The 57671-nt window shown below is 56.6% G+C and carries 48 protein-coding genes and 1 tRNA gene (2 of these 49 only partly in view); 26 read left to right on the top strand and 23 right to left on the bottom strand.

Annotated elements, in window-relative coordinates; all coding sequences use genetic code 11:
- On the top strand, positions 1–77 hold the final stretch of the coding sequence (locus DRW39_RS02995) for a glycosyltransferase (protein ID WP_116105489.1). Its footprint begins 1003 nt before the window's first position; 77 of the gene's 1080 nt are visible here — the last part of the coding sequence; its start codon lies off the left edge, out of view; the stop codon is at positions 75–77.
- Between the two features lie 3 nt (positions 78–80).
- Here DRW39_RS02995 and DRW39_RS02990 read toward each other — a convergent pair whose 3' ends face one another.
- Positions 81–1259 (bottom strand): ribonuclease D, encoded by a 1179-nt coding sequence (locus DRW39_RS02990; protein ID WP_116105488.1) that lies wholly within the window; start codon positions 1257–1259, stop codon positions 81–83.
- Between the two features lie 104 nt (positions 1260–1363).
- Here DRW39_RS02990 and DRW39_RS02985 point away from each other — a divergent pair, with 104 nt between their 5' ends.
- A complete protein-coding gene (locus DRW39_RS02985) occupies positions 1364–4498 on the top strand; it encodes an AsmA family protein (protein WP_116105487.1) in 3135 nt (1044 codons plus the stop codon).
- A gap of 62 nt (positions 4499–4560) precedes the next feature.
- Here the strand turns inward: DRW39_RS02985 and DRW39_RS02980 are convergent.
- Together DRW39_RS02980 and DRW39_RS02975 are read right to left on the bottom strand one after the other, a co-directional pair.
- A tRNA-Met gene (locus tag DRW39_RS02980) sits at positions 4561–4633 on the bottom strand.
- An 88-nt stretch (positions 4634–4721) separates the two neighbouring features.
- The gene (locus DRW39_RS02975) at positions 4722–5057 is read right to left on the bottom strand and encodes a 2Fe-2S iron-sulfur cluster-binding protein (protein WP_116105486.1); all 336 of its coding nucleotides are present in this window, start codon (positions 5055–5057) and stop codon (positions 4722–4724) included.
- A 197-nt stretch (positions 5058–5254) separates the two neighbouring features.
- On the opposite strand from DRW39_RS02975, the gene DRW39_RS02970 reads away from it, so the two are divergent.
- The 5 genes from DRW39_RS02970 (at position 5255) to DRW39_RS22175 (ending at position 10089) form a co-directional block, all read left to right on the top strand.
- Positions 5255–6790: a SulP family inorganic anion transporter gene (locus DRW39_RS02970; RefSeq protein ID WP_116105485.1), complete on the top strand. Its 1536-nt coding sequence runs from the start codon at positions 5255–5257 to the stop codon at positions 6788–6790.
- A gap of 17 nt (positions 6791–6807) precedes the next feature.
- Complete coding sequence (coaE, locus tag DRW39_RS02965) at positions 6808–7422, top strand: dephospho-CoA kinase (protein WP_116105484.1); 615 nt, start codon at positions 6808–6810, stop codon at positions 7420–7422.
- 19 nt (positions 7423–7441) lie between these two features.
- On the top strand, positions 7442–7996 hold the full coding sequence (locus DRW39_RS02960) for a hypothetical protein (RefSeq protein WP_116105483.1): 555 nt from the start codon (positions 7442–7444) through the stop codon (positions 7994–7996).
- 53 nt (positions 7997–8049) lie between these two features.
- A complete protein-coding gene (locus DRW39_RS02955) occupies positions 8050–9651 on the top strand; it encodes a choice-of-anchor B family protein (protein WP_116105482.1) in 1602 nt (533 codons plus the stop codon).
- A 294-nt stretch (positions 9652–9945) separates the two neighbouring features.
- Positions 9946–10089 carry a hypothetical protein gene (locus DRW39_RS22175; RefSeq protein WP_157975899.1) on the top strand — a complete coding sequence of 48 codons (144 nt, stop codon included), beginning with the start codon at positions 9946–9948 and terminating at the stop codon, positions 10087–10089.
- Between the two features lie 52 nt (positions 10090–10141).
- On the opposite strand, the gene DRW39_RS02950 is transcribed toward DRW39_RS22175, so the two are convergent.
- On the bottom strand, positions 10142–11473 hold the full coding sequence (locus DRW39_RS02950; RefSeq protein WP_116105481.1) for a M24 family metallopeptidase: 1332 nt from the start codon (positions 11471–11473) through the stop codon (positions 10142–10144).
- A gap of 60 nt (positions 11474–11533) precedes the next feature.
- On the opposite strand from DRW39_RS02950, the gene DRW39_RS02945 reads away from it, so the two are divergent.
- On the top strand, positions 11534–13342 hold the full coding sequence (locus DRW39_RS02945) for a hypothetical protein (protein ID WP_116105480.1): 1809 nt from the start codon (positions 11534–11536) through the stop codon (positions 13340–13342).
- A 4-nt stretch (positions 13343–13346) separates the two neighbouring features.
- Here DRW39_RS02945 and DRW39_RS02940 read toward each other — a convergent pair whose 3' ends face one another.
- Both DRW39_RS02940 and DRW39_RS02935 read right to left on the bottom strand, forming a co-directional pair.
- Positions 13347–14354, bottom strand: a complete 1008-nt coding sequence (locus tag DRW39_RS02940; RefSeq protein ID WP_157975898.1) for a glycoside hydrolase family 113 — start codon at positions 14352–14354, stop codon at positions 13347–13349.
- A gap of 80 nt (positions 14355–14434) precedes the next feature.
- Positions 14435–15271, bottom strand: a complete 837-nt coding sequence (locus tag DRW39_RS02935) for a glycerophosphodiester phosphodiesterase family protein (protein WP_116105478.1) — start codon at positions 15269–15271, stop codon at positions 14435–14437.
- 57 nt (positions 15272–15328) lie between these two features.
- On the opposite strand from DRW39_RS02935, the gene DRW39_RS02930 reads away from it, so the two are divergent.
- Both DRW39_RS02930 and DRW39_RS02925 read left to right on the top strand, forming a co-directional pair.
- Positions 15329–15781 (top strand): DUF2059 domain-containing protein, encoded by a 453-nt coding sequence (locus DRW39_RS02930; RefSeq protein WP_116105477.1) that lies wholly within the window; start codon positions 15329–15331, stop codon positions 15779–15781.
- A 6-nt stretch (positions 15782–15787) separates the two neighbouring features.
- Positions 15788–16576 (top strand): sterol desaturase family protein, encoded by a 789-nt coding sequence (locus DRW39_RS02925; protein ID WP_116105476.1) that lies wholly within the window; start codon positions 15788–15790, stop codon positions 16574–16576.
- Here DRW39_RS02925 and DRW39_RS02920 read toward each other — a convergent pair.
- Complete coding sequence (locus DRW39_RS02920; protein WP_157975897.1) at positions 16533–17219, bottom strand: methyltransferase domain-containing protein; 687 nt, start codon at positions 17217–17219, stop codon at positions 16533–16535. The two genes, DRW39_RS02925 and DRW39_RS02920, sit on opposite strands and share 44 nt — an antisense overlap.
- Positions 17220–17310: 91 nt before the next feature.
- Here DRW39_RS02920 and DRW39_RS02915 point away from each other — a divergent pair, with 91 nt between their 5' ends.
- Entirely contained in the window at positions 17311–18324 is a 1014-nt protein-coding gene (locus tag DRW39_RS02915) for a Smr/MutS family protein (protein WP_116105474.1), read from the top strand.
- Positions 18325–18382: 58 nt separating this feature from the next.
- Positions 18383–19162, top strand: coding sequence for a flagellar motor protein MotB (locus DRW39_RS02910; protein ID WP_116105473.1), 780 nt, complete (start codon positions 18383–18385; stop codon positions 19160–19162).
- On the opposite strand, the gene DRW39_RS02905 is transcribed toward DRW39_RS02910, so the two are convergent.
- The 3 genes from DRW39_RS02905 to DRW39_RS02895 all read right to left on the bottom strand — a co-directional run bounded on the left by DRW39_RS02905 (position 19128) and on the right by DRW39_RS02895 (position 24094).
- Positions 19128–20852, bottom strand: coding sequence for a hypothetical protein (locus DRW39_RS02905; RefSeq protein ID WP_157975896.1), 1725 nt, complete (start codon positions 20850–20852; stop codon positions 19128–19130). The genes DRW39_RS02910 and DRW39_RS02905 overlap by 35 nt on opposite strands.
- A 69-nt stretch (positions 20853–20921) precedes the next feature.
- Positions 20922–21974: a PA0069 family radical SAM protein gene (locus DRW39_RS02900; RefSeq protein WP_116105471.1), complete on the bottom strand. Its 1053-nt coding sequence runs from the start codon at positions 21972–21974 to the stop codon at positions 20922–20924.
- The gene (locus tag DRW39_RS02895) at positions 21974–24094 is read right to left on the bottom strand and encodes a heavy metal translocating P-type ATPase (RefSeq protein WP_116105470.1); all 2121 of its coding nucleotides are present in this window, start codon (positions 24092–24094) and stop codon (positions 21974–21976) included. The genes DRW39_RS02900 and DRW39_RS02895 overlap by 1 nt, the downstream gene beginning before the upstream one ends.
- A gap of 73 nt (positions 24095–24167) precedes the next feature.
- Here DRW39_RS02895 and DRW39_RS02890 point away from each other — a divergent pair, with 73 nt between their 5' ends.
- Positions 24168–24989, top strand: coding sequence for a phosphopeptide-binding protein (locus DRW39_RS02890; protein ID WP_116105469.1), 822 nt, complete (start codon positions 24168–24170; stop codon positions 24987–24989).
- 75 nt (positions 24990–25064) lie between these two features.
- On the opposite strand, the gene DRW39_RS02885 is transcribed toward DRW39_RS02890, so the two are convergent.
- Complete coding sequence (locus tag DRW39_RS02885; protein ID WP_116105468.1) at positions 25065–26636, bottom strand: alanine/glycine:cation symporter family protein; 1572 nt, start codon at positions 26634–26636, stop codon at positions 25065–25067.
- Positions 26637–26796: 160 nt separating this feature from the next.
- Here DRW39_RS02885 and DRW39_RS02880 point away from each other — a divergent pair, with 160 nt between their 5' ends.
- From DRW39_RS02880 to DRW39_RS02865, 4 genes are all read left to right on the top strand, one after another.
- A complete protein-coding gene (locus DRW39_RS02880) occupies positions 26797–27378 on the top strand; it encodes an RNA polymerase sigma-70 factor (protein ID WP_116105467.1) in 582 nt (193 codons plus the stop codon).
- Positions 27379–27525: 147 nt separating this feature from the next.
- Positions 27526–28359 carry a FecR family protein gene (locus tag DRW39_RS02875; protein WP_157975895.1) on the top strand — a complete coding sequence of 278 codons (834 nt, stop codon included), beginning with the start codon at positions 27526–27528 and terminating at the stop codon, positions 28357–28359.
- Between the two features lie 120 nt (positions 28360–28479).
- Complete coding sequence (locus DRW39_RS02870; protein WP_198664770.1) at positions 28480–31038, top strand: carboxypeptidase-like regulatory domain-containing protein; 2559 nt, start codon at positions 28480–28482, stop codon at positions 31036–31038.
- A 43-nt stretch (positions 31039–31081) separates the two neighbouring features.
- A complete protein-coding gene (locus DRW39_RS02865) occupies positions 31082–32011 on the top strand; it encodes a DUF4249 domain-containing protein (protein WP_116105464.1) in 930 nt (309 codons plus the stop codon).
- Between the two features lie 5 nt (positions 32012–32016).
- Here DRW39_RS02865 and DRW39_RS02860 read toward each other — a convergent pair whose 3' ends face one another.
- The 4 genes from DRW39_RS02860 to DRW39_RS02845 form a co-directional block, all read right to left on the bottom strand.
- Positions 32017–32586, bottom strand: coding sequence for an RDD family protein (locus DRW39_RS02860; protein WP_116105463.1), 570 nt, complete (start codon positions 32584–32586; stop codon positions 32017–32019).
- Positions 32587–32599: 13 nt separating this feature from the next.
- The gene (dnaG, locus tag DRW39_RS02855; RefSeq protein WP_116105462.1) at positions 32600–34663 is read right to left on the bottom strand and encodes a DNA primase; all 2064 of its coding nucleotides are present in this window, start codon (positions 34661–34663) and stop codon (positions 32600–32602) included.
- Positions 34664–34916: 253 nt separating this feature from the next.
- Positions 34917–35738 (bottom strand): anti-sigma factor domain-containing protein, encoded by an 822-nt coding sequence (locus tag DRW39_RS02850; RefSeq protein ID WP_157975894.1) that lies wholly within the window; start codon positions 35736–35738, stop codon positions 34917–34919.
- A 16-nt stretch (positions 35739–35754) separates the two neighbouring features.
- A complete protein-coding gene (locus DRW39_RS02845) occupies positions 35755–36315 on the bottom strand; it encodes an RNA polymerase sigma factor (RefSeq protein WP_116105460.1) in 561 nt (186 codons plus the stop codon).
- 215 nt (positions 36316–36530) lie between these two features.
- Between DRW39_RS02845 and DRW39_RS02840 the strand changes: the two genes are divergently transcribed.
- Genes DRW39_RS02840 through DRW39_RS02825 form a run of 4 tightly spaced genes read left to right on the top strand, consistent with a single transcriptional unit; the run spans position 36531 to position 43699 of the window.
- A complete protein-coding gene (locus tag DRW39_RS02840; protein ID WP_116105459.1) occupies positions 36531–37451 on the top strand; it encodes a lytic transglycosylase domain-containing protein in 921 nt (306 codons plus the stop codon).
- 3 nt (positions 37452–37454) lie between these two features.
- On the top strand, positions 37455–38942 hold the full coding sequence (locus DRW39_RS02835; protein ID WP_116105458.1) for a GH3 auxin-responsive promoter family protein: 1488 nt from the start codon (positions 37455–37457) through the stop codon (positions 38940–38942).
- Between the two features lie 38 nt (positions 38943–38980).
- Positions 38981–41242 (top strand): glycoside hydrolase family 3 N-terminal domain-containing protein, encoded by a 2262-nt coding sequence (locus tag DRW39_RS02830; RefSeq protein ID WP_198664769.1) that lies wholly within the window; start codon positions 38981–38983, stop codon positions 41240–41242.
- A 9-nt stretch (positions 41243–41251) separates the two neighbouring features.
- Positions 41252–43699 carry a zinc-dependent metalloprotease gene (locus DRW39_RS02825; protein ID WP_116105456.1) on the top strand — a complete coding sequence of 816 codons (2448 nt, stop codon included), beginning with the start codon at positions 41252–41254 and terminating at the stop codon, positions 43697–43699.
- A 2-nt stretch (positions 43700–43701) separates the two neighbouring features.
- Here the strand turns inward: DRW39_RS02825 and DRW39_RS02820 are convergent, their stop codons facing one another.
- Positions 43702–45267 (bottom strand): amidohydrolase family protein, encoded by a 1566-nt coding sequence (locus DRW39_RS02820; RefSeq protein ID WP_198664768.1) that lies wholly within the window; start codon positions 45265–45267, stop codon positions 43702–43704.
- Between the two features lie 103 nt (positions 45268–45370).
- Between DRW39_RS02820 and DRW39_RS02815 the strand changes: the two genes are divergently transcribed.
- The 3 genes from DRW39_RS02815 to truB are packed head-to-tail and all read left to right on the top strand — an operon-like array spanning position 45371 to position 47247.
- Positions 45371–45718 carry a DUF3098 domain-containing protein gene (locus DRW39_RS02815; protein ID WP_116105454.1) on the top strand — a complete coding sequence of 116 codons (348 nt, stop codon included), beginning with the start codon at positions 45371–45373 and terminating at the stop codon, positions 45716–45718.
- A gap of 6 nt (positions 45719–45724) precedes the next feature.
- Positions 45725–46516 carry an undecaprenyl-diphosphate phosphatase gene (locus DRW39_RS02810; protein ID WP_116105820.1) on the top strand — a complete coding sequence of 264 codons (792 nt, stop codon included), beginning with the start codon at positions 45725–45727 and terminating at the stop codon, positions 46514–46516.
- A gap of 17 nt (positions 46517–46533) precedes the next feature.
- The gene (truB, locus tag DRW39_RS02805; protein ID WP_116105453.1) at positions 46534–47247 is read left to right on the top strand and encodes a tRNA pseudouridine(55) synthase TruB; all 714 of its coding nucleotides are present in this window, start codon (positions 46534–46536) and stop codon (positions 47245–47247) included.
- On the opposite strand, the gene glpK is transcribed toward truB, so the two are convergent.
- From glpK to DRW39_RS02785, 4 genes are all read right to left on the bottom strand, one after another.
- Positions 47244–48746 (bottom strand): glycerol kinase GlpK, encoded by a 1503-nt coding sequence (glpK, locus tag DRW39_RS02800; RefSeq protein ID WP_232830046.1) that lies wholly within the window; start codon positions 48744–48746, stop codon positions 47244–47246. The genes truB and glpK overlap by 4 nt on opposite strands.
- 47 nt (positions 48747–48793) lie before the next feature.
- Positions 48794–50017 carry a glycosyltransferase family 4 protein gene (locus tag DRW39_RS02795; protein WP_116105452.1) on the bottom strand — a complete coding sequence of 408 codons (1224 nt, stop codon included), beginning with the start codon at positions 50015–50017 and terminating at the stop codon, positions 48794–48796.
- Positions 50018–50113: 96 nt separating this feature from the next.
- On the bottom strand, positions 50114–51940 hold the full coding sequence (locus tag DRW39_RS02790) for a M1 family metallopeptidase (protein WP_116105818.1): 1827 nt from the start codon (positions 51938–51940) through the stop codon (positions 50114–50116).
- Positions 51941–52129: 189 nt separating this feature from the next.
- A complete protein-coding gene (locus DRW39_RS02785; protein WP_116105451.1) occupies positions 52130–53515 on the bottom strand; it encodes an RtcB family protein in 1386 nt (461 codons plus the stop codon).
- A gap of 90 nt (positions 53516–53605) precedes the next feature.
- On the opposite strand from DRW39_RS02785, the gene DRW39_RS02780 reads away from it, so the two are divergent.
- A complete protein-coding gene (locus tag DRW39_RS02780; RefSeq protein WP_116105450.1) occupies positions 53606–54529 on the top strand; it encodes an NmrA family NAD(P)-binding protein in 924 nt (307 codons plus the stop codon).
- A 6-nt stretch (positions 54530–54535) separates the two neighbouring features.
- On the opposite strand, the gene DRW39_RS02775 is transcribed toward DRW39_RS02780, so the two are convergent.
- From DRW39_RS02775 to DRW39_RS02765, 3 genes are all read right to left on the bottom strand, one after another.
- Positions 54536–55960, bottom strand: a complete 1425-nt coding sequence (locus DRW39_RS02775) for a DUF4173 domain-containing protein (RefSeq protein WP_116105449.1) — start codon at positions 55958–55960, stop codon at positions 54536–54538.
- Positions 55961–56037: 77 nt separating this feature from the next.
- A complete protein-coding gene (locus tag DRW39_RS02770; RefSeq protein ID WP_116105817.1) occupies positions 56038–56340 on the bottom strand; it encodes a winged helix-turn-helix domain-containing protein in 303 nt (100 codons plus the stop codon).
- Between the two features lie 4 nt (positions 56341–56344).
- Positions 56345–57004, bottom strand: coding sequence for a hypothetical protein (locus tag DRW39_RS02765; RefSeq protein ID WP_116105448.1), 660 nt, complete (start codon positions 57002–57004; stop codon positions 56345–56347).
- Between the two features lie 117 nt (positions 57005–57121).
- Between DRW39_RS02765 and DRW39_RS02760 the strand changes: the two genes are divergently transcribed.
- On the top strand, positions 57122–57671 hold the beginning of the coding sequence (locus DRW39_RS02760; protein WP_116105447.1) for an AAA family ATPase. It continues 647 nt past the right edge of the window; 550 of the gene's 1197 nt are visible here — the first part of the coding sequence; it begins with the start codon at positions 57122–57124; its stop codon lies off the right edge, out of view.

The raw sequence follows: 57671 nt of genomic DNA, 5'->3' as shown, positions 1-57671 counted from the left end.
ACTGCCTGCTAGCGGCCGAGGAACTCTGCTGGGAAAGGGAGGAGCAGAAACTGCTATCGATCTACGCGGATCTCTAGCGCTTAGCTGAACTTCAGCGCGATCTTGCCGCCCTCGATACTCAGTTTGAGATCGTCGAAGTGCTTCAGCCATTCCACGAAGTCGTCACCGAGCAACTCGCGCCGCCAACCGGAGCCCAGGATGGACTTTCGCACGGCGGCCTCCTGCTTCATGCGTCGGATGGCGTTGCGGGGCATAACCAGGGCGTGACTGATATCGGCCTCGCTGGCGCGGTACTTCATCAGCAGGTAGAGCAGCTCGACGATCATATCGTCTTCCTCGTCGTCGGTATGGTTGCGCTGGATTTGCTTGACCACGGCCAGTTCTTCATCCTTAGCCGGCTCGTTGTACATATCCACGAAGAGATCGCCGTAGCGCTGGACCGTCTTACCGGGCAGGCGACGGTTCTGCCGCATGCTTTCCGTACCGCCGCGGACGCCGCGTACCAGCTGACCGATGATCTTTTTGGGCAGGATCATCTCCTTGCTGTAGTTTCTCTTTTCGGCCGTCGCCCGCCGCCACTCGTAGAGCCGCATGAGGAAAACTTTCTCCTTGGTCCGGCTAGATTTGGCGATGTTACTATTGAGCAGTTCGTGGTTGGGATCCCGGTAGTAGTAATCTTCCTCCGTCATCAGCGCGCATTCTTCCAGGGCCCAGTCCAGCCGACCGTTTTCCCGCAGTTTTCGCGTGATGGTATCGTAGAGTTCCCGGAGGTAGACCACGTCGTAGAGCGCGTACTTGATCTGCTTTTCGCTCATCGGCCGCTGTGACCAATCGGTAACGGCGTATCCCTTACCCACGTCGTTGCCGGTCTCGGCTTCCACGAGTTTGGCGAAACTCAGGGGGTAGCGATGGCCGATAAAAGCGGCGGCTACCTGGGTATCGAAGACGTTCTTGGGTATGGTGCCGTGGCTGCGGTAGAGCAGTCGGTAGTCGTTGTCGCCGGCGTGGGTGACCTTGACGATATCCTCGGATTCGACCATCCGGAGAAACAGGGTCAGGTCCTTTACCGCGATCGGATCCAGCAGGTAATAACCGTATTCCGTACTGATCTGGATTAAACAAAGCAGGGTGTGGTACCGCTTCTCCCCGATAAATTCGGTATCGAAGCCCATCCAATTGACATCTTTGTTGGTCTGATAAAAATCGTCCAGTCCTTCCTGGGTATTAATTAAGGAATAGTCAATACCGCCGACGGTCATATACTAGGGTTTTTTTAATGCGTTCTGGTGACGCAAGGTAAGTCGAATCGTCAAGAGCGGGCCAACTACCGCGTGCGTTAGTTGTTTTCCAGCAAACCCACCCCATGAAATTAGCCAAGCGAATCCTTATTGGTGTACTTGTTTTTGTTGTGATCCTGGTCGGATTACTGGCCGTGGCCCCCATCATCTTCAAGGACGAGATCGTTGCCAACGTCAAGAGTGCGGTCAATAACGCCGTAGAGGCGGAGGTCGACTTCGCCGACGCCAACGTCAGTTTCCTGCGAAGCTTTCCGGATATCGCGCTGACCGTAGACGATTACAGCGTCATTGGGGTGGACACCTTCGCCGGCCTCCCCCTGGTGAGCGGCAGCCAGGCGCGGGTTGACCTCGGCTTCTGGTCGGTCATTGCCGGCGACGGGAACTACCATATCGATGCCGTGATCCTGCAGGATCCGGACGTCAACCTGCTCGTACTCAACGAGCAACTGGCTAATTACTTAATCGTTGCCGAATCGGCAGATCCCGCAGCGGCCACCACGGACACCACCGCCAGCAGTGCGGTCATCACCCTGGAACACTTCGAGATTAACAACGGCCGACTGGTCTATGACGATCGCGTCACGGAAACCTACGTGCGCCTCGATGGACTGAACGCGACCGGTGAGGGCGACTTTACCGCTTCGGTATTCGACGTTGTCACCCAGGCCCGGGCGGATGCCTTCACCCTGCGGCAGGCCGGCATGACCTATCTGAACGAGACCAGGATGACCGCCGACGGAACCGTAAACGTGGACGCCGATAATATGCGGTACACCTTCACCGAAGCCGACGTCACCCTGAACGAACTGGCCCTCGTGATGAACGGGAGCATCGACCTGGAAGACAACGACGACATTCTTTTCGACCTGAACTACGAAGCGCCCGCCAACGACTTCCGGCAATTGTGGAGTTTGGTACCGGCTGCCTACACCGAAGGATTCGAGCAGGTACAAACCGGCGGCACGTTCACGCTCAACGGTACCGTCGAGGGTGCTTTCAATAGCGAGACGGAAACCTATCCGGCTTTCACCGTCAACAGCCAGATCGATGGCGGCAGTGTCCAGTACCCCGGCAAACCGGTGGGTATCAATGGCATCGATGCCGAACTGGCGGTCAACAGCCCGAGCAGCGACCTGGACGAATTACAGGTCAGCATTCCCCGCTTCAATTTCACGCTGGGCAATGATCCCTTCGAGGGTAGCTTCCGGCTGGCCACGCCGCTCTCCGACCCCGACGTGGATGCCCGGCTGAACGGTACGCTTGACCTGGCCAAGTGGGCCTCGGCCATGCCGCTGGAGGGGGTAAACGAACTCGCCGGCCGCATCGTAGCCGATATCACCATGAATAACGTGCGGCAGAGTGCCCTGGAAGCCGGGCGCTACGCTGACGTCAACCTAAGCGGCGACCTCCTGGTCAGCAACCTGGTCTACGCCGCCGACGGACTCCCCCCGATGCGGATAGCACAGGCGCGCGCGGACTTCAGCCCCCAGGCCATCGACCTGCAGCAGTTTACCGCTACGCTGGGACAGAGTGATGTCTCGGCCTCCGGTCAAATCAACAACATCCTCGCCTACTTCAGCCCCGATCAGACGATGCGGGGAAGCTTCACCATGCGGTCGAATTACTTCAACGCCGACGAATGGATGACCGAAGAGACCACCGACCGCAGCAGCAGCCCGGCCGAAATGGAAGTGGCCGCCGCCGAGCCGGCTACGGAGGTATTCGATCGCTTCGACTTCGACCTTGACGCACAGATCCAGGAACTGGCCTACGGAACTTACCACCCCACCGATCTCCGGGTAGCCGGAAATATCAAGCCGAACCGGCTGGTGATCGACAATGCGAGTGCGACGTTGCAGGAGAGCTCCTTCGATGCATCGGGCACCATTAGTAACCTCTTCGATTACACCTTCGGCGAAGGCGTTCTGACGGGTAACATCGACGTCCGTTCGGGCTTTTTCAACGTTGCCGACTTTATGAGCGAGGAGGCCGCAGCGACTGCGACCACTACGGATGCGGGTACTACCGCCCCCGCGGAAGCCGCCGTCATCCCGATCCCGAAAAACATCAACCTTCGGGTAAACATGGCAGCGGACCGCGTGCAGTACACCGATATCATCATGAACGGCATGCGCGGTGACCTGGTCATTCAGGACGGCGCGGCCATGATCGAAAACGGCCGGGCTAACCTGCTCGGCGGATCAATGGGCTTCCGCGGCGCGTACGATACCAGCGATGAGACGGATGAACCGGTCTTCCGCTTTGCTTACGATATGGAGCAACTGGACTTCGGCCAGGCGTTTACGGCATTGAACAGCTTCGCCGCACTGGCGCCCATCGGCAAGTTCATCACCGGCAACTTCAGCAGCGAAATGTTGATGGAGGGCCGCCTGGGAAGTGACCTTTTACCGGTGCTCAACAGCATCGACGCGCAGGGACTGCTGCGTACGGCCGAGGCACGAATTGCCTCCTTCAAACCGCTACAGGTGATCGGTCGGGCGCTTAACGTCAAGGAATTACGCGAAAGCGCGACGCTTAAAAACATCATCGCAGCCTTTGAAATTAAGGACGGCATGGTCACCGTCGAGCCTTTTGATTTCGCGCTGGCCGGTATCGGCATGACCGTAGCCGGTTCGCACGGGCTCAATACGGATATGGACTACCGCATTCGCGCGGCCATTCCGCGCGATTTGGTGGAAGGTAATATCATCGGTGGCGCGGCGCTTTCGGCCCTGGAAAATCTGGGCAGCCAGGCTAAGAAGCTCGGGTTGAATATTTCTCCCGGGGATACACTGAATCTCGATATCGCCCTAACCGGCTCCATCTCCGATCCGAAAACGGGTATCAATCTCCTGGGTACCGGTTCCGGATCTTCGCAGAGTACGACCGGAGCGATAGCCGGCGCTTTGCAGGACCGGGCCGAGGAAGAGGTTCGCAGCCGGGTTGATTCCGCCCGCCAGGTTGCCGAGCAGCGCGCGGAAGTATTCCGGGATACGCTTGAACGTGCCGCCGCCGAACAGGCCAAACGATTGGAAGATGCGGCCGCCGAACGGGTGCGCGGCGCATTAGGACTCAACGACTCGACCACTACGATCGCGGACAGCCTGGACATACCCAACCTTGGGAAGGAAGCCGTCGAGGATGTAAAGGCGAAGCTGGAAAAATTCAATCCCTTCAAGCGGAACAAGAACGGCGGCTAAAAGGAATAGCCACCAAATAGAAAAGCCGCCACCGACTTTCGTCAGTGGCGGCTTTCTCATTGTAGCGGGGGCAAGACTCGAACTTGCGACCTTCGGGTTATGAGCCCGACGAGCTACCAACTGCTCCACCCCGCGGTGTTAATTTTTACCACGTTACCATCGTAACGGGCTGCAAATATACATACAATATCGTAACCGCAAAAGTTTGCGAAAGAATTCTCAATTATTCTTCCGCTTCGGGCGCCAGCTGGATGCGCAGACCGTCCAGTTCATCCGTGATGCGGAGCTGGCAACCCAAGCGGGAATTATCTTCTACGAAGAACGCCTGGTCGAGCATATCTTCCTCGTCGTCCTTCATATCCGGTAGGTCGGTTTCCGACAGGATATAGCAGTGGCAGGTACTGCACAGCGCCATGCCGCCGCAGGTACCCTTTACGGGTAGTTCGTACGCTTTGCAGACTTCCATGACGTTCATGTTCATATCCGTCGGCGCCTCCAGTTCGTGGGCTTCTCCGTGGCGGTCGACGACCGTAATGACGATGTTTCCGGGCTCTGGCATCAATTAGACTAGTTTTTTGGGACGGCGAAGATAAGCAGGCCCGTCAGGAATACGTTCCCTTTGTCGGCGGTATGGGGTTTTAAGGGTCAACGAATTTCCGTACCTTTGCGGCTTCAATCGGAGGGGAGCAGTCGATCGATAGCATACATACCTACTGGCGTCACTAGCGAATAGTGGCTAACACTACCGTTATTCAGATGGAAAGATATATTAACTTATTTGATTTCAACCAGAAGGTCGATTACAAGATCGAGATCCTTTCCGGGTTGACGGTAGCTTTAGCGCTCGTTCCCGAGGCGGTTGCCTTTGCCTTTTTGGCCGGTCTGCCGCCGCTCACCGGCCTCTATGCCGCCTTCGTGATGGGTATTGTAACGGCCATCTTCGGCGGTCGCCCCGGGATGATCAGCGGTGCCACGGGTGCCGTTGCCGTGGTAATCGTGTCGCTGGCGCAGTCGCACGGTATCGAATACATTTTCGCCACGGTCGTTCTGGCCGGCCTGTTCCAGGTAGCGGCGGGCGTGCTGCGACTGGGTAAACTGATGCGCCTGGTTCCCCACCCCGCCATCTTCGGCTTCGTGAACGGTTTGGCGATCATCATTTTTATGTCGCAGCTGGATCAGTTCCGCAATCCGGCCACCGGCGACTGGCTCTCCGGGCAGTCCCTATACCTGTTTGGGGGCCTCGTGCTGGTGACCATGCTAATCATCTGGGGGCTGCCTAAACTAACCAAGGCGGTGCCGGCGTCGCTGGTATCCATCCTCGCCGTATTCGGGATTGTATGGGCCTTCGGGATCGATACCAAGACGGTTGGCGACATGGCCAGCATCTCCGGCGGTTTCCCGCCCTTCCACATCCCCGCGGTTCCCTTTACCTTCGAAACGCTACAGATCATCACGCCCTATGCGCTGGTGGTAGCCGGCGTGGGCCTGATCGAGAGTCTGCTGACCCTGAATATCATCGACGAAATCACCGAGACGCGTGGACGCGGCAATAAGGAAGCGGTTGCCCAGGGCGCCGCCAACATCCTTTCGGGCTTTCTCTCCGGCATGGGCGGTTGCGCGATGCTCGGCCAGAGCCTCATCAACATCAGTGCCGGCGCCCGTGCCCGCCTGTCCGGCATCGTGGCCGCCGTTATGCTCTTGGTCTTTATCATGTTTGGCAGCAGCCTGATCGAGCTCGTCCCCATGGCCGCGCTGACCGGCCTGATGATCATGGTCGCGGTTGGTACCTTCGAATGGGCCAGTCTGCGCACCTTCGGCAAAATGCCCAAATCAGACCTGCTGGTGATGGTACTCGTAACCCTGGTCACCATCTTCCTGCACAATTTGGCCCTTGCCGTTATCGTCGGCGTCATCATCGCGGCGCTCCGCTTTGCCTGGGAAAGTGCCAAGCGCATCCGGGCCCGTAAACGGATCGATGAGCACGGGGTGAAACACTATGAGATCTACGGTCCCCTGTTCTTCGGTTCGGTGGCCGTCTTCAACGAGAAATTCGACGTGCTGAACGACCCGGACGAGATCGTCATCAACTTCGAAGAAAGCCGGGTGGTGGATATGTCCGCCATTGAGGCGCTGAACAAGCTAACCGAGCGCTACAATAAGGTGGGGAAGAAAGTCCACCTGAAGCACCTCAGCAAGGATTGTCGCCGCCTGCTCGACAAGGCCGGCGCCATCATCGAGGTGAATGTCGTGGATGACCCGACGTATAAAGTGGCCGTCGATCAGTCTTTCTAGCGGTACCTTCGCCCGCTATGGTGCTCAGTATCGGCATTACGGGAAACATCGGTGCGGGTAAGACGACCGTGTGTCGCGATTTCGAACGACTGGGCGTTCCGGTCTACTACGCGGACGCGCGCGCCAAGGAACTGATGGTCGAACATCCGGATCTGAAAGGGGCCATCGTGGCGGACTTCGGCCAGGAAAGCTACACGTCCGCGGGGCAACTCGACCGGGCCTACCTCGCCCAACGCGTTTTCAACGATCCGGCGGCCCTCCAACGCTTGAATAGCTACGTTCATCCCGTAGTGGCCGAGGACGCCCGCGCCTGGCATCACCGGCAGACGGCCCCATATAGCCTGCACGAGGCGGCCATCATCTATGAGATCGGTAGCGGAGAAGCCTACGACGCGGTGATTGTCGTGGCCTGCCCCTACCCCACCCGCCTCGAACGGGTCCGCCAACGCGACGGCATTGACGAAGCCGCCTTCGCCGCGCGGGCGGATAAGCAGTGGTCGGATGAGCGTAAGGAAGCGGCGGCTGATTTCCTGATCCACAACGATGGTAAGGCCTTACTGCTTCCGCAAATTCTGCGCATCGACCGGCAACTACGCCAGCGAGCGCACCAAAGTCCACCCGTCGGTGTTTGACGGGAACCAAACCATCGAGATGCGCTACCTGACCTTGCTTTGCTGTTGTTTTCTGCTGGCCGCTTGTGTCTCGGATATGCCCATAGAAGATATGTCCGGCGACGACATCTATCCGGTGGCGGCATCGCCGGCGGAGACGGCCGCGGCCGATAGCCTGGCCGCCGCGCAGCCGGCGGGTTCGCCAACGCCCTACGGGATGGTGATTGACCCGGAATCGGATGAGCAACAGGCAAAGGGAGCTTCCGCACAAACTGCTCTACCTGCGCTCGCCGCACAAAAAATGCTGACGGGGCGCTGGGCGAATACCAGCGACAGCGAGGAGGTCGTTGAATTCACGCCGACCCACTACAAAACGTACTACCAGGGTGAGCTGCTGGTGGAGGAGGATATGACCTTCCACGGCGCCTGCCCGGAGGCCTGCAGCGGCGGTACGAGTACCGGAGAGCCATGCTTCACCATCTCCGGACCGGCCCAGACCGACTGCTACGGGATCGTCCGTCTGACGGACGACGTACTCGAACTCCAGGTCCTGGGTGTTAGCTCGGAAACGGTGGTGTATCGGCGAGCGGACTAAGCAGGTAGTTCCTGCCGACCTGCTCAGCGGTTACCTTTGGGACAAATTTTGCCATGAAATTCTATCTGCCGATCCTCCTTCTCCTCTGCTCGCTCCAGGCGGCGGCTCAGCTCAACACGGAACTTCGGTCGAATCTTGATTTTGGCGTTGGGGTCAACGATGTCTGGGGATACGTAAGTCCCGACGGGACGGAGTACGCCCTAATGGGACTGGATACCGGTATCGCGATCATTTCCCTCGCCAACCCCGATGCACCCGAATTGATCGGCGTGACCAATGGCGTAAAGAGCGTGTGGCGGGACATCAAAACCTACGGAGAATACGCCTACGCGGTGGCGGACCAGCGCAACGACGGACTGGTGGTCATCGACCTGAGTGACTTACCGAATGGATTTTCGGTCAACCACGTCCGGGACACCGTTCCCGGCTTTAATCGCCCCTTTCTGCGGGCCCACAACATCTTCGTCGATACCGCGCGCGGGCTGGCCTTCACCGCCGGTGGTGACCGCAATATCAACGATGGAGGCATGCTCATCTTCGACCTTAATGCCGATCCCTGGCATCCGCCCGTTGTCGGAATGGGTCCGGAAATTTACAGTCATGACGTCTACGTGCAGGACGGCATCATGTACGGCTCGGAACTCTATCGGGGCGAATTGGCGATCTACGATACGCGCGACCTCGATAATATCACCGAGTTAGGCCGCATACTTACTCCGTATCAGTTCACCCACAATGCCTGGACGGACGCCACCGGCTTCACGCTTTTCACCACCGACGAAGTAAAGAACGCATCGGTTGCCGCCTATGACATCACCGATCCGGCGGACATCCAGCTGCTCGATGAGTTCCGGCCCCTTACCAGCCTGAATACGGAGACTATCCCCCACAACGTCCACGTCATCGACGATTATCTCTCCATCAGCTACTACACTGACGGATTACGGGTGGTCGACGCCAGTGATCCGACGAATTTGGTGGAAGTTGCGAATTACGATACCTGGCCCGGGCCGGACGGTGGCTTTAACGGAAACTGGGGGGCGTACCCCTTTCTGCCCAGCGGGCTGACACTTCTTTCGGATCGGTCCACCGGTTTGTACGTTATCGATGTAACCTACCGGCGCGCAGCCCGCCTACGGGGCATCATCACCGACAGCCTCACCGGCCAACCCATCAACGCCGCGGGGGTCGAAATCTTGGCCGACCAACTCAACGCGACGCAGACCGACCCCCTGGGGCAGTTTGCTACCGGTGTTGCGACAACCGGAATTTATCGGGTAGCGGTTAATGCTCCGGGCTATCGGTCCGATACGGTTATGGTCGGTCTGATGAGCGGCTCTACGATGGATCTAACCATCGACCTACCGAGTTCCTCGCTGTCGACGTCCGTACCACAGCCCGCAGAGGCAGCGATCAGCATGGTCCTCGCCCCTAACCCGGCCCCCGGCGCGGCCCGGCTGGATTACAACCTGGGGAACTTCCAATCCGGCAGCCTTCGCATATACACCGCCACCGGCACCCTGGTCAGCGAACAGCGGCTCTCCCGTCCGGTGGGTAACCTGGATGTAGCTGACGGCTACCCTTCCGGCGTATACATCCTGCACCTGATGGGCGGGGGAAAAGCCCTCCACACTACCCGGCTGGTCAAGCTCTGATCCTTTTACCTTTTTATTTTTCACGGTTCGGTTTAAAGGATTTAGGGTACCTACCTATTGGCACCCACTCCCCCCCGTGCGGGTTGTCGATGCTTAAATCCATTTTGGCGAGGGTGCTCATTCGAATTTTTGCGACGGAGCGCAGGGTATAAGCCGAATCCCTAACAGGAAAGTAAATCAGCGGAGACACTTTTACATGGGCACCAATTTTTATCGCAAACGCGAATAAAATGTTTTGTGTTATTTGATTTATAACACAAACAGTTTGTATATTTACGTCACAATGATGACGCCATGAAAACGCAAACACCTCGCTTTACCGCCGCCTATTTACTGCAACGTCTATCCGGTAATCAGCATACGGACCTGGGTCGATTCGCGGATGATCGTCAAGCGACGCTGGTACAGATGACGGGTCCGAAGGATAAACGCGCCTAAGCAGCCGTAGAGCCGCTCCGCTGTATTTAGACCAATGGAAAAGCGCACTGCATCAATGCTGTCGTGGGATCAGGTATAACTCTTCCTGCCTGCCATTGATGTAGTAAAATTGTTCTCCGTCCCAGAACCCGTCTTCTTCCACCATTACCCGCACGTCCTTATCCCACGCCTTTACGTGACTCGTGTTATTTAATTCTATGCTGTAGGCCGTGTTTGCGTACAGTGGGTAATCTCCTCTTACCGCTACCCCTTCTTGTTGGTCCCACAGACCGATGGTCGGTCCCGCCCCGTGGCCGTGAAAGCCGATGGGGTGACTGTAGATCGATGGCCGCAGGTCTTCCGCCTTGCCCGACTCGATGGTGGCACGTAGCATCTCGTTACCGGTGGTCCCGTTGACGAAGCTGCCCGTGAGTAAGTCCATCACCCGCAAACTTTTTTGGTGTGCCGCTACCAGGTCTTCCGGGGCGGTATGCTCTCCCGGCCGCAACACGTAGGCGTTTTCCTGCGTGTCCGTATTCAGGCCGCAATAGGTGATCCCGAAATCACAGTGGACCAGATCGCCGGGCTGGATGATATCCGCTCCGGGTCGGTTGCTGAAGCCGTATAGGTCCTGCGGCTCGGACCGCTGAACATCTACCGTCGGGTGGAACCAGGTACCTAAACCCAATTCACGCGTCCGCTCGCGGAGGAACCATACTACATCTTCCGTGGTGGTCACCCCCGGTTGAATCACCCGCTCGCTAAAGGCCTCGGCGATGATCGCGTGGGCGATCTGCATGATTTGGCGGTAGACGGTCATTTCGGCGGGTATCCGGGTCTCCAGCCAACCAATCGCGAGATTTTCTCCGCTCACGACCCGCTCATCCAATTCGTCGGGCAGGGCTTCCAACAGCCGATCGTAGTGGTAGCTGCTTATGCCGTCGGCCAATCCAAATTCCTCACTTCGGTTCACGGCAATCTTCTTTGGATTGCGCGCCTCGATCAACTCCACTAACTGCTTCCACTGGTCGGGTTGCTGCTCCTTATCCCACGCTTTTTTAAAAACCTCTCCGACGTCATAGCGAGCGCAGGCCAGGGTTTCCAGTTCCTTCCCTTCGCCCGGGTCGTAGATCAGCAGCATGGTTGTCCGCCGAGCGCCCATCCAGCTGCTTGGCAGCATGGTTTTCACTACGGCATCCTCGTTGTATTCGCGGGTGATCATGACCCACATATCGATGCCCTCTCTGCGCATCAGCTCCGGAACGACCGTAGCAAAACGTTCTTTCAACCATCGATCCTGTAACGCTCCCTGTTCCTTCAGCGATAAGATAACGGGCATGGTATGCTGAGCGTGCAAAGACGATACGGTAAAGACTGCAAAGAGCAAGGCGAACAGGACACGCATGGCGGAGGGATTTTCTGAGGCCTAAAGGTATAAGGCCGCGCACGCATTACCTTTACTTCCGTGAAGAATGCCCCCATCCTAGCGCTTCTGCTCTGCTACGTCATGCTGCTGGCTACGCACTTTTACTACCCGAAGTGGCAAAGTGGCGGCAGCGAGGCAACTATCAGTTACGATGTTTCGGGCTACTACCTCTACCTGCCGGCGCTCTTCATCTATGACGATCTGCGGGAGGTAGCTTTCCTGCCGGACATTATTGAGCAATACCACCCGACGTACAGCCCCTATCAGACCTTCGCGCATGAGTCCGGGGCAATGGTCATGAAATACAGCGCCGGACAGGCCGTACTCTACAGCCCGTTCTTTGCCCTGGCTCACCTATACGCCTTACAGACGGATGCGTATCCCGCCGACGGCTTTTCCCGCCCCTATCAGGTGGCTATATCCGTGGGCAGTTTACTGGTCGCCGGCCTGGGTTTATTCGTGCTCACTATCGTACTGGGCCGTTATTTTAAAGCGGGCACCGTGGCCATCACGCTGTTGTTGATCGTCTTCGGTACCAATTACCTCAATTACGCGGCCATCGACGGGGCCATGACGCACAGTCATGTTTTCACCCTCTACGCCTTGCTTATCTGGGTAACCGACAATCTGTACCGACGCGGCGAGCAGGCAAAGACCCCCCATTTTCTGGCGATCGGGCTACTCGTGGGATTGATGGCCCTGACCCGGCCCACCGAAATTTTGGCCGCGCTTATCCCGCTGCTCTGGAAGATGCCCCCCACCGTGGACGGTCTTATCGACCGCTACCGGTACCTGACTTCCCGCCCCCTCCAACTTTTGCTCGCGGTTATCGCGTGTCTGATGGTGGGGTCGATCCAGTTGATCTACTGGCGATACGTTTCCGGTGAATGGATCGTCTACAGCTATGAAGACCAGGGCTTTGACTGGCTTCACCCCCACCTGATCGACGGGCTGTTCAGCTACAGGGCGGGATGGCTCACCTACACCCCGATGATGTGGTTTGCCGTACTAGGTTTCGGGGCACTTTTCGTTTATCGTCGTCCGGTGTTCACGGCGGTAAGCGTTCACACGCTGTTCTTCGTTTACGTAGCTTTTGCCTGGAGCGTCTGGTGGTACGGCGGAAGTCTCGGACAGCGTACCATGGTGCAAACGTATGCCGTACTCTCCTTTCCCCTGGCGGCTACTGTGATGTGGATAGGGCGGCGTCAGTTGTGGCTGCGCGTCATCTTTGGGCTTGTCTGTTTGCTTTTCGTGGCGCACAATCTGTGGTTCACGCACCAGGCACACCGCGGCGGCTTGTTCGTCTCAGAATGGATGAACCGGGCCTACTACTGGCGGACGCTGTTCACCTTCGAACGGAATGTCGACGACCTTTTCCTGTTGGACAACCCGGAATTCTACCGGGGTACGCCCGACCGAATCGACACAATCTATACCAATACGTTCGACACCATTCCCACTACGCCGTGCGGCATAGACCCGATCACCGGAGCCGGTTCTTTTTGCCTTAAGGACTCGATCAGCAGCACCCCGGAGTTTCGCGTTAGCGGACCCTTTGAAAGCAATCAGTGGATACGCGCGACGGCCGACTTTGCCAATGCCGAGTACCGCGCCGGCATCCACAGCTCGACCCAGTTCGTCATGCGTTTCTACAGGAACGGTCAGGCGGACAAGTACCGGCTCATCCGGATTCACCGCGCGCTCAACGAGGAGGGCCGGCGCAACTTAGTGCTGGAAGCCCGCGCTCCCGCCGGAGGCGCCGACGAAGTAGCGGTATTGCTCTGGAACGGAGGAGAGGATAAATCCGCCGTGCTGGTCGATAACCTCACGATCGCTACCCTGGATTAGCAACCTACTGCGCCGGCTGCCGGTACAGTTCCCGCAGGATCAGGCCTGCGGGCTTTCCGCCCGGCACGAATCCTACCTCACGCCCGGCACGATCTTCCTGGTGACCGAGATAGGACGGCCACTTCCAGACAAACATGCCCGTCACCCGATCCGAAGCGCGCACGGCATTTGCAAGAGCGGCGTAGCACCGTGCCTGGTGATCCAGACTGGAAGCCCGGTCTCCCGCTTCCGCATGGGGATTCATCCACGCCGTAGCCACGGAGCGATAACCCACTTCCGTAAGCCAAACCGGGCGGTCGTTTTCCTGTCCTATGCGGTCGGCTACCGTTATCCAACGCCGGGCACCCGCCATCAATTCGGCATCGTCCGGTTCCGTATGATCGGCCAGCGGGTAATAACTATTCAAACCGATGATATCCAGGTCTTCCCAAAAGCTCAGGTTCTCAAATTCTTCCCCCCAGTTGGCAGCATAGGTCAGCTTACCATCGTAGCGGGACCGCAGTTCCCGGATGATCGCGCGCCACCTTTCCGGGTACTGGAGTGTCGCATGCACTAATTCCGTTCCGATACAGAGCGCCTCGACTTGCTCGGACTGAGCCATATCGGCGTAGTGTCCGATCCAGCGTTGGTAAGCCAGGAAAAAACGATCCCATGCATCCGGCCCGGAAAAATCGATCTCCCCCGGCCAGGATCCCCGGATCCATATCTGTGGCTTGAGCATCACTTGCATGCCCCGGGCTCTTGCCTGGCGAATGGAAACCAACACCGCCGAATCATTTTCCGCCCCGTAATGCTCCGGTATCGGTAGGGTATCTATCGGTTCCATCCCTCGCATGAAGGTGTAGGGGACGATAGCTACCGCATTAACATTTAGCCGTTTAAGGCTATCGAGTGAAAGGCCTGCTAACTCCCCGCCGTAGCCATTGTGCCCCCGGTATCCCTCGTGGGCAAAGGTCATCCCCCGTACAAAGGTCGCGGGGAGGATCCGTTCGGCGGACAGCTCCGAATCCACCGGCGAAGGCTTCGGCCGGCAGGCCGGCAGGAGCAAGCTGATAAGTAGTACGCACAAAACCAATACCGGTGACCACCGCATCATCGAGGTTTTACCAGGGTGATACGGTCCGGATAGTCGGTGATGATACCGTCCACCCCGAGCGCCAAGAGTTCACGCATCCGGTCGACTTCATTGACCGTCCACGGAATGACACGCATGCCTAAAGAGCGGGCCTCCCCGATGATATCGGCGGTCAGTCCACGTTCCCAAGGGCTGTAAATCTCCGGGGTAAAGCCCAGTCGTTTCATCTTCTCGGCGACCTCTCCGGGTGCCTCATCGAGATAGGCCAGCGGCATCTCCGGTGCCAGCTCGTGCAGAACGGCCAGGGTGGGTGGGTCGAAGCACTGTAGATTGACGAGTTCGGGGTGGCCCCAGTTGGCAATATCCTGCAGTACCAGCTCAGCGAATTTTTGCCGGCCGGGCACCAGTTCCGGTTCCCAATCCACCTGGTACTTCAGCTCAATGTTGTAGCGCGGCAGGTCACGCCCCTGCTGCAGACAATAGCGGTCCACGGCGGCGAATACCGCGGCCAGGGTCGGCTTGCTGGCGGGTCTGGACTGCTGCTCGGGAAAGCGGGGGTGCCGGCGTTGCCCGCAGTCGTAGGTCGCTATTTCAGCGGCGGTCAGGCTGCGGAGGCGGATCGTGTCGGTTATATCGCCTCCATCGGGAAGCGAACAGATCTCGGGTTCCATAAACGGGTCGTGGCTAACGATGACCCGGTCGTCTCCACTGATCACCACGTCCAGTTCAAGGGTGGTGATCTCCGGGTAGCTCAGGGCCCGCAAAAACGCCGGGATACTATTTTCGGGAAGTAAACCCCGGGCGCCCCGGTGGCCCTGCCAGTCGATGGTCCGTTCAGCGGTTGGTGGTGTCATAGGCCGGTTACCGCAACTGTAAAGGAGCGGGAGGGTTAATAGGATATACTTGAAGTTATGAAGCAACTGATTCTACTCTTGATGTGCGCTGTGCTTACCGGCCCGTTACTCGGACAGTCCGACAGTCTCGAAGCTAAGGTAATACGCCTTATCGAGGTATCTGGATCGGAGGAAATGTTCGTGAGCTCGGCCATGAATATGATCCAATTACAGCAGCAGTCCGCGGCCTATGCCGACATCCCCGATACGTGGTGGTCGACCTTTATGGATCGCCTCCGCACGGAGGGTTTCAAGTCCATTGAACCGGAGTTGGTCAAAATTTACATGGCCAATTACACCGAGGAGGAAGTGGATTTCCTGATCGACTACCACCGCAATCCCCTCGCCCAGTCCATCATGGCCAAAATGCCGGTCGTGCAGCAGCAGAGTATGCAGGTCGGCCAGGCCTGGGGACAGCAGATCGCGCAGGAAATCGTGGAACGGCTAAACTCCGACTCGGAAGGCAATTAAGGTATAATGTGGCACTGGATTTATTGGGTAGCGGTTCTTTTCGCAGTTATTTTCCTGCGCTACATCGCCTTCAGCGGTTTGTACCACCACCTGCTTCGCAAGCGGCTGCGCGAGCGGCTGCGCCACCGCATTTTCCACTATGATGTTGGCGTCGGAGCGCAGGTAGGAACCGAAATCAGGCGGTCGGCCATCGTGTCGCTCATATTTGCCGCCTTCGGTATTGCCGTTCTTTTCCTGTGGCAGGCTGGGTATACGCAGCTGTATATGTCACTTGATTCCACCTCCAATTACATTTGGCTGGCTGCCGGCCCGGTCCTTTTTCTATTCCTGCAGGAAACCTACTACTACTGGATCCACCGGTGGATGCACCGGCCGGGTGTTTACGACAAGGTCCACCGTTGGCACCACGAGAGTATTGAAACTACCGCCTGGACCGCTTTCAGTTTTCATCCCATCGAAGCGGTCTTGCAGGCAGTATTTCTTCCACTAAGCGTACTGCTTATTCCCATGCACGTTTTCGCCTTTCTCACGCTGCTGGCCGTGATGACCCTTTCGGCGACCATCAATCATGCCGGCATCGAGATCTTCCCGGCCTCCTGGGCCCGTATCCCCGTTCTGCGCGGACTTATCGGGGCCACGCACCACGATGTCCACCACAAGCAGGCCCGCTATAACTTCGGCCTCTATTTCACCTTTTGGGACAAATGGATGGGTACGGAAAGTCCAAAATTCTCCGAGCGCTTTCGCTCCTTCACGCAGCGCCAGGCCTCGGCGGAGGGGGTGGAGCGGCGGTAAACGTACATTTCCAAATCCGGTATTCGAAAATCCGTTCCGTACGCATCACGACTTCCCGGTCTATCCGCCACCCTCTGAGTTGCAGGGCTTCGCGATAGTCACCGGCCAAGTGTTGCTGGGGGTGAAGCGCATCACCCGGCAAGGCCCGGAACAAGGGTAATAGCCACCGGTGACGATGTACGTCACTACTTAGCAGTAAGGAGGTCCCGGATTCGGCCATGCTCGTGAGGGCATCCAGAGCCGCGTCCCAGTCCTTTACGTGATTGATCGCGTTGAAACAATAGAGCTGCTTAAATGGAGCGAGGTCAAGTGTTCCTTCGAGCATCCGTGGCAAAAAACGTACAGTGGGATAATTAGCTCGACTGAAGATTGGCAGGTCCTCGTAGCGCTCCAGTAGCGGATCGAGCGCGGTTACCTGCTGTCGATCATGCAGCGCGATGAAAACGCCGGCGGGTCCGCAACCGACGTCGGCCACCCGGGCATTCGGAAGCGGTTTCCAACCCATCGTCTCCATCACCTTAAGCCAGTAGCGCTTTTTGTTCTCCAGGTAGTCGGCCGGCGATTGGTGCCGGAGATAAGATTCCCACCAGCGCCACTCCAGTGATTGAGCCAGGCGCCATCTGATGTGTTGTACTACTCCCACGGCTGCAAGGTAGCCCTCCGCGGCAATCAACCGGGTGGATCGCAACAACAGCCGCCACCAAAGCCTTACCATTTAATCTAAGTTGACGAATATGAATTTTAAAGTAGGTGACCGGGTCAGTTTGCTCCGTACCGGCAAGGCCGGAACGATATCTTCCGTTTTGCCGAACGATTCGTACCAGGTTCGCCTGGATGGTGGTCTGGGTCACCTGCCCGCTCCCGGTCATGCGTTGGCGCTGCTCGATCCCGAAAGCCCGCCACCCGCGCCACCCGCCCCCGATCGACCAGCCTCCGGACTGCAGGATGACCGGCACGATACCGGCGTGCAGCTGGCCTTCGATCCAATCTTTAATGAGGAAGGCGAACCCGCTAACTACCAGCTCTACCTGATAAACGGTACGCGCAGCAAAATTCTTTTCGAAATCAAGGTGAAAACAGGCGACCGTCAACGGAGCAGCAAATTCGGCCCGCTGCCACCCTACGAGAAAAAGCGACTGGACCTGATTCCCTACGCCTGGCTCAACGAAAAACTCACGGTGGACCTGGACGTGCGGGCGGCGGTGGAGGGCGGTACCGGCCCGCGGCACTTTCACCAGGTTAAGGTCCGGCCCAAGCAGTTCTTCGGCAGCTTCCGTGATGTGCCCGAACTGAGCCACGGAGCCCACCTGTTCGTGGTTTTCCCTCACCTGAAGGCAACCTCGGTCGCCGAAAACGAGTCCTCCGGATCAACGCTGCGGGAGATTACGCGCGCCCAGTTGAAAAAGCAGCCCGGCTCCAAACCCGAAACCATGCGGCCGCCATCGCTCCAGGAGCGGGGTGACTTCAACCCGGTGCTGGACTTGCACCTGTCTGCGCTGGTTGACGATCCGTCCACCGTCTCCAAAGACAAGGTGCTGTCGCTGCAGATGGAGCACTTCGACCGCTTCGTGGACCAGGCCCTTCGCCTTGACGTGGAACGCATTTATATCGTGCACGGGCTAGGCAACGGTATTCTAAAAACTGAGATTCACCAGAAACTCGAACACGTCCCCTTCGTGCGCAAATTTTCAAACGATTATCATCCCAAATACGGCTACGGCGCCACGGAAGTGGTCTTTGATTCGTAACCGATCGGTGCACTCTCCGACGGTAAAAACCGTTATTGCACCACGAAATCTATACCAAATGAAAAATGTAACGCTGCTGCTATTAGCGCTGACCTTCCTGGGATGCAACAAGGCCAAGATCACGGAGCTGGAAACGAAGCTCGCCAGCACCGAGCGCGAAAACGATTTGATCCGCAATCAGCTGGAAACCGTCCAGCGGACGAACGGCGATCTGCTGAACCGCATGGAAGACTTGTCGGTCATATCCAAGGAAGGCGCCACGAGCATCCGCGAAAGTCTGCAGTCGATCAGCGGGCAAACCACCCGAATCAATGAGCTAAACCGAAGCATTCAGCGGAAGGACAGTATGGCCCTGGCGCTAGTGATGAACCTCAAACGCAGCCTTGATAACATCAACGATGAGGATGTCCAAGTCGAGGTACGGGGAGGAAAAGTACACGTGAGCATCAGCGACAACCTACTGTTCAGCAGTGGCTCGGCCCGGCTTAATTCGGCTTCCGAACGGGTGTTGGATAAGGTGAGCAAGGTCCTGAACGACCACAGTGATCTGAGTATCATCGTAGAGGGGCATACGGACAACGTTCCCGTCCGTAGCAGCACCATCCGTGACAACTGGGAATTAAGCACGATGCGCGCGGCCTCCGTGGTCCGGGAACTCGTACAGGATTTCGGTGTGGACCCCTACCGGTTGACTGCTGCCGGACGGGCCGACAATGACCCGCGCGGCGATAATTCCACCGCGGAGGGAAGAGCACGGAATCGACGTACGGAAATCGTAATCACCCCCGCCCTGGATGAATTCTTCAACCTTGCTCAAGACCCCGGGACAGCGGGATAGTCTGGATCGGCGAGATAGATTCCACCCGGATACGCGGGACGGCAAGCCGGGCATTCAGGGGGCGGCGGCAAACGCTGTAGCCATCCTTTACCGGTAGCGCCAGTTCCGCCTCCACGGGGAAGGTTCGCATATTCCGGTCGTCGATCAGCTTTAGCGGCCAGCTACGTTCGCTTTCGAGGGTGACGTTCAGCACGGCGCGGCGCTCGTCGTATTCCGCCTTTACGATGGTGGCGTCCAAGGTACCGTTCCGTCCACCCACCACCAACCGATGTGCCGCGAATTGTCCCTGGGCGTCCAGCGGATTTTCCGTGTCATCTATGTTCATGGTCAGGTGCCACTGAAAGGAATACTGGCCGCTGTTGCGACGGTGCAATTCGAAGCGGGTACCCACCAGGTTCACGAGCGGATGCGCGCTGGTGCCGATGCGTTGCAACACCGGGATTCGCAATTCGGGGACACCACCCGCAGCGGGCAGGACAAGGTCATACGACACGGGCACGGCCTCGATTTTTTGGTCCTGAAACAGGGCCGGCGCCGTATAACCGGTCACCGAAAAAGACAGGCCCTCATTATCCGCTTCTACGGCGAGGCTTGGCTGTTCCTGGTAAACGCCACTGCCAACGTTATGCAGCTGCCATCCGGCACCCGCCATGGAAGCAGGTAGTCCCGGTACTTCGACGGTATGGCGATGGGCGGCCGCCTCGCGCAGTGGCACGGTCCGCTCGGCAACGGCCGAAAGGTTAGCGAAATAATCGGCGATTTCGTTCGGGTCAGGAAGCCGGTAAAACATTTTTTCCCGGGTATACGGCCCTTCGAAATCGGTGTAGACGATCGTTTCCCAGTCGGTAGCCGAGAAACTGTTCTCATTTTCGCGGCGGTGCGACAGGCTCGCGTCCAGTTTGGCCGTAAAAGGGAGTGCCACGTTCAGTCCGACGGATTGCTCGGCGGCCATAATTTCCTGGCTGTCGGTAAGGTGTTTAATCACCAGGCCATCGAATTGGCGGAGATAATAGGCTTCCCCGCCATATTCAGGATGCTCCTGGTAGAATTGCCAGAGGCGGGCCATTAATTCGGTGGTGCGGTCGTCATTTGCTCCGAGCATTGCGCTAAGCGGGCTTTCAAAGCTGCCCGCCATGGCTAATACGCTGCTGTTTCGTTTTGCATCGGTATCCAGCGCGGAGGCAAAGGCGGCGTAAGGTGGTTTTAGGCCTACATCCAGAGCGGCCTTCAGGTAGCCACCGCAATTCTTGGTCAGGACGAAGGCATCGAAGCCCTCGCGGGGTTGGGGCATCAGGTCTACGCCTTCCACCTCGGTGAACAGCAGATTGACGGGATTGTAACGAATGTCGTCGAAGTTCGCCATGGTTTCCCGCTGGGAGAAAACGTAGCTAAGCAAACCGCCACCGTTAATGTTCGCTTTTTCCACCCGGGTGCGCAGCGTGCGCGAGCCTAAAAAATTCTCTATGGTGGGGGGGGTGTAGTCCCGGCGACCCTCCGGCTTGGTGAATCCGCAAAAGTCGTAGTGGCGCTCGAAGACATCCTGCAAGGCTCCACCTAAAAAGAGGCGGCTGTAGCCTCTTTCGGGCGGCCAGGCTTCCTCGTTCCGCTTTCTTCGCCGTTGCGCTTCACCGTGCTCCGGCAGCATTAGCAAAATAATGAGGAGGAAAAACAATAATCGGGCTCTGTACATAGTGGGAAAGCTGAACCTATACTAAAAGCGGGCGGTGTGTTGCTTATTGTACGTACCGTCAACTGGATTTCACCAAAGACTTAACTGCGGGCGTTGACGACGGTGAAAGGGCTCGAAATTGTAGGGTGGCCAATCGATTGGTTCGGGAAAAAATTTGCGCTTCGCCAACTCGTATTGCTGGCGGATCATGGTGGCGATCTCTCCCTCTCCGTGCTGCCGGATACCGAAACGCTTTTCTCCTAATTCCCCACCGCGACAATCCCGTATTCGATTCAGGATACGGTCGGCGCGATCCGGATAGGTACGCCGTACCCAATCAATGAAGATATCCGCAATCTCGTCGTTCAGGCGCACGATATTGTACCCGATCCTTCGCGCTCCCGCTTCGGCCGCGCGCTTGGCAATACCAAGTACTTCGTGATCCGTCAAACCAGGAATTACGGGGGCAATGTTGACCATCACCGGAATACCCGCCTCGCTGAGCACCCGAACCGCCTCAAAACGCTGGTGGATACTGGCGGTACGCGGCTCCAGCATCCGGCGCACCGGCTCCTGAAGCGTTGTGATACTGAAGCAGACATGCACCAATTGCTCGGCAGCCAGTTCGCGTAGTAAGTCCAGGTCACGAACGACGAGGCTGTTTTTCGTGATAATACCAACCGGGTGGCGGAATTCGTACAACACCTCCAGGCATCGGCGGGTAATTTCAAATCGCTTTTCCGCCGGCTGGTAACTATCCGTGTTGCCCGACATCATGATAGCCATGGGTTCGTAAGATGATTTCCTCAGGGCTTGCCGAAGTAATTCGGGCGCTGCCTCCTTGTAAAGCACCTTCGTTTCGAAGTCTAGTCCGGCGCTGTAGCCCCAGTAGGTATGCGTCGTTCGCGCAAAGCAGTACACACATCCGTGTTCGCAACCCTGATAGCTATTCAATCCGTAACCGTTACCGAGGTCCGGGCTGGTAATCTTATTCAGGATGGTTTTGGGATGGGTCGGGATATACTCGGTGCGTAACTCATCCTCCGGGTCTGGGAACTCGTCATAGCGCAGGTGATGATACGGATTGGGCGTATTGATCTGGGCTCCCCTACCCTTTCGGTGTGGCAGTCGGGCGTCAGCCATTAGCGGTGCTTTAGGCGTATGGCATTTCCGATCACCACGACATCCGAGAAGGCCATGAAGAGTGCGGCCCACATGGGATTGAGGTAACCAAGCGCCGCTAGCGGTATAGCAACGAGGTTATAGCTAAAAGCCCAGAACAGGCTTTCCCGAATGGTCTTGACGGTTAACTCCGCCACGCGGCGGCCCTCCACCAGAAGGGACAGATCGTCGCGCATCAAGACGATCTGCGCGGCATCAAGCGCGGCGGCGCTTGCCCCACCCAAACTGATGCCGAGGTTTGCCCGACTAAGTGCGGCCGCATCGTTGATGCCGTCCCCGACCATTGCCGTGGACTGCTGCTCGCTCAATTCCGAAATTTTGGACAGCTTCTGTTCGGGAAGAAAACCTGAATACACTTCATCTATGCCTACTTCCTTTGCAACCCGTATGGCTTTCTCTTCCCGGTCCCCGGTGAGTAAAGCAGTGCGCAGTCCCCGTTCATGGAGTTGCCGAATCGTGTCGGCGGCACCGGGTCGCACCTCGTCCACCAGGGTGAACCAGGCGAGGACCTGCTCCCCTTTTTTGAGTAGAACATCGGCACCATCTACCTCACCCCGCGCAGTACCTAGATAAAAATCTCCGGATTGGAGACCGAGTCCGGCCGTTTCGGTTACTTCCAACTTACCGGCAAAATCCTGGTAGGCTTCTTCGCTGTCATCGACCATCTTGGTCTTCCAGAGATAGTCGCGAATCGAGCCGGCGATGGGATGGGAGCTGTAAGCTTCCATTTCGAATATAAGGCGGCGGACAATCCGCGCGTCATATCCTTCAGCTACCCCGAAGGTCCCGATATCCAATTTACCGGTGGTCAGGGTGCCGGTTTTGTCGAAGACGATGCGCGATACGTCTGCGAAGCGCTCAACCGTACTTCCCCCCCGGATCATTACACCTAAGCGCGCCAGTCGTCCGACGCCTACCATTACCGCGGTGGGCGTGGCCAACCCCATAGCACAAGGACAGGAAATGAGCAGAACGGCAATGGCATTCATGAGCGCCTGCGTTGCGGTTGCATAGCCCGTTGCCCAGCCTACGAGAAATGTAAGCAGACTGATAACGATCACTACCGGAACGAAAATGGCACTGATGCGATCGGCCAGACGCTGAATATCCGGCTTGTCCGCCTGTGCCGTTTTGACCAGTTCAATGATGCGGGCCAGCGTTCCATCGCGGTAGGTTTCGGTGACGCGGTAGGTCGTCTGCCCGGCGACCACGATGCTTCCCCCGAGTACGCGATCTCCCTTGGCCTTCTCCACCGGGAGACTTTCTCCGGTCAACATGGCCTCGTTGACACTGACGGCGCCCTGCGAGACGGTGCCATCCAGCGCAATCTTATCGCCCGTATTTGCCCGTACCAAATAACCGGGCTTTACATCCTCGACCGGTAGGCTAACCAGCGCTCCACTCGGCATGACGACCGTGGCCTGATCTTCCTTCAATTCCGAGAGGGCGGAAATGGCCGTCGTAGTGCGCTCAACGGCACGTGCCTCCAACCAGTTGCCGACCAGGACAAGCGTGATAATAGTGGCGGCGGTTTCAAAGAAATAATAGGCCGGATCCTGCCAGTACAAACCGATCAGGCTATAAACGAAGGCTGCGGTCGCACCCAAAAATATGAGTACATCCATGTTGAGCATCCGTTCCCGCAGTCCGGATAAGGCGGAACGACCAAAATGGAGTCCGCCGACCAGGTAAACCGGCAACGCCAGGGCAAATTGCCACCAGCCATTGTCCAGGGGCGTGGCAATGCCGGCCACCATTAGTAGATGGCTTAGCAGCAGGGGTAAGGTGAAGAGCGCGCAGAAAATGAGGCGTTGCCTGGCGGTGAGGGTAAAGCCTTTTCGTGTGGAGTCCGGAGCTTCGACACCGTTTACTACCGTATAGCCGAGGCGTTCGATACCGGACTGAATTTCGGCCGCGTCGGCGGCACCGTCAACGGGTCGGTAACGTACTTCGCGGGTTTGGAAATTGACCATCACGTCTTCAAGTCCTTTACGCTCGAGGAAGCGCTGGATCGACATGGCACAGTTGTTACAATCCATGCCGGTTACTTCCAATTCTACTATATCTGCGCGTTTCGTCACGAACCTAAGGGCTTTAATACACTTCTTAAGGTAACGTCCTGAAGGACAAAACAGTTAACCTAAACAGAACCATATGAAGAGCTTACACCCATTACTAATCCTCTGCTTACTGCTGTTCTTTGCCTGCGGTGGAGATACGAAGGAGACCGAAATGGACCAGGGTGGCGTCGAGGAAGAAGACGGTACGCTGATCGGCGACGGTAACCCGAACAACGAAAATATCGAACTGACGGACATGCCGGCCACCGAAGGATTTCCCAACGCCAGCATCGACGACTGGTCTTACAATGGTGGCACCTTCAGCTACGACGTCAGCGGCTACACCTTCGGCAAGATTACGGACGATGCCGATGACCTGATGTGTGCCAACTCCGCACAGGGCCAACACGTGCACCTAATCATCGATAACGAGCCGTACATCGCTAAGTACGAGCCCAGCTTCGACCAACCCGTTCAGGATGGGGAGCACCATATCCTCACCTTTCTGAGTCGCAGCTACCACGAATCCATCAAGACCCCGGAAGCACACCGTGCGGTAAAGGTCAATGTATCCAACGGGAGCTTCAGCAGTACGGAGGAAATTACCGAGCCCATGCTGTTCTATAGCCGGCCGAAGGGTACCTACGTAGGACAGAAGGAAACGGAAAACGTCATGCTGGATTTCTACCCCGTCAATGCCACTATTGGCGACGACTATACCGTGATGGCGACCGTGAACGGCAAGGAATTCATGATCGATGAGTGGAAGCCTTACTATCTGGAGAACTTACCGATGGGCGAAAACACCGTCACGCTGACCCTCATGCAAGGGGATAGCATCGTCGATACGCCACTCAATCCGGTACGCCGGACGTTCACCCTGGAGGCCGACCCGATGGAGGAGTCGCGGAAGTAAAATTAACAGGCGTAGTATAGAAAAGGCCCCGATGCTCTTCAGCATCGGGGCCTTTTTCTTTGCTAATTATCCAACCTACTCGAAGCGGGTGATCTCACCGGTCCGTACCCGGTGGAGGTAGTCCTGCAGGGCACGGCGGACATTTGGCATCAGAATGAACAGACCGGCGACGTTCGGGAAACACATGGCGAAGATCATCGCATCCCCGAAACCAAATACCGCTGACGCGGAGATCGCCGAGCCGATAATGACAAATACGCAGAAAAGCAATTTGTAGATCGCCTCGTTCAACCTCGATTCGCCGAAGAGATAGGTCCACGCCTTCAGCCCGTAGTAAGACCAGCTGATCATGGTGGATAAAGCGAAGAGGATTACCGCAATGCTCAACACGGTCGGGAACCAGCTGATGACGGTTTCGAAGGCGGCGGAGGTAAGGGTGATGTCGCCTACCGTACCCGAGACTTTATTGGCGAAGGCGGTTTCGGCGCCGTAGCCTCCGTAATTCGTGATGATGATTACGAGGGCGGTCATGGTACAAATCACTACCGTATCGATGAAGGGCTCGAGCAAAGCCACGATACCTTCACTGATCGGTTCGTCCGTTTTCGCCGCGGAGTGCGCAATAGAAGCGGATCCGATACCGGCCTCATTACTAAAGGCGGCTCTCCGGAACCCCTGAATCAGTACACCGATGAACCCGCCGTAGAGCGCATCAGCGTTGAAGGCGCCACTCAGAATGGTTCCAAAGGCAGCCGGGATATCGGCAATGTGGTAGCCGAGAACTACCAGGGTGGCAACGACGTAAATGCCTACCATAAAGGGGACCACTTTGTCCGTCACCTTAGCGATGCTTTTGATACCGCCGAGGATGATCAAGCCGACCGTGATTGCCATCACGACACCAAAAATCCAGCCCCGCTCATAGAAGATGCTGTCTACCCCACCGGTAACCTCCGTCAGCTGCTGAGTTGCCTGGTTGATCTGAACCATGTTTCCGCCACCCAAGCTGCCACCTACACAGGCAATCGCGAATGCGCCCGCCAGGATTTTTCCAAGAATGGCCCAACCGGGTCCTTTTTCCTTGAGTCCACGGTCCAGGTAATACATCGGTCCGCCTGACACGGAGCCGTCGGCGTGTACGTCCCGGTACATAAGGCCTAACGAGCACTCTACGAATTTGGACGTCATTCCCAACAATCCGGCAATAATCATCCAGAAGGTAGCCCCGGGTCCGCCTAGTGCGACGGCAAATGCAACGCCGGCGATATTTCCTACTCCCACTGTTCCGGACAGAGCCGCCGTGAGGGCTTGAAAGTGGGATACTTCCCCCTGGTCGTCAGGATCATCAAATTTCCCGCGGACGACATCCAGTGCGTGCTTGAAGCCCCGGATATTGATGAACCCCATGTACACCGTAAATACGGTAGCCCCAATGATTAACCACGGAATGACGAAGGGAATGTCGAATTTTCCTATCGGCACCGTAAAGAAGACGACTGATTCGACAAAAGCGGTGACGGGCTCAAAAACTGACTGAATTCGCTCGTCGATCGTCGTGCCAGTCGTTCCCTGTCCATCGCTTTCCTGGGCAAACATCAAAAGGGGAAGCAGGAAGGCCGACAGTAGTAAGTGTACGCGTTTCGCCATTGGGGAGTGGGGTTGTTAAAAATTGCAAGGTAAGTACTTTTTGAAAGCCATTTCGGAAGGCTTATTTGAAGCCCGGGCAAACCTTCGGTCGCCACTTTTGACCCTCCTGTACCCACACGGGTGGTTTTTCCGTAGATGTACTACCTTACACCTTCCGCCTATGTCCGTCTCCCCTTCCTTCACCGACACCGAGCTATTTGATGCCCTGCGGGGCGGAGAATCAACGGCACTGGACGAGCTGTTTCGACGGTACTACGCGTCGCTCTGCCGGACGTCCATTCGACTCGTTCAGGACTCCGCAGCGGCAGAGGATATCGTACAGGACTTTTTTGCACTCATGTGGACGAAGCGGAAAAGTCTGCCCGCCGATACTACCTCCGTAGGTCCCTATCTACGCACGGCGGTGCGCAACCGAAGTCTGAATTATCTACGCGATCAGAAAAGGATTCCGGTAGGCGACGGCGAATTACCCGAAACGGCAGCCGACCAATCGCTTCAACCCGGAGCCGCCTTGGAGAATGAGGAATTGCAGCAGCGCATCAACGACGCTATCGATCGACTTCCCGAACGGTGCCGGTTGGTTTTCGTGATGAGCAAACTCGAAGAGATGAGTAACCGGGAGATTGCCGAAGGATTGGGCATATCGGTCAAGACCGTCGAAAACCAGATGACACGCGCCTATAAATTTTTACGACACTATTTGGCAGGTTTCCTCACTTTGATATACCTTTTACATGGTTGAATTGGTCACCAGGCGTCAGCCGACGGACGAAAATCCACGATTAAGCCCTTTTCCCTTAGGGGGTGGAGACTACCTTTGGGGTCATACTGACGAAGCTAACACTCACGCAACGTCCCAATGAAGTTAGACCAACATGAAATAGACCGTATGGTTACCGTTTATCGGGAAGATTACGCTCCCGATGTAGAGGCCGGTCTGCGTCAGCTTCACGCTCGTATAACTCCGGTACGCCAACTGGAAACTCGCCGCACCGGGGTCTATCGCTATATCGGTGCAGCCGCCGCAGCCGTCGTACTTCTCGTTGCCGGTCTGTTCGTATTCGGAGGTGAGCAGACCGTCGTCCTCTCTAATCAAGATCAGCCACTGGCTGAGTACACGCTCCCCGATGGCAGCCAGGTAACCCTCCAGCGTGGAAGCAGCCTCAGCTACCACCCGGAAAGCTTTAATCAGCACGACCGCGCGCTCGACCTTACCGGCCAGGGGTACTTTAAAGTGAGTCACGATGCTACGCGTCCTTTCCTAGTTAGCAACGGCGGGAATGAAGTTCGCGTTACCGGTACCGCATTCAACCTACGCACGGATTCCGGACTCATGGAGGTGGAAGTAAGTGAAGGATCGGTCTTGGTCAACACGGCGGGAAAATCCGTTCCGGTCCAAGCTATGGAATACGTCACTATTGCTTCCGGCGAGGAGGTGATACACGAAAAAGCACCCAACCTTAATCACCACGCCTGGCGCACCGGCTTACTTAAGTTTGACCATACCCCGATTTCGGAAGTTCTCACCTACTTCTCCGACAACTGGGGAATTGTCTGTCAGTGGAAGGACAACAAATCCTGTGACTACTCCGTAAGTGGAAGCTTCCAAAGCGAGAACGTGGCGGATGTACTCCGGGACATTGCTAAACTAGGGGGCTTATCCGTCCGTTCCACCGGCGATGACGACAAACACTTTCAGCTTAGCGGTCAGTGTAACCAATAATTCACCCCATGTATGAGGTGGACCCGTTGGATTTTCCTGCTATTTATCGGGTTTGTTGTGTACTTGCCCCTCAGCGGCCAGAATAGCACGCCAATTTATTTACCCTCAGGGGAATATACTTTGGAGGAAGCCCTATCTGCGCTGACCGAAGGTGGGGCGCGAATCAGTTACCGTCCGGATCAGCTACCTGAAATTTCGTTTGAGATTGACACTGATCGCCGGCCTACCGTAGGCTGGCTTGACTTATTCCTGCGTGATACGGAATTGATTTATGAGAACGGGGCGGCGGGTCTACTGATCGTTCCCAACGCCAGCCTTTACGATCAGTCTTTCAGCCTCTTTGGAATGGTCAGCGATGCGGTGACCGGAGAGCGCCTCATTAGCGCCACTGTCCAACTGACCGATGTGAATAGCGGCACCAACTCCAATGAGTATGGTTTCTACACGCTGACTGAGCATGGTGGACGGCATCGTCTACGTGCTACCTACATCGGCTATCTACCGCTGGAAACGGAAATCGTGCTACGGGCAGATACACAGATCAATTTACAACTGATCCCTAACAATGAGCTTCCCCAAATTATAGTGACCGCCATGGAAAGCGGTGAGGGAGAGGCTAGATATTTTGAAACGGGGACACGCATTGGGCGGACCGAAGTTTCGCAATTGGGTGGCCCGCTAGGGGAAGACGATCCGTTGCAGCTTGCTCGGCTGCTGCCCGGCGTGACCAGCGGTGCGGAGGGTATCGGAGGTATGTTAATTCGAGGCAGCGAGGCCGGCCAGAATCTCATTCTCCTGGATGGGGTGCCGGTTTACGGACTCAGTCACGCGGGCGGACTGTTCAGTATTTTCAGCAATCAGGCCATCCGTCGGATCGATCTTTACAAGGACGCGTTGCCGGCACGTTTCGGCGGTCGTGTCGGCGGTGTATTGGACGTTCATACCCGAGATGGTAATCTTTACGAGAATGAGCTTACCGTAGGTAGCAGCCTACTATCTGCACAGGTAGCCGCGGAAGGCCCCATACGAGTAGGCGAAAGCTCCTTTTTACTGACGGGCAGGTACTTTTGGGCGAGCAACCTCATCCGTCGCTATAGCGAGCAATACAAGAAAAATCGGGGCCGCAAAGGATCCCTGGACTACGATGTCTACGACATCAATTTTAAATTGAATCAGCGCGCCGGCAAACGGGGTCGCATTTATCTGAGCCTTTATTCCGGACTGGATGACTACAGCAATAACAGCTGGCAAGGCGATACGATCCACCAGATGAACGAGGCGGGCACGCTAATCAGTTACCAGTTCCCCAGCGCACGTCGCGAGAGTGTTCATTGGGGAAACACGGTGGCAGCCCTGCGCTACAATCACGTATTCAGCGAGCGCACCTTCGGCAATTTCCGACTGTCGTATAGCGATCTGCAAACAGCCTCCTCATTCGAGCGGTCGGATAGCACCAAAATTTTGACGAGTCAAGACTACGAAGGTTGGATGTTTAGCGGTGACTATCAATCCAGCATTCGTTCGTTGGGCCTGGCTTTTGACGGTCAGCACAGCATGGGAAACGCAACCTCTTTGCGATTTGGAGCCGAATTGAATGATCATAAGTTTGCTCCATCCCTTTTCAACGATACCGTGGCGCTGTCCAATTATGCGGGTGAAGAAGCGAATGAAGTTTTCACCCCGATCCAGGTTGCCGCATACGGCTCCTGGGAAGGTCGACGCGGGAATGTCTACTACCGTCTGGGACTGCGGGGGAATATTTGGACCGACCGGGGAAAGACATACACTTCTTTCAGTCCTCGGATTATGCTATCAGGTCCCCTTACCGCAAACATTGATTGGCAGCTGAGCTACGACCGAACCGTCCAGCCGATACACCTCCTTAGCAGCTTCGTAATCGGGATTCCATCGGACCTCTGGGTTCCCTCCAGCACTGACATTGCACCAGCTACATCACCCCAGGTGAGTGGAAAGCTGAGTTTTACACCGGCTCCTAGTTGGCTGTTTACGACCGCGGCATACTACAAGGCGATGAAGGGATTGATTGCCTATTCGGAGGGACAACAGACTTCGGAACAGTGGAGAAACCAACTAAGTCGGGGATCCGGAAAGGCGTACGGTCTTGAGATCAGCCTACAACGTAACCGGGGTAATTTACGGGGATGGCTTAGCTATACCCTGGCTCGCAGCGAGCGCACGTTTGACCCGCTGATTAACCAGGGCAGGCCATTTCCATTCCGCTACGATCGACGCCACTCCGTTAATTTGCTGTTAATTTATCAATTGGGCGAGCGGACCACGCTAACGGGTAGCTGGCGGTTTGAATCGGGTTTGGCCTACAGCATGAGTGAAATTCTGCTTGCGACACCCATAGATTACGGACCGCCAAACTCCGTACTCACGGAGGAACGAAATGGCTTCCGTATGCCGGTGAACCATCGGCTGGATGTCAACCTTCACAGCGTTCTTAGCTCCCAAAATAGCCGCTTTACACACGCTATCGATGTTGGCTTGTATAATGTCTACAACCGCCGTAACCCGATTTATTACGAAGTCAGACCGGAATACACGCCGGCTGAAACCGGGGCTCCCGTCGGTCGCGATCAATTCTATAAAATATTTATCGCCCCCCTTCTTCCGACGCTCAGTTACCACCTGACCTTCAGCTCGGGAGGATAAACATATTTGGAAGATAGCGGACAATGCGGTAAATTTACCTACCATGCCTTTACCGACCGCCCTTGTCATCCGCACGCTTTCCGCCTTTCTATTAGGATCGGTATTGCTCGTCAGCTGCGAAGAGGCGGTTGAAATACAGTTTGATGTTACCCGTAGTCGCCTGGTCCTGAGTTCGAGTTTCATTCCCGATCAGCCTGTCGTCCTTCAGGTTACGGCCACCCGCTCACGGGGCAGTGTTGCACCCGCGCCCATCACCGATGCGCGGGTCTCCCTCTTCGAAGGCATGGAACTGGCTGAAGAACTGACCTACTTTCCTGAGTCCAAAGGCAACCAGGGGGGTACGTACCGGACGACCTCTTTCAAACCGCAGGTGGGCCGTCAGTATACCATCCACGTAGCTGCACCGGGATACGACCCCGTCTCGGCCGTGTCATCAATCCCCGAACCCGTCAAGATCAAAACCCTTGCGGTTAAGCGGTTGAGCATGACCGAAGTGGATGGAACTGCTATCTATGACTATCATCTGCTGGTTGACTACGCCGATCCGGTAGATGAGACCAACTATTACGACCTACGCATGAGTCAGATGGTCGTTCCGTTCAAACTGAACCGACAGGGCGACACCATCCGCGAGCAACCCTACCTGAAATCGGTAAGCACGCCGGTTTACGAGACGTCAAACAGCGAAGTCATTAGTATTCTGCTGAAGGACAAGCAAAACTCGGACATCATTGACGTCCATCTGCAAAGCCGGTTGGATCCGCATTCCGAACTACTCGGGGAGGTAATCGCAGAACTACGTACCGTAAGTCCGGAGTACTATTTCTACCACCGTAGTATTGCCAGGCCAGACGAGTTACCTAACAGCGGCCTGAAAGACCCGGTTATCATCTATAACAATGTCTTGAGCGGGCTCGGGGTCTTCGCCGGTTATACTTCCGTTCGACAAGGGCTTAACCTGACGCAGCGGTAAGCCTGCTACTCCCTGATCACATCTCGGACAACAAAAGTCTGCGCCCACCGATCGTGCAGTGCCCGGTGCCATGGATCTGTTATTAACCATACGGCGGAGAAAATCGGGAAGCTGTTCCCCAGGCTTACCAGAAAGTTCTGACTCAGCGGGAATTCACTCATATACTTATTGTAGTCGTAGATATCCGTCACATCCTGTATCCCCGCCGACTGCGCGAGCCGGATGTAAACGAAAAGGGTCGTGAATGCCGAAATTGCCCAGGGAAGAAATCGAATCAAACTCTGATTGAAATCGATGCGCAGATTGGTCCCCCGGTCAACGACGCGCAAGCGCAAGAGCCATTTACCAACGGTAAAGCCTAACCGGGCTTCCAACACCGGCTTGTACAGAAAATTAATGATCCACATGGCGATGAGTCCCACCAGGCTGGGTTGCCATACCATAAAGTAGTAGACACCGTAGGACAACGGGAAAAGCACCACCAAATCAATGAGGGCGGCGCCAAGGCGTGGCAGAAATCCGGCCGTGGGTATCGTGGTCGGATCGGGGAGGTCGTTCAGTGCTTGTGAAGTCAAATCGTATGTGGGGCTACCGGCTTAATACGACCGTGCCAAGAGCTCGGGCCAGGTCAAGCCGCATTTCATCCAGTTTCATTTGTACCTTTAAGTGCGTCTTTAGTTTGCTAAAGTTGCCTTCTTTTTCATAGCGGGCGACAAGCGCTGCATTCTGGCGGCATTTCCGCTCGATCTTTTCCATGCGAAATATGCGAAGAAAGATTTCCGCCGTGAGTCGGTGATTTTCCTCCGGCATCTTCTGACTTAGATGCAACCCATACTTTTCGCGCCAGTTCGGACTGTAGGTATAGGGTGTCGCCACCGCGTCAACGGACAACTCCTTCCAGCGGATATCTTCGTGGTTGGAGTACCAGTCCGGAGCTGGCGCCGACTGGTGGTTCTTCAGGTAAGCTATAACCGTCTGAAGCAACTCCCGGTACGCATCACTATCGAAATCACCAAGAAGATCCGCCACGTTGGTCGTGAGGTAAGTCGCGATACTGGTACTAGAGGAGTCGTCGTACAGTTTATGACCGTCCCGGACGAGCAGGTGCAACAAGTATTTTTCCTGGAACCCGTGCCCCAGAATCGGGGCAGGAGTTTGTTTGGCGAGTGGGGCATCGGTCTCTGGAAGGTTCCCCGGATCCGGGTTATCGTCGGCAGTTCCACTCACCCACCCGGGTTCGACCAGGCCTTCCCAGGCATCATCCTCATTTGGCGCGGGGGGGGCTGATGGGCCACTGGTTTTCTTCCGGTCCCGTTGTGCCTTCCGCTCTTCCCTTTCCCTGGTCTTCCGGCTTTGTGTTCGCCTGTCCGCGATGGCGGTGTTAACAAGGTTGACCAGCAACGACTCTTCGATACCTAGTCGTCCGCTAAATTGTTGAAGGTAACCCGCGCGCTTCAGCGGATCTTCTACCAGGGCCAGCGTGGCCCCTATATCCCTGATGGCTTTCGTACGCCGGGATACGTCATCGCCGGCTTCCTCTAATAGAAGGTCGGCCTTGAAATACAGGAAATCCTTACTCGCGCTTATCAGATAGTCGGAAAAGGCGGTCGCGCCAACCGCCTGCAGGTAGCTATCGGGGTCATGCCCGTCAGGTAGCAAAACTACACGAACATTGAGATCGCTGGTAAGTAGTACATCGACACCCCGTAACGCGGCCTTGACACCGGCTTTATCCCCGTCATACAGTAAGGTGACATTATCGGTAAACCGCTTTACGAGAGCAGCCTGGCCATCGGTCAGACTGGTACCTGAAGTGGCTACGACGTTTCTAATGCCATTCTGGTGAAGACTGATGACATCGGTGTAACCTTCGACCATGTACATACGGTCCTCCTTCCGTACCGCCTGCCTAGCCTGGTACATGCCGTATAGCACGTCTGACTTATGGTATATCTCCGATTCCGGGCTGTTGACGTACTTGGGGGCTTTGGCATCTTTCTTGAGAATGCGCCCGGCAAAGGCAATCGGTTTACCGCCAAGGTTATGGATGGTGAACATAACCCGGTCACGAAAGAAGTCCCGGCCGTTTCGGACCAGGCCAAGCTTTTCCAGTTGCTCTTCCTTATGCCCGGCGGCAATGGCTGCCTTCCGTAGCTTATCCCGATCGTCCGGAGCAAATCCCAGATCAAACGTTTCCAAAACCTCTTTGCGGAAACCACGGCTGCGAAAATAGCTCAATCCGACGCTTTTACCCTCTTCGGTGTTAAAGAGCTGGTCTGCGTAGAAAGACCGGGCAAAATCATTGGTGATGATGAGGCTTTCCTTCTCCTGAAGCTCCTCACGGACTTCCTGGCTTACCTCTTTCTCTTCGAGCTTGATATTGTACTTCCGCGCGATCCAGCGGATTGCATCGGGAAAGGACAGCTGCTCCAGCTCCATTAGGAACTTGACCGGATCCCCTCCTACCCCACAGCCGAAGCACTTGTATATGTTTCGCGCGGGGTTGACATTGAAAGATGGAGTCTTCTCATTGTGGAAGGGACAAAGACCGGAATAATTGTTTCCCCGACGCCGCAAGTTCACGAAATCGCCGACCACATCTTCCACCCGTGCGGTATCGATTACCTCCCTGACGCTCTCCTCCGTAATCATGGCTGCAAGTTACGAAATATATTCGTCGGCCAAGTGTCAGTAATTTGCTACAACGAGAACCTAACTAGCTGAAAGTCAGTTTACTTAAGACTACTTTAACCTACCTGGAAAGCTAATCCCACATACTTTTTTACACCTGGATTGTCTTCTATAAAAAGACAAAGGGCCGCGCGCCGCTCGCAAAGATTTAATGGGTGTTCTCATAGTGTGTGGACTGTCCCGACGATATTATATCGCTCGGGGCAGTTTTATTTTACCCCTGGGCACCGACCTCTCCAATAACCTGGAGTTGGTCCAGATTCGGGGCCGGCTGACCGCCTTCCACTTCCAGCGTAATCGCAAAAGCCTGGGTATTGGGCACGAAGGGTACATTCAACAAATCTTCCCTGGTAAGGTCCCGATCAAGAACGCCCAAATCCTGTGGGCCGTTCTCGTTAATCGCCCAGAGCTGATACTGCCTGCCGGCAGGGGGCGCCGGCAGATTCGCGGCCGTAAACAGGACGGTTCCCTGGGTGGCATTATAAAAGACGAGGGCGCGGCTATCCGGCGCGTTGGGCGTGCCTGCCAGCACTACTCCACGGGTGTCAATGTTCGTGAGCAGGGCAAGCTGTTCCTGGTCGGCCTGATAGTTGGTTGCAATCTGCTCGCAGTCCTCCTGAAGCGTAGAGAAGCGGGAATTTAATTGATCTAATTCATCTGCCCGTTGCTGGTGCTGAAAGAAGTAGTACAGCAATCCGGCAAGGGCCAGTGCCAGTGCGATGAGCAAGCCCCAAACTACGGGAGAGGTACTCCGCTCGGCGGGAGGCGTAGGAGCGTTGCTGACGGCCGGGGATGCACTAGCAGGAGGCGGCTGAATCTCATTAAGGAGATTGGACAATACGGCGGGAGGCGGTGGCGTGGACTGTCCTTGGAGAATGGCATATTGCTCCAGGTCATATTCGATCTGTTCGATCTCCGCCCGTACTTCCGGATGGTCGGCTGCATACGCCTCCACCCGCCGACGCTCGTCGGGCGATAAACGATCCAGAACGTAGAGTTCCAGAACGCCGGAGTTTATGTATGCAGTGAGGTCCACTTTCTTGTGCTTCGGATTAATGGTGAAAAGTTTGCAGCATAGAGACCAATAAAATGACCAGCTCGTGCCGTAGGATTTCACGCAGTTTCTGCAGCGCACGGCGGGACCGGGTCTTCACCGTGCCCAGGGGCAGGTCAAGAGCCTCCGCAGCTTCTGCCTGTGTAAAATCCTTGAAGTAGAGTAGGTCAATTATTGACCGGTGATTGGTATCAAGGTTATCCAGCACCTTAGTGAGTCCGAGATGATCCACGGACATGGTTTCACTAAGGTTGTTGCGGTTAACTACGACGACATCCAATTCATCGGTTTTCCCTGATTTACGGTAGGCCTTCGATCGCACCTTATCGATGGATGCGTTTCGGGCGATGCGAGCCATCCACGTAAATAATCTGCTTTTGCTTTCCTCGTATTGATCGATGTTGTTCCAGATCCGTAGCAGCACGTCGTGCAGTACCTCCTGGGCGGTTCCGTTATCGGTGACTATTTGACCGATTATGTTGTTTAGTGCCCCACCGTAGTATTCAAAGAGATACCGCATACCGGCCTCGTCCTTCTTGCGAAGGAGCTCAAGCAGCACGTCTTGTCTATCTCTTTTTGCCGACACGGGCGTGGGAAAATTTGAATTTCGTAGTCCCGCCCAACCCAAAAGGTGGCGGGAAAAACAGGCAAAAACTTTTTTGAAAAAAAAGCCTGCGCGGTGTTCAACTCGTTATGTTACCGTCCGCAAGTTGCACAAAAATTAGCTTTGGCGCCTGCCGGTAGCTAAAGATCACGGCACAATTTATACATTTTATGAAAGCATTACTCGGAGGAATAGGATTTGGGCTCGTTTTTTTACTGGGCTGGCTGGTACTTTCCAGTACCGGAAACGACACGAAGCCGGACCTGCATTCGTCCCGTACGGCTAATACAGACGACGGCTTACCTCAGATGGTCCACCCGATCGATCTGACCGGGCCATTTTCTTTTGCGGGTAAGGAACTACCCATGGACAACTTCGATGTACGGGAAAGGCTCGACCTGGAGCTGATGCGCAACGCCTACTTTCACCGTAACACCTTACTACTACTTAAACGTAAAGGCCGCTATTTTCCCATTATTGAGCGGATACTGGCGGAAGAGGGCGTCCCGGATGACCTGAAATATCTCGCCGCAGCCGAAAGCACGCTGACGGAGGCGGTCAGCCCCGCCGGCGCGAAGGGCGTATGGCAATTCATGGCACCGACCGGGCGGGCATACGGGCTGGAGATAAACGATGAGGTAGACGAACGCTTCCATTTGGAGAAAGCTACCCGTGCCGCCGCCGCTTACCTCAAGGATTACTACGAGGATTTCGGTGACTGGAATAAGGTAGCCGCCGCCTACAATATGGGAGGACCGAACCTGAAGAAATGGCTGGACCGCCAGCGGGCCGAAGAACTTTACGACCTGGATATCAACCAGGAGACCATGCAGTACCTCTTCCGTATCGTGGCCCTCAAAGCCATCATGGAGCGGCCGGAAGACTTTGGCTACCGCGTTCCGGATGAAGAAAGCTACCCCCTCCTCGATGACTACCGTACGGTCGTCGTCGATAGCTCGATTGCCAATCTCGGTGATTTCGCCCGGGAGCAGGCAACCACCTACCGTATGCTCAAATTATATAATCCCTGGCTGGTGACCGGCACGCTAACCGTAAGCCGTGGAAACAGTTACGAACTCAGAATACCCTAGTCATTGCGTAAATCAACGCTACTTCGTCCCTTTGCTCAATACCTCCGACGCCGGATACGCTACCGCGCCGCCCTGGCCGTGGAAATCCAGGAAGAGATCCGGAAAGACCTTGTCCGGACCGCCCGTAACACGAGCTACGGAAGAGAACACCATTTCGAGAGTATGGAGACTTACGCGGACTTCAAGCGATTGGTGCCAGTGGGAGATTACGAGGACTTCCGGCCATATGCCGATCGAATCACCGCGGGAGAAAAGGACGTCAGTTGGCCCGGCACACCGAGATACCTGGCAAAAACCAGCGGTACGACCAGTGGGGTCAAGTACATCCCGCTCACTAAGGACAGCCTACCCAACCACTTTGGCTCGGCCCGCAACGCCATATTCAATTACGTAGCGGAAACCGGTCACGCCCGTTGGTTGGACGGCAAGATGATTTTTCTCAGTGGAAGCCCCGAAATGGGTTCCACGAACGGGATCCCCACCGGCCGCTTATCCGGCATTGTAAACCATGAGGTTCCGGCCTGGCTGCGGACCAATCAATTACCCAGCTACGCGACTAACTGCATAGAGGACTGGGAAACCAAATTGGAAGCCATCGTCGACGAAACCATCCACGCCGACATGCGAATGATCAGCGGTATACCCCCCTGGGTGCAGATGTACTACGAGCGACTACTCTCCCGAAGCGGCAAGGATACCATCAAAGAGCTGTTCCCTAATCTGGAAATGTTCGTCTATGGTGGCGTCAACTTCGAGCCGTACCGCGAAAGCCTGGAACGACTCGTCGGTCAGCGCATCCCGAGCGTGGAAACCTATCCGGCCAGCGAAGGATTTATCGCGTTTCAGGACAGCCAGACCGAAGCCGGTCTCCTGCTGAATACCGGTAGCGGTATCTTCTTTGAGTTCGTGCCCGCCGATCAGATTTTTGATGAGGCGCCCGAACGGCTGTCGCTAGCTGAGGTACAAACAGGTGTAAATTACGCTATCCTGCTTAGCTCTACCGCCGGCTTATGGGCGTACAACATCGGCGACACGGTTGAATTCGTCAGTCTGGCTCCACACCGCATCCGGGTCACGGGCCGCATTAAGCACTTCATTTCCGCTTTCGGCGAGCACGTGATTGGCAAGGAGGTGGAAACCGCGCTGCGGGAGGTGTCCGGCCGCTACGGAGCGGAGGTGACGGAGTTTACCGTCGCCCCGCAGGTGAATCCGACGGCGGGTCTACCCTATCACGAGTGGCTGGTAGAATTTGGCCAAGCGCCGGCTGACCCGGAGGCCTTCGCAGCTGCGTTGGACCAGGCCATGGTAAAGGAGAACTTATACTACCGCGACCTGATCGAGGGTAAAATTCTTCGCCCGCTGATTCTCACCACCCTTCCACCCGGTTCTTTCCGCAGGTATATGAAGCGGCAGGGTAAGCTTGGTGGGCAAAACAAGGTGCCGCGATTGGCGAATGACCGCTTGCTTGCCGACGGTTTGCTGGAGAGATAGGCCAGCAAGTGTTAGCTTAGCGGCTAACGATGGCTCATATGCGGTACCTGACAGCGCTCCTTTTTACGATCTTCATTTTATCCTGCGCTACGGCGCAAAATTCTTCATCCGAGGGAACGCTCGGCTTTTCCTTTCTTTCCGAAGAGGAGAACGCCTTTGTACAGTCTGAACTCCGGCGCCTGACGCTTAAGCAAAAGGCCGGTCAGATGACTCAGGTAGCGGTGGACCTGGTGTTTGAAGGACCCACCTATGTACTGACTGTCCCGCCGGTGCTGGACAGCAGCAAAATAGACCGCATTATCGGCGAATTGGAGATCGGTTCGATCCTGAACCATCCAAGCCGCAGCTTTCCCACGCCCGAGGAGTATCACGATTATATCGGGCGCTTACAGGCCAGGGCAATGGAGACGACCGGCGTACCCCTGCTTTACGGCCAGGACGCGATACACGGGGTGAACTACGTGTCCGGGGCTACCCTGTATGCTCAACCGTTGAACGTGGCCGCCACGTTCAACACGGATCTGGCCAGCGAGCTGGCAGGCATTACCGCCTACGAGATGAAGGCTGCCAGTATCCCCTGGAACTTTAGTCCCGCCATGGACGTGGGCCGGCAGCCGGCCTGGCCGCGCACTTGGGAGAGCTTCGGAGAGGACGTATACGTGAATCAGCGCTTTGGCCTGGCGATGATGCAGGGATATCAGGGTGACGACGTCAGTGATCAAAACCACGTAGTAGCGTGCCTGAAGCACTTCACCGGCTACGGCTCACCGGCCAGCGGCCGCGACCGGACACCGGCATACCTGCCGGAGCGCCAACTGCGCGAGTATTATCTGCCTCAGTACGCCACCGCAATCGAGAGTGGCGCCCTAACCGTCATGATCAACTCGGGGGAGGTTAATGGCATTCCCACCCATGTCAACAAGCATCTGCTGACGGACGTACTGCGCGGCGAGCTTGGATTCGAGGGACTCCTGGTTTCTGACTGGCAGGACGTGCGCTATCTCTACGAACGGCATAAGGTGGCTAAAGACCTCAAAGAAGCGGTCAAGATGTCTATTGATGCGGGACTGGATATGAGCATGACCGCCGTGACGACCGATTTTCCCGAAATCGTGCTGGAACTGGTCCAGGAAGGGGAAATCTCCATGGGGCGCATCGATACCTCCGTGGCCCGAATCCTGGCCGTCAAGGTAGCGCTAGGCCTTTACGACCAACAGGTATGGGATCCGGCCGCTTTTCCGGAATTTGGCAGCGAACAGTATGCCCGCAAAGCGCTGCAATCTGCGGAAGAGTCCATCGTGCTGCTGAAAAACGACGGGCTGCCCTTGCCGATCAAGGCAGAGCAACGGCTGCTGGTTGTCGGCCCGACGGCGGATAATATGCGCAGCCTAAACGGTGGCTGGACCTACGGCTGGCAGGGCACCGAATCCGATGAGTATTTGTCGGATTACAACACCATTCGGGAGGCGCTGGAGAAAGAGTTCCCCGGGCGGGTGGACTATGCGGCCGGAGCAAGTTTCGATACCCTTAGCGACGTGGATGCTGCCGTTGCGGCGGTGGAGAACGTGGATGTTATCGTCCTTTGCATCGGCGAACTTAGCTATACCGAAGATCCCGGCAACATTAATACGCTGGTGCTACCGAAGGCACAACGCGACCTCTTTAACGCCCTTCACGAAACGGGTAAGCCCATCGTGCTGATCATGGCCGCCGGTAGGCCGCGACTGATGAACCAGCTGTCTCGCTTATCCAAAGCCGTTTTGTTTGCCGGGTATCCCGGACCCCGCGGTGGAGATGCCGTTGCAGGTATTTTGTCCGGCCGGGTGAATCCGAGCGGTCGGCTTCCGCTGACCTATCCGCGCTATCCAAACGCACTGTTGACGTATGACCACAAGGCGACCGAAGCACTCAATGGCAACTTCAATCCGCTCTTTGAATTTGGTTATGGCCTGTCCTTCACCGACTTCGTGTATAGCGATCTCGAGCTCAGCAGCCGGGTACTTAACCCCAACGACACCCTGACCGTGAGTCTGCGGGTAACTAATCAAGGCGAACGGGCCGGAAAGCACTCCGTGTTGCTCTACACCCAAGATCAGGTCGCATCAATCACCCCAAGCGCCCGGCGCCTGCGGGATTTCCTGAAACTTTACCTCGAGCCCGGCGAATACCGGGACGTAACCTTTACCTTAACGGCCGACGACATTGCCTTTATCGGCCTCGAGAATGAATGGGTGACCGAAGAAGGAACCTTTACAGTAATGGTCGGAGACCTTACTGAAGATTTTGATTACGAAGATTAACCCCTAACCATGCGTTTACTGCCCCTTTGCCTTTTACTATTCCTGGCCTGTAAAACGGTGAAGCCTCCGCAGACGCCGCCCACCGCGAACGAAAACACCGCGGCCATCGATTCCACGGCTACGGCCGACACCGAGAAGAAGAAAGACAGTAAATTCAAGGACTACGACGAAGTAGTCACGGACGAGGCCGTTTCAGACGAAGGCATGTTTTCCGTCCACCGCGTTGGCGACGATTACTACTTCGAGATCCCCTTCACTACCCTGGGTAAGGACATGCTCATGGTCACCCGCATCGCCAAGATACCCGCCGAATTAGGCGGAGGCTACCTGAATGCCGGCTCAAAAACCAACGAGCAGCTCGTCCGCTGGAACCGGATCAATGACGGAATCTACCTGACCTCGGTGGCGTATGATGCCGTAGCGGATCCGAACCTTCCAATCAACCTTTCGGTGCAGAACAACAACTACGCGCCGATCATCATGGCCTTTGACGTCAAGGCCTTTAATCCTGACTCTACCGCGGCCGTCATCGAGGTTAATGACCTTTTCACCACCGATGTACAGGCGATCACGGGACTCGACCGCCGGCTGCGCAAATCGTACGAAGTTCGTAGCCTGGACAAAAGCCGCAGCTTCATCAGCAGGATGGCAAGCTATCCGGGTAATATCGAGGTCCGGCACGATATGACGTTCGTGGCCGGCAACCCCCCATCCAATTCCCGGACCGGCACCATCAGCATGCAGATGAGCCAGTCGCTGTATCTGCTACCGGAGGAACCCATGCAGCCGCGGCTTCACGATGAGCGGGTAGGCTGGTTTACGGTGTCGCAGGTGGATTACGGATCCGAAGCCCTCAAGGCGGACGAAAAAGAATACATCAAGCGATGGAAGCTCGTTCCGAGCGACATGGAAGCATATGAGCGCGGAGAACTGGTCGAACCCGAAGAACCGATCGTCTACTACCTGGACCCGGCCACGCCGGAGAAATTCCGCCCCTACTTCCGCCAGGGTATCGAGGACTGGCAGGTTGCCTTCGAGGCCGCCGGATTTAAAAACGCGATCGTCGCACGCGACGCACCAGATCCGTCGGAGGATCCCGACTGGAGCCCGGAGGATGCGCGTTACTCGGTCGTCCGTTACGTAGCATCCACCACGAGGAATGCCATCGGACCGAGCGCCGTCGATCCTCGCTCCGGTCAGATTATCGAGAGCGACATTATATGGTACCATAATCACCTTCGCAGCTACCGGAACCGCTACATGCTGGAAACAGGTGCCGCCAATCCAACCGCACGGAGTCTGGACACACCCGACGAAGAGATCGGGGAGATGATGCGTCGCGTCATTTCGCACGAGGTCGGTCATGCGCTCGGTTTGCCCCACAACATGAAAGCCAGCTACGCCTACCCTACGGATAGCCTGCGGTCGGCTTCCTTCACGAACGAGTGGGGCCTGGCGTCCACGATCATGGATTATACGCGCTACAATTACGTGGCTCAACCGGGCGACGAGGGCGTGCGCTGGGTAAGAATGCTCGGACCGTACGATGTTTACGCAATCAACTGGGGATATCGCTACCTGCCGGATATCGACTCCCCCGAAGCGGAAAAAGAAACGCTCAACGCCTGGATAGCCGAAAAGAGCGGGGATCCCATGTACCTGTTTGGCGGTCGCAGTTCCTCCGATCCGAGTTCGCAGACCGAAGCCGTTGGCGACGATCCCGTAAAAGCCTCGACGTATGGAATGAAGAACCTCCGAATCGTTGCGGAGAACCTGGCCGACTGGACTACCCAGCCCGGACAGGACTACAGTGACCTGCGGGAACTATACGGTGAATTCCTTGGAGTCTGGTCGCGCTATGCCGCGCACGTCACCGCCAACATCGGCGGAGTGTATGAACAGCTGCGTACCACCGACGAGAAGGGAGACACCTACACGCACCTGGACCGAAAGGAGCAGGAACGGGCCATGGCGTTTCTGAACGAGGAAGTGTTCGGGTCACCGGAATGGTTGATGCCCCGCCGCATCGTCGCCAACATCGGCGCGGAGGGTATCGTCGACCGGATGGCGAGCCTTCAGCAGCGGCAACTGGACAATTTGCTGCGCGAGGATCGGCTCGAACGCATGATCGAAAATGAAACGATGAACGGAGATGCCGCCTATACCGCGACCGACATGCTCGAGCAGTTACGGCGGGGCGTATGGCAGGAAGCTTTAGCCGGCCGGGAGATCAACGTATACCGCCGCAATCTCCAGCGTGCGCAGGTCGATCGGCTACGTCAGCTGATGGAGGACAACACCGAGAATCCCTCTGATATCGGGGCATTGGCCCGGGCCGAGTTGAGCGCGATTCGCCGGCTGAGTGAGCGAGCTTCCGGCCGCTACCGTGACGGGATCGTGAAGTACCACCTACAGGAAATCGCCGCAACTATCGATGACGCGCTTACGGCGAAGTAGGACTATTCCGACTTCGCTTCGCGGACCATTTGCTTGACTGCTTCGCGAAGCGCAACAGCGTCGTAGACGATGCCGTCCTTGATCGTGTACCGGATGCCTTCGGTGGTGGTGACTTCGTTGTCTTCGGTCAGGCGGGTTGCCCCCGTCCCGTAGAGTACTTTGAAATCAGCGAGGGGATTGTCGGCGACCAGAACGATGTCCGCCAGTTTGCCGGCTTCAATCGTACCGAGGCGGTCCGCCATCCCGAGCGCTTCGGCGCCGTGGAGGGTGGCGGACTGGATGACTTCTAGCGGGTGGAATCCTGCCTCCCGCAACAGTTCGAGTTCCCGGATATATCCAAAACCGTAAAGCTGATAGATGTAGCCACTGTCCGAACCGGCGGTGACCCGCCCGCCCCGGTTTTTGTATTCGTTGATAAAGGTCATCCAGAGCCGGTAGTTTTCCTTCCAGTTCACTTCCTGCTCCGTACCCCAATGGTGCCAGTAGCTTCCGTGGCTTACCCGACTCGGTGCGTAGAAACGCATCAGACTGGGCAGCGTATATTCTTCGTGCCAGTCGGCGTTGCGTGCCCGCATGATATCCCGATTGGCGTCGTAGATATTAAAGGTCGGATTAATGGTAAAGTCCAGCGCGAGCAGGCTATCCATGACGGCATTCCAGTGATCGCTGTAGGGAGCGGCGGCCTGCTGCCAGAGGTTGCCCGCCTCGCCGAAGCGGTGCTGCTCGTTCTGATAATTGTAATCGACCGGGTAGTCCTGTACCCGGCGGTCGGCGAAGAGCGCTTCGGGCAGTCCGTACCAGTGCTCCATGGTGGTCAGTCCGGCGCTGGCGGAATGCAGCACGTTCCACTCTCCGACGTTCATTTGGGCGTGGTGCATGGCGCTGCGTAGGCCAAGTTGCTTGTTCTCTTCCAGGGCAGCTTGCATCAGATCGGGACGCGCACCGAAGAATTTGATGCCGTCGCTTCCCTTCTCTTTGTTCTCACGCACCCAGGCCCGCACTTCGTCCGTGGTAGTAAAGGGTTCCTCCCTTCCCATGCCGAAGCCGGTGTACGCGACGATGCGCGGTGCGGTAATTTCATTGTTGGCCGAACGCTCCTTGTGGCGCAAGGTCCAGTCCAGGCCGTTGAAGGAACCCGGTTCCCGGATAGTGGTAATGCCATGGCCCAACCAGAGCTTGTATACGTAGTCGGGGGTGGTCCCCTGGGCCCGACCGCCGGTATGTCCGTGCATATCGATGAAGCCCGGGAGCGCGTACATGCCTTCGGCGTCGATCTCCCGGCCATCGTCGCGAAGCTCGGGCCGGCTGTCGGGCTTGATAGGCACCCCGGGAAAGCCGACGGTTTCGACGCTGACGATACGGTTTCCCTCGATAACGATATCCACCGGACCGATCGGGGGAGCCAGGTTGCCATTGATCAGCGTGACTCCGCGGATGATCAGCTGGTCGAAGGGGCCTTCCCCGAAATCGTCGCCGCGGTCTTCCGCGTCGGTCATTTGCCCGAAGAGGGAATTGCTAACGGGAAGGACAAGAATTAACAGGAAGAGCAATAGAAGCGAACGTGGCATAGTTGGTAATGATAAGCACATTGGTGTCGATTACGGTGCTGCTTTGGGTCAAGCAAGTCCCAATGTAGTACCTTCGCGCTGGCCGAAAGAATCTTGTCCGAATATGAGTAAGCGGAAAAAGCAAAAATCACGTAAACCGTCCCCAACCGTTCAGGAGGAGGAGCCCGTACGCGTGGTGGCGAAGCCGAAAACGTCCGCCCGCCCCGCGGTCCGCACCCGCAGTTCGGAGGCGATCGCTCACCCGCTGATCTTTGGCAAGCAGACTTACATCTGGCTCGGCGGTGGGTTTTTGCTGATCGTCCTGGGTTTTTTGCTGATGACCGGCGGGAGGGGCGAGGACCCAACCGTATTCGACGAGACCGTGATCTACAGTTGGCGCAAGATCACGCTAGCGCCCATCATCATTCTTTCCGGCCTGTGTGTGGTCACCTACGCGATCTTCAAAAAGTAAGCTGTGATAGAATGGTTTAGAGCCCTCGTCCTGGGAATCGTACAGGGGCTAACGGAGTTTCTCCCCGTGAGTAGTAGCGGGCACTTAGAATTGACGAAGTGGTTGTTCCAGGACGACAGCCTGGCCGCCGAGAGCATGCTCATGACCGTGACGCTTCACGCCGCGACGGCCCTTGCCACCATCGTCGTCTTCCGTCGTGATATTGCCGAGATCCTGCAGGACCTGTTTCGATTCGAGTGGAACGGCGGCACTAAGTTTTCGCTGCTGATTATTCTGAGCATGATTCCGGCCGCCATCATCGGGGTGCTGTACGATGACATCCTCACCGCGCTCTTCGACCGCCAGATCGTCCTGGTCGCCCTGATGTTAATCGTTACCGGCCTTTTGCTTTTCCTGGCCGACCGGGCCAAACAAACGGACAAAGCCGTTAACTGGACCAGTGCCTTCCTGATCGGCGTAGCTCAGGCGATCGCTATTCTACCGGGTATTAGTCGGTCCGGTGCAACGATTTCCACCAGTGTACTGCTGGGCATCGACCGGGAACGGTCCGCCCGTTTTTCTTTTTTGATGGTCGTTCCGCTAATCTTGGGTAAGATGGCTAAGGATATGCTGGACGGAGAATTTACCGCCACCACCTCAGCCGTGGAACTGATCATCGGCTTCAGCGCCGCCTTCCTGACTGGTATTGCCGCCTGCCTGTGGATGATCAAACTGGTCAAAAAAGCCGAACTTAAATACTTCGCCTACTACTGCTTTACGGTAGCCGCTCTCGTGCTGTTTATTAAGTTAGTGGTCTGATTCCCATTCCTTCGCTTATGCTCCCCCCCGCTGATGTTCCGCCTTTCTCACTCGTTGAGGGTGCCCTGTTCCTCGTAGACAAACCACAGGGATGGACCAGTTTTGACGTCGTCAACAAGATCCGCTACCGGATCCGCAAGAAGCTGGGCGTCAAGAAACACAAGGTCGGACACGCGGGCACTCTCGACCCCATGGCAACCGGTTTGCTCAACATCTGCGTCGGAAAATGGACCAAGCGCCTGGGTGAACTGGAAGGGCTGGGCAAGTCCTACTCCGGAACGATCCAACTGGGAGCAACCACGCCTTCCTTCGATGCGGAAACGGAAATCGATGGCCGGTATCCAACCGGTCACCTGAATATGGAAGTGCTGCAGGCAGCCGCGGCCGAGCTTACCGGCGCAATTGAGCAGGTACCGCCGGTGTATTCGGCCATCAAGGTGGACGGCCAGCCGCTTTACAAAAGAGCGCGGCGCGGGGAACAGATCGAAGTCAAGGCCCGACCGGTCACCGTCCACGAATTTTCGCTAACGAACTTTACCGGAGACACCGTCGATTTCTACATTCGCTGCAGCAAAGGAACGTACATCCGTTCGCTGGCACACGATCTCGGACAGGCCGTCGATAGCGGAGGTTACCTGTCCGCTCTACGGCGCACCGAGGTAGGCCCCTACTCTATCGAGCAGGCCTGGCAGCTCGATGAGCTGCTGGAAGCCATTCACCCCGAAAGCTAGCTGCCTTCTTCCGGGTCGCGCTCCTCCCAATCCATGGTACGTTTCACTGCCTTTTGCCAACCGGCGTAGCGGCGCTGGCGCACGGACGCTTCCATTGCAGGCTCGAAGGCTTTATCCCGCTGCCAGGTTGCCTCCAGATCGTTGCGTTTCCAGAACCCAACGGCCAGGCCGGCCAGCATAGCGGCACCCAAAGCAGTGGTCTCCACGATCTTCGGTCGTTCGACATTTGCGCCAAGGATGTCCGCCTGGAACTGCATTAAAAAATTGTTGGCGCTCGCTCCGCCGTCAACCCGTAAGGTCGTCAGTTCCCGCCCCGCGTCCTTTTGCATCGCCTCCAGAACATCCTTCGTTTGGTACGCCAGGCTTTGCAGGGTCGCGCGCACGATGTGCCCCTTCGAGGTGCCCCGGGTGAGACCGAAGATGGCCCCCCGGGCGTACATATCCCAGTAAGGCGCGCCCAGACCGGCGAAGGCGGGAACGACATACACTCCATCCGTGTCCTTTACCTTTTGGGCATAGTATTCGCTGTCGGGAGCCTCATCGATCAGTTTAAGCCCGTCCCGAAGCCATTGTATAGCCGCCCCGGCGATGAATACACTTCCCTCCAATGCGTATTCGGTCTTTCCGTCGACCTCCCAAGCGATCGTGGTGACCAGTCCGTGCTTGCTCGGTACGGCCTCCTCACCGGTATTCATCAGCATGAAACAGCCGGTACCGTAGGTATTTTTGGCCTGCCCCGGCTCGTAGCATGCCTGCCCGAAGAGGGCAGCGTGCTGATCCCCGGCCATCCCGGCAATGGGAATATTTCCCCCGAACAGCTTTGTCTGACCGTACACTTCGCTGCTGGATTTAACTTCGGGTAATAGCGCCCGGGGTACATCGAGTTCCTTCAACAAGCGATCGTCCCACTGCCGGCGACGTATATCGAAGAGCATGGTCCGGCCTGCGTTGGTAACATCGGTGACGTGCTGCTTTCCATCGGTCAGCTTATACACCAACCAACTATCCATGGTACCGAAGCAGAGCTCGCCGGCTTCGGCACGCTCCCTGGCTCCGGGTACGTTATCCAGTAACCATTTGATTTTGGTGCCGCTGAAATAGGCATCGATCACCAACCCCGTGGTTTGACGGACGTGGTCCTCCAGGCCCCGTTTCGTCAGCATATCGCAAATGCCAGCCGTACGTCGGTCTTGCCAGACGATGGCATGGTGAATGGGCTGACCGGTTTGCCGATCCCAGATTAGCGTGGTTTCTCGTTGATTGGTGATGCCGATCCCGGCAATATCCTTTGCGGTGATACTCGTTTGTTCGAGCAAGTCGCGTACGACGGTGGCCTGGGCATTCCAGATCTCATTGGCGTCGTGCTCCACCCAGGCGGGTTGGGGATAGTATTGGGTAAACTCTTTCTGAGCCGTTCCAACGATTTCGCCCGCGTGATTGAACAGAATAGCACGGGAGGAGGTGGTGCCCTGGTCCAGGGCCAGAATGTACTGTGGCATGATCGATGGTCTTGCCACAATATATCAATACACCGGACAGTCGCCGGCTAATCCTGCTCGACGTAGTCGACTTCCAACATCTTTTCGTAAGTCTCCAGCAGACGCTGAGCCAAAACGCGACGGTCGTAACGACGGCGGAAGGCGGAGTACGCACTACGCCCGATGGCCTCCAGCTTCCGGCCCCGACGTACGCAGTCTTCCACGACGGCGACGAACTGCTCGGGCGTGTCGGCGATGAAGAGGTCCCGACGATTCCGTGCCTTGATTCCTTCCAAACCGACCGTGGTGGTGATCACCACCCGCCCCAGCGACATGGCTTCCAGAATTTTGGCCCGCATACCGCCGCCACTCAGCAAGGGGACGATGCTGATGCTCTGCGAGGAAACGAAGTCACAACTGCTTTCCACCTCCCCGTGAATTACTACGTTCTTCATCCGCAATTGCTGGATGCTGTGTGGCATATTCCGACCGGCAATGTGGAATTCTACATCCGGACAGCGGCGGTGAATCTCCGGCCACACGTCATGGAGGAACCAATTCAAGCCTTCCAAATTGGGCAGCCAATCCAGCGAGCCGATAAAGTGCAGGTTGGGCGACTTGCGGTAGCTCTCGTAGGTAGGTGCCCCACACCGTGTTTCCAGGCCAATGGGCAGCACCTGCATCCAGCCGCGGCCTCCGAGGCGCTCAAAGTTCTTTTTATCCCGCTGCGTAATGGGCAGGTGGAGATCGTATTGGTTGAGCTGGCTGCGCTCGAAGTCCCGCAGTTGCTTGGTGATATGGCGAAGATACCAGCGCTTGGGGGCGAAGGAAATGTTCTCGCAGCACCGCTCCCAGATCTCGTGCTCTACGTTGTGGGAGCGCATGACGATCTGGGCTTTTGACTGGCGACGGATGGTATTGACGTAGGGAGCCAGGTAGAGCGTTTCCAATTGCACGATGTCGAAGGACTCCTCCAACAACCAGCGGGATAAAGCCTCGTGGTAGCTCTCCTGGTGAAAGCGGCTAATGTGATACGACGTACCCCTGAGCAGATTAGACACCGCGTCAATCGGGCTGAAGTCGTTATTGATCGACACCGTGCGTACTTCCCGGTAGTGGGCCATATCGGCGGGAAGCTCCTTCTCACCGTAGAAGTGCTTACTCGTATTCATGGCCAGCAGACTGACCTCGCAGCCAAGTTCGGAAAGGCTTTTCGTCAGTCCGTGAATGGCCAGGCTTTCACCATCCTTTAGGGGGAAGGGAAACTTTTTGGTTAAAACGAGTAATTTCATGGGTAATTAGGGGTGTCGGGATTATGGTTACGTCTACGATACACCTAGACGTAACTTCCGTGGCCTCAACGTAACAAAAGAGGCACTTTATTGCGATTAATCTTCCCAACGGTTGTTTTCGACGTCATCCTCAAACATCCGCTCCCGGGCGTTTAGAACGACGGACTCAATATCCTGCTTGTTGGTGTCGATGGTAAAGCTGTAGTTCGGATTGGTCCATCCCCAGTCCGGCAATACGTTCCAATTCGTGGCATACTCCGGCTGCGGCTTTTCTCCCCGCAGGATCTCGGGAGCGATGTAGTAGTAGTTCTCCGTACCGTCCTTTAGCGTTACCGTCAGCTCCAGCGGCATGGGCATGCGGCCTACCCGTTCCAGGTCGATGCGGGTGGTACCGCTCTCGTCCAGGTCTTCTACGTCCGTGACGGCGTAGTCGGCATAGTCGGTCCCGTTTACCCAGTACTCCCGGTACCAGTCCAGCTCCAGTCCGGAGCACTTCTCCGCGATCCGGATAAAGTCATTCGGGTTCGGGTGCTTGAATCGCCAGTCGTTGTAGTAGCGGTGCAGGGTGCAGTCGAAGGCTTCCTCTCCGACGATGTAGCGAAGCTGTTCCAGGAAAACCGATCCGTTGGTGTAGCTCGCCACACCGTACGCGGAGTTGGTCGCAAAGTGATCGGCGTGTACGCTCAGCGGCTCCTGCATGCCGGTGGTCCGGAAACCACGCAGGCTGGAGTAAGTGCGGGCGTGTGGATTATCGCTGGCATCTCCCTCGATGAGACCCTGTTCGCGCAGGTGGTTCGTGACTTCGCTGCTCGCCCAACTGGTGAAGCCCTCGTCCATCCAGGCGTAAAGTGACTCATTAGTGCCCATCAGCATCTGGTACCAGGTGTGCATGAGTTCGTGGACGCTAACCCCGACCAGGCCGTTCATCGACCGCTCGCCGGTGATTAGCGTAGCCATGGGATACTCCATGCCACCGTCGCCTCCCTGGATGAAGCTATACTGCTCGTACGGGTAAGGCCCGTAGTGCGCTTCGATATACTTGAATGCCTCGTCCATGATGCGGGGCAGATTCTCCCAGTTCTCCGAGATTTTTTCTCCGGGTTGGAAGTAAAAGTTCAGCGTGGTTCCGTTACCGCGGTCGTATGCGATGTGCTCGTAGTCGGGGTCGGCCGCCCACACAAAATCGTGTACCGTCGGCGCGACGAAGTGGTAGCGCTGCTTGCCGTTCTCACTTGCCTCGGGCTCGCCCTGCAGGTAACCGGTACCGGCCACCATGTAGTCTTCGTCGATGTCAATGGTCACATCGTAGTCGCCCCACACCCCGTAAAATTCCCGGCCGATGTACGGGTTGGCGTGCCATCCCTGATAGTCGTACTCGGCCAGTTTGGGATACCACTGCGCCATGCTTAGATCGATCCCTTCGGCGTTGTCGCGGCCGCTGCGGCGGATCTGCAGTGGCACCTGAGCGTCCCATTCCATATTAAAAACGGCGCTGTCACCGGGGTAGATCGGTTCGGCCAGGGCAACCTCCAGGATGGTACCTACCGTTTCGTAGCTCAGGTCGCTCCCCTCGCGGGTAAGGCTGTTGACCTTGATGTACCCTTCTTCATCGGGGTGTAGCTTGCTGATGCGGTCGGATACCCGCCGGTCGGCGTCCGGCAGGTTCAGGTTGCGGAGATCCATCTGGCTACCGGGCTGGAAAGCATTGAAGTACAGGTGGTAAAACACCTTGTCCAGCGTATCCGGGGAATTGTTGAAATAGGTCAGCCGTTGCGTACCCGTGTACTGGTGGTTTTCAGCGTCGACGTCGATATCCATCTCGTAAGCGACACGCTGTTGCCAGCGGTCGGGCTGGGCATTTATTTGGGCGACGGAGGCGCAGGTAAGTAGCAGGCTAAAAATCCGGATGAGGGTGGCAGACATGAAGCTTGGTTGGTTGGGGCGGCTAATAAATACGATGGCAACGTCCGAGCGGCGGATTCCGCTGACCGGTCGGGCCATTTTCACGCAATGGTAACAGAATTTTGGCGAAAGGTGTGCCCTCACCTAGCCAGGAAATAAAATTGCCCGACGCTTTCGCGCCGGGCAATCGTCTACTCACCAGCAGTCTGCCTATCCTTTTCGGCGCCTTTTCTTGCGCCACGGGGCATCCTTCTTCCAGTCACCGGCCATGATACACCCGTAAGGGAGCACCCGGTCGACAACTTCGCCCAGTCCGAATTCCGCCATCTGCCGCTGTACACTTGCGGCATCCTTATAAGCCGAGGGCAGTTCGGAAATATCGATGTGCCCAGAATAGAAGCTGACATCCAGACCGGCCGTTTCCTCCCGGAAGATCTGCTCGTCCGGCTTTCCGGCCAGGCGACGCTTATGCGCACCCCGACTGGTGTTCCGGCCAGCGCCGTGGGGAGCGAAGCCCAGGTTGGTAGCCGTAGTATCGCCTTTGACAATCAGGATCGGCTCGGCCATATTGAGCGGGATAAGCCGTAGCCCATCGGTGCTATCGGGGACGAAGCGATCTTCCAGCGGAGTGGCTCCCTTCGCATGGTAGAACATGTCGTTGTCCCGGAAGACGAAGTTGTGCTCGTTCCAGAAGCGGCCGGTAGCCGCTACTCCACCCGCCCGGGCGATCCGTTCGTGCAGCAGACCGTGGTTGGTTTTGGTCCATTCCCGCACGATCTGCAGCGCCTCCCAGTAGTCCTGTCCGTAGGCTTCGTCGAAGGGAATCCAGGCATTCTTGGCGGACGTCTTCGGAGAGCGCTCCCGCCGGAAGTTCTCCGCCACGCGCATGCCTTGGGTATACAGGTAGGCACCTAGTCCACGCGATCCGTGATGGGTCACGAGGATGGTCTCCCCGGTTGTTTCCGACTGACCGACGTACAGAAAGTGGTTGCCGTCCCCCTGGGTGCCCAGGTGGTGCCGCGCCAGGGATTGGCTTTTCTGGTCGTTCAGGAAGCGATTCGCGGCCATGGATTTCCGTAGTCCGTCCGGTAGGGGGAACAGGTCATCCCGACCTCCTCCGCCGAAGTGGGTAGTCCGCTGGGCGGCGTCCAGTATGTGCTTCGGATCGACCATGCCGAGGCTGGTCAACATGACGGAGCAGCAGATGTCGGCGCTGTGCATATTCGGGTGGATGGCATTGCGGGTAGCCACTACCCCACCCACGGGGATTTGCCCTACGCTGCCCGTCGGGCAGGCATCGGGCATGATAGCGCCCGTCACGGCCGTCGGTACGGTCATCACCGCCTCCATGGTGGCAAGTACAGCTTCGACGTTCTCGGCCTCGAGCGGTGATTCCGCCCGGATATTGCGATGGAAAGAGCGTTCGCCCAGTGGCAGGGGGGCCACCGTTTGCGGAACAACCTCGCTGAGGTAATCGGTCAGGTCGCTCCCGCGCAGCTCGTGGGCGTTGATGTGCGGGAGTGCTTCGCCGAACCATTTACCGGGAGTGTAGCCCAGCTTGATCAAGTCGTTTCCGGTGATGTGTTTATGTTCCATTGTACCAAAGCCAACGGTATGGACGCGGAAAAAAGTTGCAGGCCGAACGCCGCTAACCCTATAGCGTTGTTGATGATCTAAAGACCTCCTATGGAATCCGCTACCGGTACCCCCCTCATTATCGTTGCCGGCGCTACCGGTGAACTCGGCGGGCTCATCGCACACGCCCTGCGGGACAAAGGCGCGAGCGTACGTGCGCTGGTACGACCCGGAACGGCAGCCACCCGACTGGCCGACCTGCGGGCCCGAGGCGTGGAAATACGCGAAGCGAGCCTGACATCGGTACCGGATCTTACGGAGGCCTGTCGAGGGGGCCACTGCGTAGTTTCCGCGTTATCCGGGCTAGGCCGGGTCATAATTGATCTCCAAACCAATTTATTGAAGGCGACTGAAGATGCTGGTGTAAAGCGATTTATACCCTCTGACTTTTCCCTCGATTTTACCCGCTTGCCCCGGGGCACGAACCGCAACCTGGATTTTCGAAAGACCTTCCAGGAGATTGCTGATAAATCGAATCTGGAGGTGACGTCGGTACTGAATGGCATGTTTACCGACCTGCTGAAGGGGGATGCACCCCTCATCGCCAAACCCATCTCCCGGGTCATCTACTGGGGCGATCGCGATCAGCCGCTCGACATGACTTCGATGCGTGATACGGCGGCCTACACCGCCAGGGTGGCGATGGATACGAATACGCCCCGCTGGTTGCGTATTGCCGGAGAAGTGGTGGACGCGGATGGACTGCGTCTCGCTGCTTCCGAAGCCTACGGCAAATCGTTCAAAACCATGCGCATCGGCGGCATCGGGGTGTTATCCCGTATGATTGACGTTACGCGGCTACTGGCGCCCCAACGCGAAGAAGTGTTCCCCCCCTGGCAGGGCATGCAGTACATGCGCAACATGATGAGCGGCCGGGGAAAGCACCCCACCCTCGACAACGATCGCTACCCGGATATGGACTGGCAGTCGGTGCGGGAAGTGCTGGGAGACAATTACGGTGTGCCCGTCCAGTAGACTGCTTTATTCCTGCGCTCCGCCGCCAAAATTTTCTTCCCGCCAATCGGCGTAATTCCAGGTCCGCCAATCCGATACGGCCTCCCGGGAAAGGCGAACACGCCGGTGATACCTGGTGGGTAACCGATTCAGCTGATCGCGGAGCATATAATGATTGGTGCCGTCCAGGTCATCCACCAGGTAAGACCAGTCGATGCGGTCCGTGGGTTGGCGAAGATTGACGCGCGTGATGATCCCGGACCAGTTCACCGCCCCGAAGGCCACCAGGAAAAGCCAGGCCGCCATTCCGTTGACCTGGAGCAGGTAGTAAATCGACATACGTTGGCGCACCTTCCGATACAACGAAAACAGCCCGACCAGCACCAGGCAGAGCGCCAGGCCAACGTACACGCGGCCGATGGCCAGACCGTAAGCGTGGATGTAGTGCCCGTTGCGCACGCCCACCGAGAGCGCGAGGAAGGCATTTTGGGCCAACCAGAGGTAGGTCAGTGCCCGTAAGGTGCGGGCATGCGGGTAGAAATTGAGGTTGCGTCGAAAAAAATGCAGCACGAGAGCCATCGCCAGGATGATACTCAGGATGAGGCTATTGGTGCCGGTATGAACGTACTCGCTGAGCGTAGTGGCGGGGAGCTCGGCGGCGGACATCCAGATGAACCGGAGATCCGTCAGGTTGACGGCAAACAGCAGCACATTAAGCGTGGCAAAGACCATGATAGCTCGTCGGTACTGAAACCGAAGGGCTACCATTGAAGAGCATCGCCGTTCACCGATCCGTGTCCGGGATAGTCTTTCGTTACCGGATACTTCGTCCGTGGTAAGCTTGACATCGGAATCCGCGAGCACCAGCGAAGCGGTAATGGACATTCCAACAGCGAATAAGGCCAGGAAAAGCAGCACCTGATTCATGCCTTGTAAGCCGATCAGCCAGTCCGTTACCATTCCCAAACTCCGAAAGAAATCGGAACTGCCAATCGTGTACAGCAGGAGAAACGGACAGCTCACCACCAGCGCCGTCAGTGCCGGCCAGACCCATACCCACCGGTTAGGCGCGGAAAGGAAGCCGCCGTAGCGATCGATCAAGCCGTGGTACACCCGCTTCGGACCCGCCAAAAGCGAAACGATGCCTAGAAACAAACCGTACCATACAAAGCGAAGCTCCCGCTCCTGGACGAAGCCCATCAATATGAGGAGACTCAAGTGATGCACTAGCCGGGACGCCGGAGCGTGAACAACCACCACCGAGACCGCGGAAGCCAACAACAAAAAAACCGCCCACCGAACGCCCGCCCGCCCCGCAAGCTCCGGACGGGTGGCAAACAGGGCCAGTAGCATCCCCGCATCGAAGGCGAAAATATTGAGCCCCACGCCAAGCGGAAAAAACAGGTAGGCAAAAAAGAGCCCAAGCAGGACAAGAAATCGAAGGTTATTCATAAAGCACTTTATTTTTTAAAGTTTAATAGTACAGCAATTCGCTAATTCACTAATTCACCCATTCACCCATTCACCACCTAATTATGAATCAGCTTCAGAAAGTCTTCCAGCTCCCCCAGGTGCTGCTCGAAGGCACGCCGCCCCGCTTCCGTGGCCCGGTAGCTGGTGCGGGGTTTGTCATCGACGAAGCGTTTCTCCGTCTCGATTTGTCCGGCCTTGTCCAGCGCTTTGATATGCCCGGCGAGGCTCCCGTCGGTAAGCTTGAGCGCTTCCCGGAGCGTGACGAAGTCCACCCAGTCATTTACGACCAGAATGCCCATCAGGCCCAGGCGCATGCGGTGGCTGTAAAGCTTGCTAAGCCCCGCAACGGTGGATTTCATTTCATCAACCTTGTTCATTCGTGTCGTATTTGAAGTACATCCACAGACCGTACACGATGTGCAATAGTCCGAAGCCGACGGCCCAGAAGTATAGGCCGTAGGGCGTGAAGAAAAGCGCGACGAGTCCCAATCCGATCTCGAGGTAGGCCAGCAAGCGGAGCTCTTCGCTCACGAAGTTACTGCCGTTCAGCAGCGCGAGTCCGTAGAAGATGATCGTGGTCGGCCCGATCAGCCCGCCGTAGCCGTGGTAGATCAGGGCCAGGCAGAAAACACCGCCAATGGCCAATGGGAGGGCGAGGTTGGTCAGGAGCTTATAGGTCCGTGGGTGCGCGAACTCCTGACCCATGCGAACCACCCGCAGATTCGTAAAGTAGAAGCCGCTGGCAAGTGCCCCGGTCAGGACGAGCGTGGCCACGCAGAATAAGTAAGGCACCGGCGCGATACCCCAGGGATGCGCGGAGGTAAATCCCAGCTTGTCCGGTCCGTAGACCACCGGCTCTTCCGCCGCCCAACCGTAGACTACAATGGCCATTACCCCGAAGAGGGCGCTTACTCCAGCCCCTACCCCCGAAAGTCCGCTCAGGCCGATGAAGTAGCGCGAGCGTTCCATGAGGTCACGGATGTGACGCAGGTCGGATATCGGGGTATTGATGGAGCGTGCCATAAAGAACTTTATAATGCAAAGTTACGGGATTTTTCGGGAATGACTTCCCTGCGTTTTCCCTTCAGAACAATGAGGCCGGGCCAGTGCTTTCTAGCGTAAAGCGAATCACTCTAATATATGCCCCTGCCCGACCACCTACCCAACGGCGCCCAAGCCCTGCTCATTGCCCTGGCCACCCCCTCCCCCCAGGGTCCGATCGGCATACCGGTACTGCTCTGGGGGCGGCCCGGGGTGGGTAAGTCGAGTTTTATCGAGGGGCTGGCCGGCGAGCACCTGCGGGTCACTACGCTGATCGCTTCCATCCACGACCCCACCGATTTTAGTGGTCTACCCGTGCTGACCGACGGTCGCGTTCGCTACGCTACCCCCGAATGGGTCGAAGCCTTCGGGGAAGATGAAGACGGAATCCTTTTCCTCGACGAGCTGAGTACCGCGCCACCCTCCGTCCAGGCCGCCCTGCTGCGCGTGGTATTCGAGCGCCGGGTGGGCTTTCAAGAATTACCCGAGCGGGTACGCATCGTTGCCGCCGCCAACCCACCCGACCTCATGATCGGCGGCTGGGAACTTTCGCCGCCCCTCCGCAACCGTTTCGTTCACCTGAATTGGTCGATCCCGGAGTCACTCTACATTCGCTCGCTAACCGAAGGCTGGGCTAAGGGCCAACTGC

Origin of the sequence: Lewinella sp. IMCC34191 (assembly GCF_003390935.1) — a bacterium.
Classification (GTDB): Bacteria; Bacteroidota; Bacteroidia; order Chitinophagales; family Saprospiraceae; genus Neolewinella.
This window is presented reverse-complemented; position numbering and strand designations above follow the sequence as displayed.

Excerpts from the sequence above, each read along its gene's own strand:
- DRW39_RS02990 (WP_116105488.1), bottom strand. The coding sequence starts at position 1,259 with ATGACCGTCGGCGGTATTGACTATTCCTTAATTAATACCCAGGAAGGA.
- DRW39_RS02985 (WP_116105487.1), top strand. The coding sequence starts at position 1,364 with ATGAAATTAGCCAAGCGAATCCTTATTGGTGTACTTGTTTTTGTTGTG.
- DRW39_RS02975 (WP_116105486.1), bottom strand. The coding sequence starts at position 5,057 with ATGCCAGAGCCCGGAAACATCGTCATTACGGTCGTCGACCGCCACGGA.
- DRW39_RS02970 (WP_116105485.1), top strand. The coding sequence starts at position 5,255 with ATGGAAAGATATATTAACTTATTTGATTTCAACCAGAAGGTCGATTAC.
- coaE (WP_116105484.1), top strand. The coding sequence starts at position 6,808 with ATGGTGCTCAGTATCGGCATTACGGGAAACATCGGTGCGGGTAAGACG.
- DRW39_RS02960 (WP_116105483.1), top strand. The coding sequence starts at position 7,442 with ATGCGCTACCTGACCTTGCTTTGCTGTTGTTTTCTGCTGGCCGCTTGT.
- DRW39_RS02955 (WP_116105482.1), top strand. The coding sequence starts at position 8,050 with ATGAAATTCTATCTGCCGATCCTCCTTCTCCTCTGCTCGCTCCAGGCG.
- DRW39_RS22175 (WP_157975899.1), top strand. The coding sequence starts at position 9,946 with ATGAAAACGCAAACACCTCGCTTTACCGCCGCCTATTTACTGCAACGT.
- DRW39_RS02950 (WP_116105481.1), bottom strand. The coding sequence starts at position 11,473 with ATGCGTGTCCTGTTCGCCTTGCTCTTTGCAGTCTTTACCGTATCGTCT.
- DRW39_RS02935 (WP_116105478.1), bottom strand. The coding sequence starts at position 15,271 with ATGACACCACCAACCGCTGAACGGACCATCGACTGGCAGGGCCACCGG.
- DRW39_RS02930 (WP_116105477.1), top strand. The coding sequence starts at position 15,329 with ATGAAGCAACTGATTCTACTCTTGATGTGCGCTGTGCTTACCGGCCCG.
- DRW39_RS02925 (WP_116105476.1), top strand. The coding sequence starts at position 15,788 with ATGTGGCACTGGATTTATTGGGTAGCGGTTCTTTTCGCAGTTATTTTC.
- DRW39_RS02915 (WP_116105474.1), top strand. The coding sequence starts at position 17,311 with ATGAATTTTAAAGTAGGTGACCGGGTCAGTTTGCTCCGTACCGGCAAG.
- DRW39_RS02910 (WP_116105473.1), top strand. The coding sequence starts at position 18,383 with ATGAAAAATGTAACGCTGCTGCTATTAGCGCTGACCTTCCTGGGATGC.
- DRW39_RS02905 (WP_157975896.1), bottom strand. The coding sequence starts at position 20,852 with ATGTACAGAGCCCGATTATTGTTTTTCCTCCTCATTATTTTGCTAATG.
- DRW39_RS02900 (WP_116105471.1), bottom strand. The coding sequence starts at position 21,974 with ATGGCTGACGCCCGACTGCCACACCGAAAGGGTAGGGGAGCCCAGATC.
- DRW39_RS02890 (WP_116105469.1), top strand. The coding sequence starts at position 24,168 with ATGAAGAGCTTACACCCATTACTAATCCTCTGCTTACTGCTGTTCTTT.
- DRW39_RS02885 (WP_116105468.1), bottom strand. The coding sequence starts at position 26,636 with ATGGCGAAACGCGTACACTTACTACTGTCGGCCTTCCTGCTTCCCCTT.
- DRW39_RS02880 (WP_116105467.1), top strand. The coding sequence starts at position 26,797 with ATGTCCGTCTCCCCTTCCTTCACCGACACCGAGCTATTTGATGCCCTG.
- DRW39_RS02875 (WP_157975895.1), top strand. The coding sequence starts at position 27,526 with ATGGTTACCGTTTATCGGGAAGATTACGCTCCCGATGTAGAGGCCGGT.
- DRW39_RS02865 (WP_116105464.1), top strand. The coding sequence starts at position 31,082 with ATGCCTTTACCGACCGCCCTTGTCATCCGCACGCTTTCCGCCTTTCTA.
- dnaG (WP_116105462.1), bottom strand. The coding sequence starts at position 34,663 with ATGATTACGGAGGAGAGCGTCAGGGAGGTAATCGATACCGCACGGGTG.
- DRW39_RS02840 (WP_116105459.1), top strand. The coding sequence starts at position 36,531 with ATGAAAGCATTACTCGGAGGAATAGGATTTGGGCTCGTTTTTTTACTG.
- DRW39_RS02830 (WP_198664769.1), top strand. The coding sequence starts at position 38,981 with ATGCGGTACCTGACAGCGCTCCTTTTTACGATCTTCATTTTATCCTGC.
- DRW39_RS02825 (WP_116105456.1), top strand. The coding sequence starts at position 41,252 with ATGCGTTTACTGCCCCTTTGCCTTTTACTATTCCTGGCCTGTAAAACG.
- DRW39_RS02820 (WP_198664768.1), bottom strand. The coding sequence starts at position 45,267 with ATGCCACGTTCGCTTCTATTGCTCTTCCTGTTAATTCTTGTCCTTCCC.
- DRW39_RS02815 (WP_116105454.1), top strand. The coding sequence starts at position 45,371 with ATGAGTAAGCGGAAAAAGCAAAAATCACGTAAACCGTCCCCAACCGTT.
- truB (WP_116105453.1), top strand. The coding sequence starts at position 46,534 with ATGCTCCCCCCCGCTGATGTTCCGCCTTTCTCACTCGTTGAGGGTGCC.
- glpK (WP_232830046.1), bottom strand. The coding sequence starts at position 48,746 with ATGCCACAGTACATTCTGGCCCTGGACCAGGGCACCACCTCCTCCCGT.
- DRW39_RS02795 (WP_116105452.1), bottom strand. The coding sequence starts at position 50,017 with ATGAAATTACTCGTTTTAACCAAAAAGTTTCCCTTCCCCCTAAAGGAT.
- DRW39_RS02790 (WP_116105818.1), bottom strand. The coding sequence starts at position 51,940 with ATGTCTGCCACCCTCATCCGGATTTTTAGCCTGCTACTTACCTGCGCC.
- DRW39_RS02785 (WP_116105451.1), bottom strand. The coding sequence starts at position 53,515 with ATGGAACATAAACACATCACCGGAAACGACTTGATCAAGCTGGGCTAC.
- DRW39_RS02780 (WP_116105450.1), top strand. The coding sequence starts at position 53,606 with ATGGAATCCGCTACCGGTACCCCCCTCATTATCGTTGCCGGCGCTACC.
- DRW39_RS02775 (WP_116105449.1), bottom strand. The coding sequence starts at position 55,960 with ATGAATAACCTTCGATTTCTTGTCCTGCTTGGGCTCTTTTTTGCCTAC.
- DRW39_RS02770 (WP_116105817.1), bottom strand. The coding sequence starts at position 56,340 with ATGAAATCCACCGTTGCGGGGCTTAGCAAGCTTTACAGCCACCGCATG.
- DRW39_RS02765 (WP_116105448.1), bottom strand. The coding sequence starts at position 57,004 with ATGGCACGCTCCATCAATACCCCGATATCCGACCTGCGTCACATCCGT.